This window comes from Cupriavidus sp. 05L411 (assembly GCF_056398045.1).
Genome location: NZ_JBFTOQ010000013.1, coordinates 115,343 through 172,804, shown reverse-complemented (window position 1 = coordinate 172,804; position 57,462 = coordinate 115,343). Strand labels below are relative to the sequence as shown.

Annotated in this window: 48 protein-coding genes and 1 pseudogene (2 of these 49 only partly in view); 35 read left to right on the top strand and 14 right to left on the bottom strand. The window is 65.0% G+C overall.

Annotation, left to right across the window (positions count from 1 at the left end; translation table 11 throughout):
• From dmpE to dmpG, 5 genes are all read left to right on the top strand, one after another.
• Positions 1-757, top strand: the 3' portion of a protein-coding gene (dmpE, locus tag AC1DQR_RS17840) for a 2-oxopent-4-enoate hydratase (protein ID WP_416053214.1). Its footprint begins 26 nt before the window's first position; 757 of the gene's 783 nt are visible here — the last part of the coding sequence; its start codon lies beyond the left edge, outside the window; the stop codon is at positions 755-757.
• 32 nt (positions 758-789) lie between these two features.
• Positions 790-1,578 (top strand): 2-oxo-3-hexenedioate decarboxylase, encoded by a 789-nt coding sequence (gene dmpH, locus AC1DQR_RS17835; protein WP_416053213.1) that lies wholly within the window; start codon positions 790-792, stop codon positions 1,576-1,578.
• Positions 1,523-1,840 (top strand): 2-hydroxymuconate tautomerase, encoded by a 318-nt coding sequence (locus AC1DQR_RS17830; RefSeq protein WP_416053291.1) that lies wholly within the window; start codon positions 1,523-1,525, stop codon positions 1,838-1,840. The genes dmpH and AC1DQR_RS17830 overlap by 56 nt, the downstream gene beginning before the upstream one ends.
• Positions 1,841-1,901: 61 nt before the next feature.
• A complete protein-coding gene (locus AC1DQR_RS17825; RefSeq protein WP_416053212.1) occupies positions 1,902-2,867 on the top strand; it encodes an acetaldehyde dehydrogenase (acetylating) in 966 nt (321 codons plus the stop codon).
• Between the two features lie 24 nt (positions 2,868-2,891).
• Positions 2,892-3,944 (top strand): 4-hydroxy-2-oxovalerate aldolase, encoded by a 1,053-nt coding sequence (gene dmpG, locus AC1DQR_RS17820; protein WP_477133457.1) that lies wholly within the window; start codon positions 2,892-2,894, stop codon positions 3,942-3,944.
• A 45-nt stretch (positions 3,945-3,989) separates the two neighbouring features.
• Here the strand turns inward: dmpG and AC1DQR_RS17815 are convergent, their stop codons facing one another.
• On the bottom strand, positions 3,990-4,943 hold the full coding sequence (locus AC1DQR_RS17815; protein WP_416053210.1) for a GlxA family transcriptional regulator: 954 nt from the start codon (positions 4,941-4,943) through the stop codon (positions 3,990-3,992).
• 124 nt (positions 4,944-5,067) lie between these two features.
• Between AC1DQR_RS17815 and AC1DQR_RS17810 the strand changes: the two genes are divergently transcribed.
• From AC1DQR_RS17810 to AC1DQR_RS17795, 4 genes and pseudogenes are all read left to right on the top strand, one after another.
• Positions 5,068-5,889, top strand: a complete 822-nt coding sequence (locus AC1DQR_RS17810) for an SDR family NAD(P)-dependent oxidoreductase (RefSeq protein WP_416053209.1) — start codon at positions 5,068-5,070, stop codon at positions 5,887-5,889.
• A 1,551-nt stretch (positions 5,890-7,440) separates the two neighbouring features.
• Positions 7,441-9,489, top strand: a complete 2,049-nt coding sequence (locus AC1DQR_RS17805; RefSeq protein WP_416053208.1) for an ATP-binding protein — start codon at positions 7,441-7,443, stop codon at positions 9,487-9,489.
• 65 nt (positions 9,490-9,554) lie between these two features.
• Positions 9,555-11,489, top strand: coding sequence for a diguanylate cyclase domain-containing protein (locus AC1DQR_RS17800; protein ID WP_477133456.1), 1,935 nt, complete (start codon positions 9,555-9,557; stop codon positions 11,487-11,489).
• 162 nt (positions 11,490-11,651) lie between these two features.
• Positions 11,652-14,017: pseudogene (locus tag AC1DQR_RS17795) on the top strand (excinuclease ABC subunit UvrA); the annotation flags it as partial.
• 58 nt (positions 14,018-14,075) lie between these two features.
• On the opposite strand, the gene AC1DQR_RS17790 reads toward AC1DQR_RS17795, so the two are convergent.
• Complete coding sequence (locus tag AC1DQR_RS17790) at positions 14,076-14,849, bottom strand: IclR family transcriptional regulator (protein WP_477133455.1); 774 nt, start codon at positions 14,847-14,849, stop codon at positions 14,076-14,078.
• Positions 14,850-14,946: 97 nt separating this feature from the next.
• Between AC1DQR_RS17790 and AC1DQR_RS17785 the strand changes: the two genes are divergently transcribed.
• From AC1DQR_RS17785 to AC1DQR_RS17745, 9 genes are all read left to right on the top strand, one after another.
• Positions 14,947-15,915 (top strand): Bug family tripartite tricarboxylate transporter substrate binding protein, encoded by a 969-nt coding sequence (locus AC1DQR_RS17785; RefSeq protein ID WP_416053203.1) that lies wholly within the window; start codon positions 14,947-14,949, stop codon positions 15,913-15,915.
• 79 nt (positions 15,916-15,994) lie between these two features.
• On the top strand, positions 15,995-16,678 hold the full coding sequence (locus AC1DQR_RS17780; protein ID WP_416053202.1) for an RraA family protein: 684 nt from the start codon (positions 15,995-15,997) through the stop codon (positions 16,676-16,678).
• Entirely contained in the window at positions 16,675-17,625 is a 951-nt protein-coding gene (locus AC1DQR_RS17775; RefSeq protein ID WP_416053201.1) for an NAD(P)-dependent oxidoreductase, read from the top strand. The genes AC1DQR_RS17780 and AC1DQR_RS17775 overlap by 4 nt, the downstream gene beginning before the upstream one ends.
• A gap of 187 nt (positions 17,626-17,812) precedes the next feature.
• A complete protein-coding gene (locus AC1DQR_RS17770; RefSeq protein ID WP_416053200.1) occupies positions 17,813-18,796 on the top strand; it encodes a Bug family tripartite tricarboxylate transporter substrate binding protein in 984 nt (327 codons plus the stop codon).
• Entirely contained in the window at positions 18,793-18,921 is a 129-nt protein-coding gene (locus AC1DQR_RS17765; protein ID WP_477133454.1) for a hypothetical protein, read from the top strand. The genes AC1DQR_RS17770 and AC1DQR_RS17765 overlap by 4 nt, the downstream gene beginning before the upstream one ends.
• A gap of 80 nt (positions 18,922-19,001) precedes the next feature.
• Positions 19,002-19,931 carry an SMP-30/gluconolactonase/LRE family protein gene (locus AC1DQR_RS17760; protein WP_477133453.1) on the top strand — a complete coding sequence of 310 codons (930 nt, stop codon included), beginning with the start codon at positions 19,002-19,004 and terminating at the stop codon, positions 19,929-19,931.
• 152 nt (positions 19,932-20,083) lie between these two features.
• Entirely contained in the window at positions 20,084-20,875 is a 792-nt protein-coding gene (locus tag AC1DQR_RS17755) for an amidohydrolase family protein (RefSeq protein ID WP_416053198.1), read from the top strand.
• Between the two features lie 40 nt (positions 20,876-20,915).
• Entirely contained in the window at positions 20,916-21,893 is a 978-nt protein-coding gene (locus tag AC1DQR_RS17750; RefSeq protein ID WP_416053197.1) for a Bug family tripartite tricarboxylate transporter substrate binding protein, read from the top strand.
• 89 nt (positions 21,894-21,982) lie between these two features.
• On the top strand, positions 21,983-22,870 hold the full coding sequence (locus AC1DQR_RS17745) for an amidohydrolase family protein (protein WP_416053196.1): 888 nt from the start codon (positions 21,983-21,985) through the stop codon (positions 22,868-22,870).
• Between the two features lie 128 nt (positions 22,871-22,998).
• On the opposite strand, the gene AC1DQR_RS17740 is transcribed toward AC1DQR_RS17745, so the two are convergent.
• Positions 22,999-23,904, bottom strand: coding sequence for a LysR family transcriptional regulator (locus AC1DQR_RS17740; RefSeq protein WP_416053195.1), 906 nt, complete (start codon positions 23,902-23,904; stop codon positions 22,999-23,001).
• Positions 23,905-24,355: 451 nt separating this feature from the next.
• Between AC1DQR_RS17740 and AC1DQR_RS17735 the strand changes: the two genes are divergently transcribed.
• The 7 genes from AC1DQR_RS17735 to AC1DQR_RS17705 all read left to right on the top strand — a co-directional run bounded on the left by AC1DQR_RS17735 (position 24,356) and on the right by AC1DQR_RS17705 (position 34,487).
• Positions 24,356-27,403 (top strand): xanthine dehydrogenase family protein molybdopterin-binding subunit, encoded by a 3,048-nt coding sequence (locus AC1DQR_RS17735; RefSeq protein WP_416053194.1) that lies wholly within the window; start codon positions 24,356-24,358, stop codon positions 27,401-27,403.
• Positions 27,400-28,215, top strand: a complete 816-nt coding sequence (locus AC1DQR_RS17730; RefSeq protein WP_416053193.1) for an FAD binding domain-containing protein — start codon at positions 27,400-27,402, stop codon at positions 28,213-28,215. The genes AC1DQR_RS17735 and AC1DQR_RS17730 overlap by 4 nt, the downstream gene beginning before the upstream one ends.
• On the top strand, positions 28,212-28,790 hold the full coding sequence (locus tag AC1DQR_RS17725; RefSeq protein WP_416053192.1) for a (2Fe-2S)-binding protein: 579 nt from the start codon (positions 28,212-28,214) through the stop codon (positions 28,788-28,790). Before AC1DQR_RS17730 ends, AC1DQR_RS17725 begins: the two co-directional genes overlap by 4 nt.
• The gene (locus tag AC1DQR_RS17720; RefSeq protein ID WP_416053191.1) at positions 28,783-30,387 is read left to right on the top strand and encodes an AMP-binding protein; all 1,605 of its coding nucleotides are present in this window, start codon (positions 28,783-28,785) and stop codon (positions 30,385-30,387) included. The genes AC1DQR_RS17725 and AC1DQR_RS17720 overlap by 8 nt, the downstream gene beginning before the upstream one ends.
• A gap of 3 nt (positions 30,388-30,390) precedes the next feature.
• Complete coding sequence (locus AC1DQR_RS17715) at positions 30,391-31,206, top strand: enoyl-CoA hydratase/isomerase family protein (protein WP_441635765.1); 816 nt, start codon at positions 30,391-30,393, stop codon at positions 31,204-31,206.
• Positions 31,207-31,296: 90 nt separating this feature from the next.
• Positions 31,297-32,646 (top strand): MFS transporter, encoded by a 1,350-nt coding sequence (locus AC1DQR_RS17710; RefSeq protein WP_477133452.1) that lies wholly within the window; start codon positions 31,297-31,299, stop codon positions 32,644-32,646.
• A gap of 218 nt (positions 32,647-32,864) precedes the next feature.
• Positions 32,865-34,487, top strand: coding sequence for a putative bifunctional diguanylate cyclase/phosphodiesterase (locus AC1DQR_RS17705; protein ID WP_477133451.1), 1,623 nt, complete (start codon positions 32,865-32,867; stop codon positions 34,485-34,487).
• A 64-nt stretch (positions 34,488-34,551) separates the two neighbouring features.
• On the opposite strand, the gene AC1DQR_RS17700 is transcribed toward AC1DQR_RS17705, so the two are convergent.
• Positions 34,552-36,360 carry a methyl-accepting chemotaxis protein gene (locus AC1DQR_RS17700; RefSeq protein WP_416053188.1) on the bottom strand — a complete coding sequence of 603 codons (1,809 nt, stop codon included), beginning with the start codon at positions 36,358-36,360 and terminating at the stop codon, positions 34,552-34,554.
• Between the two features lie 155 nt (positions 36,361-36,515).
• Between AC1DQR_RS17700 and AC1DQR_RS17695 the strand changes: the two genes are divergently transcribed.
• Entirely contained in the window at positions 36,516-36,683 is a 168-nt protein-coding gene (locus AC1DQR_RS17695; RefSeq protein WP_416053187.1) for a hypothetical protein, read from the top strand.
• Between the two features lie 77 nt (positions 36,684-36,760).
• Here AC1DQR_RS17695 and AC1DQR_RS17690 read toward each other — a convergent pair whose 3' ends face one another.
• The 4 genes from AC1DQR_RS17690 to AC1DQR_RS17675 form a co-directional block, all read right to left on the bottom strand.
• A complete protein-coding gene (locus tag AC1DQR_RS17690) occupies positions 36,761-37,744 on the bottom strand; it encodes an aliphatic sulfonate ABC transporter substrate-binding protein (RefSeq protein WP_416053186.1) in 984 nt (327 codons plus the stop codon).
• A gap of 210 nt (positions 37,745-37,954) precedes the next feature.
• Complete coding sequence (locus AC1DQR_RS17685; RefSeq protein ID WP_150987167.1) at positions 37,955-38,767, bottom strand: MetQ/NlpA family ABC transporter substrate-binding protein; 813 nt, start codon at positions 38,765-38,767, stop codon at positions 37,955-37,957.
• A 460-nt stretch (positions 38,768-39,227) separates the two neighbouring features.
• Positions 39,228-40,502, bottom strand: a complete 1,275-nt coding sequence (locus AC1DQR_RS17680; protein ID WP_043356075.1) for an O-acetylhomoserine aminocarboxypropyltransferase/cysteine synthase family protein — start codon at positions 40,500-40,502, stop codon at positions 39,228-39,230.
• Between the two features lie 122 nt (positions 40,503-40,624).
• Positions 40,625-41,593, bottom strand: a complete 969-nt coding sequence (locus AC1DQR_RS17675) for an aliphatic sulfonate ABC transporter substrate-binding protein (protein WP_174424004.1) — start codon at positions 41,591-41,593, stop codon at positions 40,625-40,627.
• A gap of 704 nt (positions 41,594-42,297) precedes the next feature.
• Between AC1DQR_RS17675 and cyoA the strand changes: the two genes are divergently transcribed.
• The 4 genes from cyoA to AC1DQR_RS17655 are packed head-to-tail and all read left to right on the top strand — an operon-like array spanning position 42,298 to position 46,279.
• Positions 42,298-43,266, top strand: coding sequence for a ubiquinol oxidase subunit II (gene cyoA / locus AC1DQR_RS17670; RefSeq protein ID WP_183031590.1), 969 nt, complete (start codon positions 42,298-42,300; stop codon positions 43,264-43,266).
• An 8-nt stretch (positions 43,267-43,274) separates the two neighbouring features.
• Positions 43,275-45,251: a cytochrome o ubiquinol oxidase subunit I gene (cyoB, locus tag AC1DQR_RS17665; protein WP_416053183.1), complete on the top strand. Its 1,977-nt coding sequence runs from the start codon at positions 43,275-43,277 to the stop codon at positions 45,249-45,251.
• A gap of 3 nt (positions 45,252-45,254) precedes the next feature.
• Positions 45,255-45,905, top strand: coding sequence for a cytochrome o ubiquinol oxidase subunit III (cyoC, locus tag AC1DQR_RS17660; protein WP_477133450.1), 651 nt, complete (start codon positions 45,255-45,257; stop codon positions 45,903-45,905).
• Entirely contained in the window at positions 45,905-46,279 is a 375-nt protein-coding gene (locus AC1DQR_RS17655; protein ID WP_477133449.1) for a cytochrome o ubiquinol oxidase subunit IV, read from the top strand. The genes cyoC and AC1DQR_RS17655 overlap by 1 nt, the downstream gene beginning before the upstream one ends.
• Positions 46,280-46,400: 121 nt before the next feature.
• Here AC1DQR_RS17655 and AC1DQR_RS17650 read toward each other — a convergent pair whose 3' ends face one another.
• Genes AC1DQR_RS17650 through AC1DQR_RS17625 form a run of 6 tightly spaced genes read right to left on the bottom strand, consistent with a single transcriptional unit; the run spans position 46,401 to position 52,449 of the window.
• Entirely contained in the window at positions 46,401-47,765 is a 1,365-nt protein-coding gene (locus AC1DQR_RS17650; protein WP_477133448.1) for an LLM class flavin-dependent oxidoreductase, read from the bottom strand.
• Between the two features lie 11 nt (positions 47,766-47,776).
• Positions 47,777-48,727: a TauD/TfdA dioxygenase family protein gene (locus AC1DQR_RS17645; protein ID WP_477133447.1), complete on the bottom strand. Its 951-nt coding sequence runs from the start codon at positions 48,725-48,727 to the stop codon at positions 47,777-47,779.
• Positions 48,728-48,758: 31 nt separating this feature from the next.
• Positions 48,759-49,601, bottom strand: a complete 843-nt coding sequence (locus AC1DQR_RS17640) for an ABC transporter ATP-binding protein (RefSeq protein WP_416053178.1) — start codon at positions 49,599-49,601, stop codon at positions 48,759-48,761.
• A gap of 41 nt (positions 49,602-49,642) precedes the next feature.
• Positions 49,643-50,464: an ABC transporter permease gene (locus tag AC1DQR_RS17635; protein ID WP_477133446.1), complete on the bottom strand. Its 822-nt coding sequence runs from the start codon at positions 50,462-50,464 to the stop codon at positions 49,643-49,645.
• Positions 50,465-50,498: 34 nt separating this feature from the next.
• Positions 50,499-51,347: an ABC transporter permease gene (locus AC1DQR_RS17630; protein ID WP_416053176.1), complete on the bottom strand. Its 849-nt coding sequence runs from the start codon at positions 51,345-51,347 to the stop codon at positions 50,499-50,501.
• 4 nt (positions 51,348-51,351) lie between these two features.
• Positions 51,352-52,449, bottom strand: coding sequence for an ABC transporter substrate-binding protein (locus tag AC1DQR_RS17625; protein WP_416053175.1), 1,098 nt, complete (start codon positions 52,447-52,449; stop codon positions 51,352-51,354).
• 241 nt (positions 52,450-52,690) lie between these two features.
• Here AC1DQR_RS17625 and soxC point away from each other — a divergent pair, with 241 nt between their 5' ends.
• The 5 genes from soxC to AC1DQR_RS17600 all read left to right on the top strand — a co-directional run.
• The gene (gene soxC / locus AC1DQR_RS17620) at positions 52,691-53,956 is read left to right on the top strand and encodes a sulfite dehydrogenase (protein WP_416053174.1); all 1,266 of its coding nucleotides are present in this window, start codon (positions 52,691-52,693) and stop codon (positions 53,954-53,956) included.
• Positions 53,943-54,542, top strand: coding sequence for a c-type cytochrome (locus tag AC1DQR_RS17615; RefSeq protein WP_416053173.1), 600 nt, complete (start codon positions 53,943-53,945; stop codon positions 54,540-54,542). The genes soxC and AC1DQR_RS17615 overlap by 14 nt, the downstream gene beginning before the upstream one ends.
• Positions 54,543-54,747: 205 nt before the next feature.
• Positions 54,748-55,665 carry a TauD/TfdA dioxygenase family protein gene (locus AC1DQR_RS17610; RefSeq protein ID WP_416053172.1) on the top strand — a complete coding sequence of 306 codons (918 nt, stop codon included), beginning with the start codon at positions 54,748-54,750 and terminating at the stop codon, positions 55,663-55,665.
• Between the two features lie 97 nt (positions 55,666-55,762).
• The gene (locus AC1DQR_RS17605) at positions 55,763-56,797 is read left to right on the top strand and encodes an ABC transporter substrate-binding protein (protein ID WP_416053171.1); all 1,035 of its coding nucleotides are present in this window, start codon (positions 55,763-55,765) and stop codon (positions 56,795-56,797) included.
• Position 56,798: 1 nt separating this feature from the next.
• Positions 56,799-57,462: the 5' portion of an ABC transporter ATP-binding protein gene (locus tag AC1DQR_RS17600; protein WP_416053170.1), read on the top strand. The gene runs 185 nt beyond the window's last position; only the first 664 of its 849 coding nucleotides appear in the window; its start codon is at positions 56,799-56,801; its stop codon lies off the right edge, out of view.

The window sequence follows — 57,462 nt, the reverse complement described above, 5'->3', positions numbered from 1 at the left end:
TGGCACGAGCCTGCATCAGGCGCTCGATCAACGCCAAGCCATAGTCCCGCTGACCGAGCGCTACCCCGAACTGTCCATTGATGACGCTTACCGCATCCAGCTGGCCATGGTGCAGCACCGCCTGGACGCCGGCGAGCGCGTGATCGGCAAGAAGATCGGCGTGACCAGCCGGGTGGTGATGGACATGCTCGACGTACGCCAGCCGGATTTTGGTCACCTGCTGTCCGGCATGGTCTACGGAGACGGCGCCGCCATTGCCGCTAACACGCTGATCGCACCCAAGGCCGAAGGAGAAATCGCTTTCGTGCTCAAGGAAGACCTGGAAGGTCCCGGTGTGACCAACGCCGATGTGCTGCGCGCTACCGCCTATGTGCTGCCGTGCTTCGAGATCGTCGACTCGCGCATCCGCGACTGGAAGATCCGGATTCAGGACACCGTGGCGGACAACGCATCGTCTGGTGTGTTCGTGCTGGGCGACGCCGCCGTGGACCCGCGCGGCCTTGACCTCGGCACTGTTGGCATGACGCTGGAGAAAAACGGCGAGATCGTCGCCACCGGCGCGGGCGCCGCCGCGCTCGGCCACCCGGCCAACGCCGTGGCCTGGCTGGCCAATACGCTGGGCCGTCTCGGCATCGGGCTGAAGAAGGGCGAGGTGATCCTGTCAGGCTCGCTGGCCGCGATGGTGCCTGTTCAGGCCGGCGACCAGCTTCGCATCAGCCTGGGCGGCATCGGCTCCGCCGGCGTGCGCTTCGTTTGATCGGATTTCATATAGCAGCCCAGGACAACGCCATGCACCTCACCCAAGACACCATCCAGCAGCTCGCCGAGCACCTGGAAAACGCCGAGCGCAACCGCGAGCCGGTGCGCAAGATTACCGACACCCATCCCGATATGGACTGGGATGATGCCTACGCCATCCAGGACGCGATCCGGGCGCGCAAGCAAGCGCGCGGCACCCGCATTGCGGGCCTGAAGATGGGGCTGACCTCGTTTGCCAAGATGCGCCAGATGGGCGTGACCGATCCGGTGTATGGCTTCCTGACCGACTACGGCGCCTGCATGGACGGTGGCGCCATCGATACCGCATCGCTGATCCATCCCAAGGTGGAGGCCGAGATCGCCTTCGTGCTAAAGCATCCGCTCAAGGGGCCGGGCTGCCATATCGGCGACGTGCTGGCCGCCACCGATTTCGTGCTGCCGGCGGTGGAGGTGATCGACTCGCGCTATGAGAACTTCCGCTTCGACCTCAAGAGCGTGATCGCGGACAACACGTCGTCGGCTCGTTTTGTCGTCGGCGGCACGCATCGCAGCGCCGAGGGGATCGACCTGAAGAACCTCGGCGTGGTGCTGGAGAAGAACGGCGAAGTGGTTGCCACCGCCGCCGGCGCCGCCGTGCTCGGCCACCCGGCCAGCAGCGTGGCCATGCTGGCGAACATGCTTGGCGCGCGTGGGCGCGAGCTGCCGGCGGGCACCTTCATCATGACCGGTGGCGTGACCGAGGCCATCGCGGTGGCGGCCGGCGATAACATCACGGTGCGCTACCAGCATCTCGGCACCGTATCGATGCGCTTCGTTTGATGCGCCCGGCGAGCGTGCTGGTGGCGCGGTACGATGCCACCCACTCAACCCACCCCGCAGGAGAAAAGCCATGCCCATCATGCAAGTGTTTCTGATCGAAGGCCGGACCGAAGAACAAAAGGCTCGCCTGATCAGCGCGCTGACGGACGCCGCCGTGGAATCGATCGGCGCGCCGATCGAGAGCGTGCGCGTGATGATTACCGAGGTGCCCAAGACGCAGTTTGGCATCGCGGGCAAGACAGCGAAGGAACTCGGCCGCTGAGGGAGCGGCATACGGAATGCCTGGCGGCACTCGACCTGGACCGCCCGGGCACGGAGACAACATGGACATGAAAGCAGGCGCCGGCGGCAGCCATCCGCCCGGCAAGCACAAGGTAGCCATCATCGGCTCGGGCAATATCGGCACCGATCTGATGATCAAGGTCATGCGCCACGGCCGGCATCTGGAGATGGGCGCGATGGTCGGCATCGACGCCGCTTCCGACGGTCTGGCCCGGGCCGCGCGGCTGGGCGTGCCCACCACGGCCGAGGGCATCGAAGGCCTGGTGAGGATGGCCGGCTTTGGCGATATCCGCATCGCCTTCGACGCCACCTCGGCCGGTGCCCACGCGCATCACAACCAGATCCTGCAGCAGCACGGCATCCAGGTGATCGACCTGACTCCGGCCGCGATCGGACCGTACGTGGTGCCGGTGGTCAACCTGGACCAGCAGCTCGGTGCCAGCAATATCAATATGGTCACTTGCGGCGGGCAGGCCACCATCCCGATGGTGGCCGCGGTATCTCGCGTGGCCAAGGTGCATTACGCGGAGATCGTGGCCTCGATCTCCAGCAAGTCCGCCGGGCCGGGCACGCGCGCCAATATCGACGAATTTACCGAGACCACCAGCCAGGCGATCTGCTCCGTGGGCGGCGCGGCGCGCGGCAAGGCCATCATCGTGCTGAATCCGGCCGAGCCGCCGCTGATGATGCGCGACACGGTGTTCACGCTGTCCGAGGACGCCGACGAAGCGGCGATAGAGGCCAGCGTGCAAGCCATGGCAAAGGCGGTGCAGGCCTATGTGCCCGGCTACCGGCTCAAGCAGAGGGTACAGTTCGAGCGCATCGATCCGGCTGCGCCGTTGAATATCCCGGGGCTGGGGCGGATGAGCGGGCTAAAGACATCGATCTTCCTCGAAGTGGAAGGCGCCGCCCATTACCTGCCGGCTTATGCCGGCAACCTCGACATCATGACCAGCGCCGCGCTCGCCTGCGCCGAGCGCCTGGCGCAAACCCGGCTGGCTGCGTAAGCGGCGCGCTCACGGAGACAAGACATGACCCAGCAAGCCACGCAGAAGAAAATCTATATCTCGGATGTCACGCTGCGCGACGGCAGCCACGCCATCCGCCACCAATACAGCCTGGGCGACGTGCGCCGCATCGCCGCGGCGCTGGACGGCGCCAAGGTGGACTCGATCGAAGTCGCGCATGGAGACGGGCTCGCCGGCTCCAGCTTCAATTACGGGTTCGGCGCGCATACGGACCTTGAGTGGATCGCGGCGGCAGCAGAGACCGTCCGCCATGCCAAGGTGGCCACCTTGCTGCTGCCCGGCGTGGGCACCGTGCACGACCTGCGCGCCGCGTACGATGCCGGCGCGCGCGTGGTGCGGGTTGCCACGCACTGTACCGAGGCGGATGTCTCGCGCCAGCATATCGAGTACGCGCGCAACCTGGGCATGGACACGGTGGGCTTCCTGATGATGAGCCACATGACCACGCCCGCCGCGCTGGCGCAGCAGGCCAGGCTGATGGAGAGCTATGGCGCCGAGACCGTCTACGTGGTGGATTCCGGCGGCGCGCTCAATATGAACGACGTGCGCGACCGCTTCCGTGCCTTCAAGGACGTGCTGAAGCCGCAGACCCAGACCGGCATGCACGCACACCACAACCTGAGCCTGGGCGTCGCCAACTCCATCGTTGCGGTGGAAGAAGGCTGCGACCGTGTGGACGCGAGCCTGGCCGGCATGGGCGCCGGCGCCGGCAATGCGCCGCTGGAGGTGTTCATCGCCGCCGCCAGCCGGCTCGGGTGGAACCACGGCTGCGATCTCTACACGCTGATGGACGCTGCCGACGAGATCGTGCGGCCGCTGCAGGACCGCCCGGTGCGCGTGGACCGCGAGACCCTCGCGCTGGGCTATGCGGGCGTCTATTCCAGCTTCCTGCGCCACGCGGAGGCAGCCGCCGGACGCTATGCGCTGAAGACCGTGGATATCCTGGTGGAACTAGGCCAGCGCCGCATGGTGGGCGGGCAGGAGGACATGATCGTCGACGTGGCGCTGGACCTGGTGGCGCGGCGCGAGGCGGGACAAGCGCGGATCACGGCGTAAGCTCCGCCCAGCCGAGGGGAGGCCGTCCGATCGGGGCACCAGCACTCAAGCTTCCATCGGCTCGTCTTCCCCGCGCGCCATGCGCCGGATCGCCTGCGGCGGTTGCCCGAACGCCCGCAGGAACGCGCGCCGCATGCGCTCGCGGTCGCCAAAGCCGGTCTCCTTGGCCACCACATCGATCGGATGCCGCCCGGACTCCATCATCAGCCGTGCGGCCTCGATGCGCAGGTGCTCCACGGCCTTGGCCGGGGTTTGTCCCGTTTCTTCGCGGAAGGAGCGGCTGAACTGGCGCGGGCTGAGGTGCGCCGCTTGCGCCAGTTGATCGACGGACAATTCGGCGTGCAGGTTCTGACGGGCAAAGGCGAGCGCGGACTGGATGCGATCGGACTTGGGCTCAAGCTCGAGCAGCGCCGAGAACTGCGATTGCCCGCCGGCACGGCGGTGATAGACAACGAGCTTGCGCGCGACAGTGCGCGCGGCTTCTGCGCCGGCGTCTTTCTCGACCAGCGCCAAGGCCAGGTCGATGCAGGCGGTCATGCCGGCGGAGGTCCAGACCGGCCCGTCGATGATGAAGATGCGGTCCTCCTCGACGTTGACCGCGGGATACGTGCGCCGGAACCGGGCGGCGTAAAACCAGTGGGTGGTGGCCCGGCGGCCGTCCAGCAGCCCAGCCTCGGCGAGGTTGAAGGCGCCCGTGCAGGTGGCGCCGATGCGTCGCGTGGAGGGCGCGGCCTTTTGCAGGAAGGCGACCAGGCCGGGCGACGCCGGCTGGATATCGTTGTCGCCCACCACCAGCAGCGTGTCGAACGCGCGGTCATCGAATGCCTCCGTGGTAACGCAAAAGCCTGCCGAGGTTGGCACCGGCCCGCCTTGCTCGGACAGCAGGTGGACCGCGTAGAGCGGTTTGGCCGCGTTGAGATTGGCGAACTCAAGGACAGTGCTGACGCCCAGGTTCATGACCTGGAAGCCGGGATAAAGGACGATTCCGACACGCAGCATGGCGAACTCCCACAGATGGCATGAAAGGTGGCATCTATGACATTGTTGCCATCGGATTATGCACCTAATCTTCGTTCCGTGATGACCGGCAACGGGCCGGCAGCAACGAAATCGGAGAACGAACATGACCGCATCGACAGCAACCTCGGGAATCCATGCGCATCAAGGCACCGCCGTGATTACCGGCGCGTCTTCAGGGATCGGCGCCGTCTACGCGGACCGGCTCGCCCGGCGCGGCTACGACCTGATCGTGGTCGCCCGCAACCGCGACAGGCTGGCCAGGCTGGCAGAACGCCTGAGCAGCGAGACGGGGCGCTCCGTGGAGATCGTGACCGCGGATCTTGGCGCCGATGCCGACGTCCGCCGCCTGGAGACACTGCTGCGCACCGACGCCAGCATCACCATGCTGGTCAACAATGCGGGCATCGGGGCGGCGGGGCCGCTGCTCCAGTCCGATGCTGACAAGATGGCTGCGATGATCGCGCTCAACGTCACCGCGCTGACCCGGCTGACCTACGCCGCCGCGCACGGCCTGGTGGCGCGCGGCAAGGGGACGATCATCAACATCGCCTCGATCGTGGCGGTCGCCCCGGAATTGCTCAACGGCGTCTACGGCGGGTCGAAGGCCTTCGTGCTGGCCTTTACGCAATCGCTGCAGCATGAACTGGCGGACAAGGGCGTGCGCGTACAGGCCGTGCTGCCTGGTGCGATCCGTACGGAGTTCTGGGATGTGGCCGGCCAGCCGGTGGAGAGCCTGCCGCAGGACTGGGTGATGAGCGCGGACGACCTGGTTGACGCGGCCCTGTCCGGGCTGGACCAGGGCGAGGTGGTGACGCTGCCGTCGCTGCCCGACGCGGCGGACTGGCACGCCTTCGAGGCCGCCCGCGCGGCGCTGGGGCCGAACCTGTCGCGCAGCGCGCCGGCGGCGCGCTTCAGGACCGCCTGAAAGGCGGTCGGTGAAATTTCTACCGCTCTTCGGCTCTGGCTGAGTTGGTCATATGGACTGGCTTGCGCACTGAGTTTGTCAAAACTAGTTCAGTGGACGCTGCTGGTTCATTGGCATTGTAGGCAAGCAGCCTCTTGTCTATTAGTCTGTTAATTTGCCACCAGTGAATTATGTCTTTTTCTATTGAATCTGCACTTAGAAGGAAGACCACGGACGTAATGGAACCCCAAGGGTTCCTGACGATCTGTAGACGGGCGCCACGCGCCATTTCTCGTAGGATTTCTCCGCTCCGCATTTTGAAATTATCAATCGAAATGTGCTTTGTTAGTCTCGGTGTTCATGCTGCCTGAAGCCGGGTTGTGCATCCGATGATGGACAGAGCCCGTGGGTAGCAACCGACGGCTAAGAGCAAGGTTGGGGACGGCGGCCCGCCGATCGGAACGCTCAGCGTAGGGGAAACCATGGCGCCAAAGCTGACAAAAGCTGACAAAAGCTGACAGTTGCACACAGCAGCGTGAATGCGGCGCCGGGGGCGACAAGGACGGCTAGCAGGCGTGAGTTATGCGGGATCTGCGCGGGATCTGCTTTGTGCCTTGAGGGAGTGCGCGGCACGCCACCAGAAGGGTTCGTGCGCGCCATTCCGTCGCTCGACGACTGCGGTGCGCCACTCAAGACCATTTCCGGCACGCCACCGCTCGCGAGCGACTGGCCGCATGGCTGCCGTTTCGCGCCACGCTGAGCCGAGGCCGGCGCGCGGTGCGGGAGCATCTACCCGAACTGGTTCGAGTGGGACGCTGGCCGTCGCAGAGTCGCATGCTGGCGCACCATTCAGCCGCTTGGCCGCGCGCGTGACGGAGCCATCTTCGAACAGCGCAATGAAGTACTGGATCTGTTTGATGTCCATGCCAAGTGATCGATTATGTATCAGAAAATCTGTGAGATTTTGGTGATTGCATCAGGTTTTTTGTCGAAAAATTCCCCGGAAGACCCGGCTAATATCGGGGGGAAATCCCTTTCTTTTGCCTGCTGTGAGTCCGCATGTGCCCACTAAGGACCGGCCTGCCTGTCATCATTGGAAGTGATGAATGTAATCAAAAAACTATATTAGAACTAATACCATAATCTCACTAAGATCCTGTTCGACGTTGTATGTCCCCGGCGGATTCGCCTGTCGGGGCCGACGCGCAGAACGGAGTCAGGAATGAGACAGAACAATGCTGGCGGCATGACCGGCGCGACATTGGAGACAGCGGTAGCGGGCGTTCGCCGCGTGCCGCATGGCATCTCCCCGTGCCGGCCCGCAGCGGCGGCCATGCACCTTGAATTCGCAGCCGCCGGCGCGGCCTCGCGCCAGCGTCACGTCGGCCGCTCGATGGAGCAATGGGCGCGGGCCATGGACCGCGTGCGCCATGTGGGCGAGCCAATCCCGATGTGCAAACAACTGACTCGAGAGCCCGTCGCGGGAAAACCGCACACCGGGTTCGGAGGCAGGGGACGGCGCTCGCCGCTTCCTAGCGCGTTCATTTCCTCTTTTTGGGGTGGCTAGGATTCATGGGTCTGGAGATATATAGGCCGGTAGCGGCCGAAGGCACGGCGCGCACCATCACCCCGGGCATTTCGGCATTCATGCTCGTATTGTCGGTCTGGCTGGGGTTCGCGCTCTGGGCCGGATGGGACAGAGGCAGCGAACTACGCAGGATCCAGGCTGATGCCGACCGGCTTGCCTATACCCTCGGCCAGCACGTCGAGCGCACATTGATGGAGGCGGACCAACTGACCTCCCTGCTAGGCGGCGCCGTCATCGAACGGGGGCTGGACTTGCCGCTTGCCGAATGGACCCGCAACGGTCATCTCGGTGCCGAACCCTTCCTTCAAACCGCGATTCTGGACGAAAGTGGCGTTCTCAGGGCATCGACCAATCCGACATTCGAAGCGCTTGACCTAGGCGATAGCGAGCATTCGCGCATGCACGCCGACAATCCCAGGCCAACATTGTTGGTCAGCAAGCCGCTGCGGGGGCGCAGTTCAGGTCGCTGGGTAGTTCTGCTTTCCAAGGGAATCGTGGGGCCGACCGGCCGTTTCATGGGGGTCGTAGTGGTGTCGCTTGACCCACTCTCCCTGACGAGCATCTACAAGAGCATCTATTTGGGCAGCCGGGGTGCAATCGGTCTGCTGGGTACCAGTGATTTCATCTACCGGGTGCGTTGGAGCGGGGCGGCTTCCGACCCTGGGCAACCGCTGCCGGCGAGCTCTGCGGCCCGGCGAGCCGTAGCTGCCGCGGCCCACGCTGAAGTGGTGGAGAAGAGCCCACTGGACGATGTCGAGCGCATTTATGGCGTACATCGGCTGTCGAGAGGAAACCTGGCGGTCGTGATCGGCTACGACCTCCATGAAGCACTATCAATGTATCGCGCCAGGCTGCTCCTCGTCGCTTGCATCGCAAGCTTCCTATCCGCGCTGATCATCTTCGTCCAGATGCGCCAGGCCAAGTCAATCGAGAGGATGGCGAAGCTGGCGGATCGCGCGGCGGTGGTCAGTCGCCGGCTACGAGAAAGGAACCAGCACCTGCATGCGCTGTTCTTTGCCTTGCCGGACGGCGTTGCCATTTTCGATAAGGATCGCCACGTGGAAGACGCCAACGGCGGGCTGTGCGACGCCCTGGGCGTTTCGCCCGGAGACTTGCGCGGCGCCACGCCACAACGGTTCGTTGACCTTCTGTATCGAGGTCGACGTCCCACGCGGGACTCAGTCACCCCGTCCGAACTACTTGCGAAGATCGACTGCGCCGCAGTCTCGCACGAATTTAGCGGCGTTATCGAGTTCGATATAGCGGATTCATCCAGCTACGCCACTCGTATTGTGCATACCAGCGACGGCGCTGGCTGTGTGGTGGCTGTCTGGGACGTAAGCGAAATGCGGCGCGAGGAACGGGCCCAATCGCATTTCATTGCTACCGCAGAAGCTGAAATCAAGATACCCATCGCAAACGTCGTCGGATATGCCGACCTCCTCGCCGCCGATCTGATCCCCCCGGAAAAACGCCTTGGCATCTATCGCACGATTCGTTCGCAAGCCCAGCGCGTCAGCCAGTTCGTTTCGAATCATCTTCAACTGATGCGCCTGGAAACACTAGGCGCATCCGAGATGACGTTTCATCGGGTGGATCTCGCAAGGCTCGTGCGAGACGTGGTTGAGGCAGGGTTCGCGGACGATAGCCGGGTGACGCTGGAGTCAGAGAGAGAGCCTGTCTGTGTGATGGGTGACGCCGCCTCCCTCGCCAGCGTGATACGCCATTTGCTGGAGAATGCCGTGAAGTACGGGCTTGGGAGAGAGGTCAACATCTCGGTCGCTAGCGCGTCGGTCGAACGCCGCAACGCCATGCTGAAAGTGACCGATCGAGGCATGGGGATCAAAGTTGACGAACTCAGGCTGGTGTTCGACAAATTTTTCCGAGGCAAGCTGCAGCATGGGTCGGCCGGCGATGGTCTGGGCCTTGCCCTCGTGCGTGAAATTGTGCTGCTACATCGCGGCCATATTTCTCTTGAGAGCGAAGTAGGCAAGGGCACGACCGTTACGCTGCACCTTCCGGCGGTGGAATAGCTTTAGTGTGACGTGATCGGCGAGGACGTCGATAAGTGCGCCACACAATCTGACCGGAACGGAGCATGGAGCGTGAAAGACGAAAGCATCATGGATGCGCAGCAGCAGCAACAACGATAACCAGCCAGCGCCACCATGCCACCATGCCACCAGAAAGCGACTACGATCAGTACTTTGAGCGCGTGACCCGGGTCGCCGCGCGCGCGCTGAATTCACCAATATCCGTCGTATGTCTCGACAGACTGGGCCAGCCAGAAGTCATAGGCACAAGCGGGAGCGAACGGGGCGTCGTATTCCATGTGCAGACGTACTATAGCCGGACGCTCCAATGCGAGGAACCGTTCGTCGTCAGGGATGCGTTGTCCGATGCGGAGCTTGCGCAAGGACCACTGGCAACCAGCGAATTGCGGTTCCGCTTTTTCGCAGGCATTGCGCTGCGTCTACCGTGCGGCAGACCCATCGGTATGCTATGTGTGATGCACGCGTTGCCGCGGCGCTTCAGGCGCCAACAACGTCAGATGCTAGTAGACCTTGGACAAATGATCGAGCACGAAGTTGGCCTGCGCAAGCTGGACAGCTCTGATCGTTTGGAGGTGCTTCACGCGATCGACCGACTTCAAGCCCAGCATGCGCTTTACGTCGAGACGTTCCATCGAACGCCGGTCGCTATCGCGCATATCGGAAGGGACTGGGAGTGGCGGCACATGAATGATGCCTGCGTGAAATTCTTCGCGCACTCGCGCGCTCCGCTGACGAAAACGAATATCCTCGATCTGCTGGATGCGAGCGACCGGACCAGCCTTGAACAGGCCGTGCAGGCACTTGATCGTGGCCGCGGGGTCGAGGTCCGGACGCTCGACGTAACGTTCCGGTTGCGCAACAAGCAACGTAAGCCAGCGCGAGTGCAGGTGGCACCGAAGCAGACGACGTCGACCCGCGACGGGGGCTGGCTGTTTGTCATTCACGATACCCAGGCGGAGCAACGGGAAAAAGCCGTGCGCGATGCGCGGGAGGCTGCGTTGCATCGGGGAGCGCATGAGGCCTCGGAGGTTCTGCGCAGGGCGCGCGAGCAACTGACGACCGCCGAGCGGCAATTGGGAGACACGCGGGTAGATTTGCGCGCCATTGCTGACAATTTGCCGGTGCTGGTCGCTTACGTCGACAGTGAGCGACGTTTTCGGTTCGCCAACTCAACCTATCGCGAGTGGCTGGGGTTGGACCCGGAGGAGATCGTGGGACGGCTCACCCATGAAGTTCTCGACGCTGACTATGCTGCTGCCATCGAGCCGTACGTCCAACGCGTGCTCAACGGCGAAAGGGTCGAGTACGAGGTTGGAGCGACGCTTAACGGGAGTCGGCGTGTCCTGCGCGGTGTGCTGGTGCCGCGTCGGGTCCACGATCAGGCGGCTGATGGGTACTACCTGCTGGTGCAGGATGTGACTGAGCGAACGGCATTGCTCGATCGCCTGCGGCATCAGGCGTTCCACGACGCGCTGACCGGCCTGCCTAACAGACGCTCGTTCCTCGAGAGGCTGGATGAGGCATGCGCAGCAAGCGGCGACGGTGTGGCTGCCATCATGTTTATCGACCTGGATGGCTTCAAGGCTGTCAACGATACATACGGGCATCAGTGCGGCGACGAAGTACTTGTTGAAGCCGCGCGCCGGATCTGCCGCTGCGTACGTGGCGGGGATCTGGTTGCGCGGCATGCAGGGGATGAGTTCACGTTGCTGCTGACCGGCCCTGCGATCGATCGTGCTGCGCTGGAGAAAATTGCACGCGCAATCCTGCGGACACTGAGCCAGCCCATCAGGTTCGGGGCGAACGTCGTCCAACTATCGGCGAGTATCGGCGTGTTACCGCACGACCAGGCAGCGTCATTGAGTGGCGAAGCTCTGTTACGCGCCGCGGATGCCGCAATGTATCGTGCGAAAGTCGCAGGCAAGGCGCGTATTGTCGTGCACGAGCTTAACGATTCACCGGCCGGGATGCACGCTTGAGAACGAGGAACGTCGCTGATTCCGGAACATGATGCTCGCCCGCGTAGGCGATGCAGGATTAAGTAGCTTCACGGTGGCGCGGTCGAAATAACCAGCGAGCCATTTCGCTGAACCAAGCGCCTACGCATGAAAATCCAGTAGAGTAAGGAATCTGATCGCAAGCTCGCCTCGGCGCGTTCGTCACTGGGCAGCGTGACGACGCTGTCGAGCCTCGTGCGGATGATGTACTCGCGAACCGGCAGCTACCCGCCGAAGCAGCCAATGCTGTATGCGGAGGACTTCTCGCCGAATACGGTACAGGGCGCCTGCCCGACCTGCCACGGGCTCGGCCGCGTATATAGCGTGACGGAACGCTCGCTGGTGCCCGACGACTCGCTCACGATTCGCGAGCGCGCGATCGCGGCATGGCCGCCCGCTTGGCACGGCCAGAATCTGCGCGACATACTCGTCACGCTCGGTTACGACGTCGACACGCCGTGGCGCGATTTGCCGAAGAAAGACCGCGACTGGATTCTGTTCACCGACGAACAGCCAACGGTGCCGGTCTATGCCGGCTTGACGCCGAAGGAGACGCGCGCCGCGCTCAGGCGCAAGGTGGAGCCCAGCTACCAGGGCACGTTCACCGGCGCGCGCCGGTACGTGTTACATACCTTCGCAAATACGCAGAGCGCGTTGATGAAGAAACGCGTGTCGCAGTTCATGATCGGCGGCGAATGTCCGTCGTGTCACGGTAAGCGTCTGAAGGCGGAAGCACTCTCGGTGACGTTCGCCGGTATGGATATCGGCGAGCTGTCACAACTCCCCATCGCTCGGCTCGCCGCGTTGCTCGAACCCGTCTCGCGCGGCCAGTGGCCGTCTTCCAGCACATCTCCCGACGGCGCGATTCTCGACAGGAACAGTCGGCGCAAGGCGACCGCCAGACGTGTCGCGGCTGGCGGACAGGCTCACCAGGCGGCGCCTGACGTGCGCCGTACGCCTAACCTGTCCGACGAGAAGCGTGTGGCAGCGCAGCGGCTCGCGATCGAACTGCTCGAACGTCTGAACACCTTGATCGACCTCGGTCTCGGCTATCTTGCGCTGGACCGTGCGACACCAACGCTGTCCTCCGGAGAACTGCAACGGCTGCGGCTCGCGACGCAGTTGTCGTCACAACTATTCGGCGTTATTTACGTGCTCGACGAGCCGTCTGCCGGACTGCATCCCGCGGACGGCGATGCGTTGCTCGAAGCGTTGCAGCGCCTGAAGGCCGCGGGCAATTCGCTGTTCGTGGTCGAGCACGACATTAGCGTGATGCGGCGCGCCGACTGGCTCGTCGACGTGGGCCCGGATGCCGGCGAGGCGGGCGGACGTGTGATCTACAGCGGACCACCGGCTGGCCTTGCAGATGTCGAAAGCTCGCGCACACGCCGCTACCTGTTTGCGCAAGGCGAGCTAGAGACGCAGGCGGCGCAGGCGAGCGAGGCTGCGCCGCCTGCGCGCCGCGAGCCCCGCGGCTGGCTGCGGCTCGAAGACGTGACGCGCAACAATCTGCACAATCTTGCTGCGGATTTTCCACTGGGTTGCCTGACCACGGTAACGGGCATCTCGGGATCGGGCAAGTCCAGCCTCGTGAGCCAGGCGCTGACGGAGCTTGTGGCGGAACATCTCGGGCGCGCAGCCGATCTTGCCGAAGACGACGAAGTCGACCCGCTCTTTGCCGCCCCGCCCGTCGCGACCGACGGGCGGATCACAGCCGGCATGGACAAGATCAAACGTCTCGTGCGCGTCGACCAGAAGCCGATTGGCCGTACGCCGCGCTCGAATCTCGCGACCTATTGCGGTTTGTTCGACGCCGTGCGCAAGCTGTTCGCCGCGACTCCCGCTGCACGCAGGCATCGCTACAGTGCTGGCCGGTTCTCGTTCAACGTCGCGCAGGGGCGATGTCCGACGTGCGAGGGCGAAGGCTTCGTGATGGTCGAGCTGCTTTGCCTAGCGTCTACGCGCCCTGCTCGACCTGTCAGGGCAGCCGCTACAACCCGCAGACGCTCGAGATTCGCTGGCGCGAGCGCAATATTGCCGAGGTGCTGGCGATGACCGTGGACACCGCATGCGACTTCTTCGTCGACGAGGCGCAGGTGATGCGCTCACTGACTGTGCTCCGTGATATCGGTCTCGGCTATTTACGGCTTGGTCAGCCGGCCACCGAGCTCTCCGGAGGCGAAGCGCAACGCATCAAACTTGCGACCGAGCTGCAGCGTGCGCAACGCGGCGATACGCTCTACATCCTCGACGAGCCGACGACCGGTCTGCATCCAGCCGACACCGATCGCCTGATGGTGCATCTGCATGGGCTCGTCGATGCCGGCAATACCGTGGTGCTGGTCGAGCACGACATGCGTGTCGCGGCGCAAAGCGACTGGATCCTCGACATCGGCCCGGGTGCGGGAGAAAGCGGCGGAAGGATCGTTGTGAGTGGCGTTCCGCAGACGGTGGCACTCGCCGTGGACAGTCGTACCGCGAGCTATCTGCAGGCCGTGATATTTCGTTGATCTGGCGGGTCGGCGGGGCACGCCGAGAACGCTTTGCGTTTGCTCGATGGCGTGCCTGTCAAGGATGCCAGGTCGAAGGACTGACCGGCAAAGCAGTCGCAGGTCGGCGGCTCCCCGCCATCTCGTAGGAAAGCTGGTTGGCCGCGTCCATGACGGTCTGTGCCAGCGCGAGTAGTTTTTCCTCGGTCAGGCGCGAGGTAGGTCCGGAGATGCAGGCAGACCCAAGCAACTTCCAATGTAACCCGAATACCGGGGCCGCCACGCTGGAGACTTCCGGTTCGCGCTCGCCCATGGAGAGGTGGTAACCGCGCCGCCGGATCGATTCGTAAGGCTCCCCGGGCTCCCCGGAGAACGCCACGATGACCCGCCCCGGTGCGCCACTGTCCAGCGGTAGCGCGGCTCCGATGCGCACGTGGTGCCGGATGGCTTGCGGGCCTTCCACGCGCACCAGGCACGTGCGCTGTTCGCCTTCGCGCACATAGAAAGAGGCGCTTTCGCCCGTCCTGATCGTCAGCTCCCGCAGCACCGGCTCCACCACCTCATACACGTTGAAGGTGGCCTGGTAGCACGCGCCCAGCCAGCCGGCGGCGCGTCCCAGGCGCCAACTGCCATCTTCCTTTTGCACAAGGTAGTTGTCCGTCGCAAGCGTACGCGCTAGGCGCAGTACCGTCGTCTTGTGAAAACCCGTGCGGCGGCTGAGTTCGGCCAGAGTGAGTTGTGCGTCACTTACGCCAAAGGCTTCCAGGACGCGCAGCGCCCGGCGTACCGCGATCACGCCGCCGCCAGCATCTTCAGCCACGTCGCCGGCGGCCAGGGGAGTCGATGAGTCCATGGTATGGAATGGGTTGCATTAGACGAAACGATATTGTACCTGTCGCAACAAGCGACCAGAATCCATTCCAACAAATAACGAGATTCGGAGACATGCAATGAAACCGCCGTACCGGGGTCTGATGACCGCCATCCTTTGCGCCCTCGCTTTCCCGGCCCTGGCCGATACCTATCCCACCAAGCCCATTCGCGTGATCGTGCCGTTCCCGGCCGGTGGCGGCACGGACATCATTGCCCGCGAGGTGACCAACAAGGTGGCGATGGCCATGGGCTGGCGCTTCGTGGTGGACAACAAGCCGGGCTCGGGCGGTAACCTCGGCGTGGACGCCGCTGCCAAGGCCAGCGGCGATGGCTACACCATCGTGTTGGGCCAGACCAGCAACTTGGCGATCAACCCCACGCTCTACCGCAAGCTGCCCTACGACGTGGCGAAGGACCTGACTCCCGTGAGCCTGGTGGCCAGCGCACCGCTGGTGCTGGTGACCACGATGGAGTCGCCCTACAAGACGCTGGCGGATGTGGTGGCGGCCAGCAAGGCCAAGCCCGGCAGCATCAATGTGGCTTCCCCCGGCAACGGCACGGTGGCGCACCTGACCAGCGAGTTGTTCCAGAAAACGGCGGGGATCAAGCTCACCCATGTGCCATACAAGGGTGCGGCCCAGGCCGTCAACGACCTGATCGGCGGCCAGGTTCAGCTCTACCTGTCGTCGGTGCCCACGCTGATCGGCCACATCCGCAACGGCAAGATGCGCCCCCTGGCCGTGACGTCGGCCAAACGCATGCCCGACTTGCCCAATGTGCCCACCATTGCCGAGTCCGGCTACAGCGGCTTCGAGGCCGTGACCTGGTTTGGATTTGTGGCGCCCGCTGCTACGCCCAAGGACATCGTGGTGCGCCTGAATACCGAGTTCAACAAGGCATTGCAGGTGCCTGACCTGAAGAAGAAGCTGAACGACCAGGGGGCCGATGTATTGGGCGGTACGCCCGAGCAGTTCGGCGCGCTGATGAAGAAAGACACGATCCGCTGGTCGACCGCCGTCAAGGCATCTGGCGCGCAGGTGGATTGATCCTCGCTGTCCCACGCATCGCCGCCATCGCTCGCCGCCCCAACGAATCTCTCGTCCCCAACGTCCCAGGAGTCATGCCATGAGCTTGCCCAACATTATCAAATCATTCGACCGCGTGCCCGCCGACATCGTCGCCCAGGCCGCTAAATTCCAACCGGCCATCCTGGCCGACGTAGCTGGCCGCCGTGGCGCGCTGCATGGCCGCATCCGCGCCCTGCGGCCGCACATGAAGCTGGCGGGCACCGCTTTTACTGTGGAAGTGCGCCCCGGCGACAACCTGATGATCCATGCCGCGATGGCGCTGGCCCAGCCCGGCGACGTGCTGGTGATCGACGGCAAGGGTGACCAGAGCAGCGCGCTGATGGGCACCATCATGATGAATGCATGCCGCCAGCGCGGCATCGCCGGCGTGGTGATCGACGGCGCGGTGCGCGATAGCCTGGAAATTGACGAGATGGATTACCCGGTGTTCTCGGTGGGCACCAACCCCAACGGCCCGACCAAGGAAGTGGGCGGGCGCATTGGCCACCCGGTCTCGGTCGGTGGCGTCACGGTCAACCCTGGCGACTTCATCTGCGGCGACGCCGACGGCCTGGTGGTGGTCGAGCGTGAAAAGATCGCGTCGCTGCTGCCGCTCGCCGAGCACAAGGAAGCCGCGGAAGCCCGGCGCATCGCGCAGATCAAGGAAGGCAAGACCAACGCACCGTGGCTGGTTGCCTCGCTCATCACCGCAGGCGTGTTGAAAGAAGGGGAGACGCTGTGAGCAACAAGCCAGCCATCCTCGTCACCGCGGCCGACCTGGCACCACAAGCCGAGGCGTTGCTCGGCGATTTTGAGATCGTCTACGCCGGCAAGACGCCCCAGGCCGCCGACCTTGTGGCGTTGGCTCAGCGCCACAACCCGGTCGGCATCATCGTGCGCTACGGCGCAGTGACGCCGGAAATCATGGACGCGGCGCCTGCGCTGAAGGTCATCTCCAAGCACGGGAGCGGCACCGACACCATCGACAAGGCCGCCGCGGCACAACGCGGCATCGAGGTGACAGCCGCCGTCGGTGCGAATGCCGCCGCGGTGGCCGAGCAGGCCCTAGCACTGCTGCTGGGCTGCGCCAAATCTGTGGTGCTGCTCAATGCGCGCATGCATGCCGGGCACTGGGACAAGGCCACGCACAAGAGCGTTGAGCTGGCAGGTGCCACTATCGGCCTGATTGGCCTGGGCGCCATCGGCCAGCGCTTTGCCAGGATGTGCGATGCCATGGGCATGCGCGTGATCGGCTTCGATCCGTTTGCCAAGGAACTGCCGGACTATATCGAGCCCGTGAACCTGGAAACGATCTGGAAAGAGTCGGACGTGATTTCACTGCACTGCCCGCTGAGCGCCGAGAACCGGCAACTGATCAACGCGCAAACGCTGGCGCGCTGCAGGAAGGGCGTGATCCTCGTCAACACGGCGCGGGGCGGCTTGGTCGATGAACCAGCATTGCTGGCAGCCGTGCGGTCGGGCCAGGTTGCCATGGCGGGGCTGGACAGCTTCGCGGTCGAACCGATGACGGTGCCGCATATCTTTCACGGCCAGCCTGGCTTTCTTCTCAGTCCGCACATAGGCGGCGTGACCAGCACCGCGTACGTGAACATGGGCGTGGCGGCGGCGCGGAACACGCTGGGTGTGCTGGCGCGTGCTGAGGCCCCGGCGCCGGCCAAAGCCGGCTAAGGCTCAACGAAGCTGCCCGCAGCGCAGCCCGAATCTGACCGGATGCGCCCAAATCGTTTGAAGTGCCTGAGGTCTTTTGCTCCCTCTCCCCACCGGGGAGAAGGGTGCTAGCCATCGTAGGGCGGCGCGTGGCGTGCAGACGCACACGAACGCGCGATTACCCCAAGAAAATAGTTGGAGACAAACAATGACAACCAGATCACCCTTAGCCTTGGCCCTTTGCCGCGGCGTACTGGGCGCGCTTGCGTGGATCGCCATGTCCGTGCACGCACAGACATGGCCCGCCAAGCCAGTGAGGATCATCGTGCCCTATCCGCCGGGCGGCGCCGTGGATGCTGTCACCCGCAAGATGGCGCAGCGGCTTACGGAGCAGACAGGCCGGAGTTTCTTCGTCGAGAACAAGGCGGGCGCCACCGGTACCATCGGTATCTCGCAAGTGGTGCACGCCCCGGCCGATGGTTATACGCTGCTTGCCAACGACACCACGTTCTCGCTGCTGCCGCATATCTTCAAGAAGCTGCCGTTCGACTATGCGACGGACCTGCAACCGGTGGCGGCCTTCGTGTTTGCTCCAATGGCTGTTGCGGTCAAAGCGGACAGCAAGTTCAAGACCATGGGCGATCTGGTGGCGGCCGCTCGCGCGGGCGACGGCAAGGTTAGCTATGGTTCCGGCGGCGCTGGCACCACGCCGCACTTCGCCAGCGAGGCACTGGGCATGGCGACGGGCGCTCACTTCATGCACGTGCCATTCAAGGGCGCGGGAGAGGCCACGCTGGCGCTGCTCGGCGGCACCATTGACTACCAGATCGCTTCTACGCCCGGGGTCATCGGGCAGGTCAAGGGCGGCAGCCTGCGGCTGCTGGCAGTAAGCGGCGACAAGCGTCTGCCCGCGTTGCCCAACGTGCCTACATTTGCTGAGGCGGGCGTGAAGGGCTATGGCGTGGTCAACTTCACCGGCCTCTGGGCGCCCCACGGCACGCCGGCGGCGGTGACGGATCGCCTGCAAAAGGAAGTGGCTACTGCCATGGCGTCGCAGGACATGAAGACCTTTGCCGAAGGCATTGGCGCGGACCCGGGCTATTGGGATGCCGCGGCATTCGCCCGGCAGCTTTCAGAACGCACGGCGTTCTGGGGCAAGATCGCTGCCAATACGGCGTTTGAAAAGCAATGAGCACCGGCAAGTACCGGCAACACAAGTCCGACATGCAAGTCGTGTCAGCGCATGTGCGCCTGGTCCAGCGCGAGGTGGCAGGTTATAGCCAGATCGCCCAGGCGTTGGGTTTAACGGCTGATTGACGCAGTGCGGGCTGCCGCGCCGCTAGCCAGCGGCAAATACTGACAATCCTTATCCATTCACTGCGCACAGCCAAATTGCCATGTTCCTGCTGAATACCCCGGAAGTCCGAGAGTTCGACGTGTTTACCAGCATGCCGGCGTGCTATCGCCAACGCAGGCGAACGGCCTGGGCGGATGCCAACCAGGGCGGACGCGAAATCGACTGCTTTCTGGAGGGGCCTGTATTCGACCGGGAGGGCAACCTCTATGTCGGCGATATACCCAATGGGCGCGTCTTGCGCATCGACCCGGCCGGCGAGTGGAACGTGGTGGCGCAGTGGGACGGCGAGCCCAACGGCATGAAGTTCCTCAACGCGAACGAACTGCTGGTAACGGACTACCGCCGTGGCCTGATGCTTGTCGATGTACGCGTCGGCAGTGCAAAGCCATACCTGGACCGCCGCAACACGGAGAGCTTCAAGGGAGTCAACGACCTTACGCTGGATTCGCAGGGCAACATCTATTTCACCGACCAGGGGCAGACCGGACTGCATGACCCGACCGGACGCGTCTACCGACTGAGCGTGGCCGGGCGGCTGGAACTGCTGCTCTCCAATGTGCCCAGCCCGAACGGTATCGTGCTGTCACCCGATGAGAAATTCCTGTTCGTCGCGGTGACGCGGGCAAATTGCGTCTGGCGCATGCCCATCCTCGCCGATGGCGGCGTGTCCAAGACCGGGCAGTTTTTCACCTCCTATGGACCGAGTGGCCCTGACGGGTTGGCCATGGATGTATCGGGCCGGCTGCTGGTGGCGAACCCCGGACTGGCCTACGTGTGGGTGCTGAGCCATCGCGCTGAGCCGGTGCAGGTGCTGCGCGGCCCCGCCGGGCATTCGCTGACCAATCTCGCCTTTGGCGGCCCCGCCGGCAAGACGTTATTTGCGACAGACTCCACGGCGGGAGACATCCTGCGCATAGAGATGGATGTGGCGGGCATGCCGCTGTGGCGGCGAGACGGAGAGCCGACGTGACACAACGCTGGATGAGCCGTGCAGGCAAGAGGCAGGGCATCCCAATTGGAAAAATCGTCCAGGCACCGTGGTGTTTCACGCGAGCTTGGTTCGGAGAACATTAGATGAGAGCCCTTGGCCAACCCTCTATTGCGAACGCTTGCGATTGCCATATGCACGTCTACGATAGCCGCTATCCGGCTGCAGGGACTGCAACGCTGCGACCACCAGATGCGCTCGTCCCGGACTACCGGGCGGTGCAGGGGGAGATGGGAACCACCCGAGCCGTAGTGGTCACGCCGTCCACCTATGGCACGGACAACAGGCCCACATTGGCTGCCCTCCGAGAGTTGGGCGTGGAGGCCCGTGGCGTCGCGGTGGTGGACACCTCCATTACCGAGAGTGAGCTCGAAAGCCTGCATGCATCCGGCATTCGAGGCATCAGGTTCAACCTCACGATGCCCGGCCCAGTAGACATGGAGATGCTTGCGCCGCTTGCTGCGCGTGTCGCGCCTCTGGGCTGGCATATTCAACTCAATGCGCCCGCCGCGTGGTTGCCGCACATGCAACCGCTGTTGAAGACCTTGCCCGCTCGCATCGTATTTGACCACTACGGGCACTTGCCATTCGGCGGGGCTGAGTTCGAGCCTGCGTTCGAGGTCATTGCAAGCCTGTTGGGTGACGGCAGGGCTTGGGTGAAGCTGTCTGGTCCTTACATTGAGTCCAGGGAAGGACCACCACTATACGGCGACGTCGCTTCGCTTGCGCGTCGCTATCTCGAATGCGCACCTGGCCAGATGGTCTGGGGATCGGACTGGCCACACCCAACAATCATTGCCAGGGGCCGCTCGTCGCCAGATGACGGCGACCTGATGTCGCTCTTCCGGCAATGGTGTGGCGACGATGCACTGGCCAGGCAAGTTCTTGCCGATAACCCCCGAAGACTCTATGGCTTTGGCCCCTGATGCCGATGTCGGATAACAGCAATCCGAGGAGACCGTTCCCATGAAACTCAGGCAATTGTTTATCACGCTCTGCATTCCCCTGCTGGCGTGCGTCACAGCGAGTGTCTCGGCGCAGTCTGACTGGCCCAATCGGGTGATCACTTATGTCGTGCCGTATCCGGCCGGCGGCACCACCGACATCCTGGCGCGCCTGATCGCGCAGAAGCTTGGCCAGGCGCTGCACACCACCGTGGTGGTGGAGAACCGACCCGGCGCCACTGGCGCCATCGGCTCAGCCTTCGTGGCACGCGCGCCGGCCGACGGTTACACGTTGCTGGGCGCGTCCACCGCGTCGCACGCGATCAACCCGGCGCTCAATCCGAAGTTGCCCTATGACGCCATCAAGTCCTTCGAGCCCGTGGTGATGATCGGCACGATCCCCAGCGTGCTGATCGTCGGCCCCAACAGCCCGTACCGCAACGTGCAGGCGCTGCTGGCTGCCGCCAAAGCAAAGCCCGGCGCCGTCACCTTTGCCTCGGGCGGCAGCGGCACCATCCTGCAGATGTCCGGCGAACTGCTCAAAGAAGAGCGCAAGGCTGACATGACCCACGTGCCCTACAAGGGAGACGTCCCCGCCATCCAGGATGTGATGGCCGGCCACGTGGACTTTATGTTTGCGCCCACCGCGCCCATCTTGCCGCATGTGCAGGGTGGCAAGCTGCGCGCGCTCGGCGTGGCTACCAAGGCGCGCGTGGCCAGCTTGCCGGCGGTGCCGACTATGGCCGAGGCGGGCGTGCCCGATTTCGAGGCCGAGCAGTGGCAGGCAGTGTTTGCTCCGGCCGGCACGCCGGCGGCCATCGTGCAACGCCTGAACACCGAGATCAACCGTATCCTGAAGGATACGGAAGTGGTGGCTCACCTGGACAAGCTGGGCGTCAAGGTGGTCGGTGGCACCCCGCAGCAGTTGTCGGCCTTTCAGAAGGCCGACATCGCCAAGTGGGCGCGCGTGGGCAAGGCCGCGGGGGTGACGCTGGAGTAGGCAGGGTGCCCGCAATGCCATCCCATGTCCCTGCCGTCTGGAAGCGTCTCCGATCCTGGGCGGCACCGGCGGCAGGCGCCAACGGCGCTATGCAGTGGTCCGTGTCAGCAGGCAGCAGCCAAGCCGTGCCGCATTCCGAAGGCGACCAGCCACCGGTGCTGGCAGCGCCTGCTAACGCCTGCGATAGCCACATGCACGTGTACGATCCGCGCTTTCCCGCATCGCCACACTGGAAGAAGTCACCGCCGGTGGCGACGGTCGACGCCTATCGCCTGTTCCAGCGGCGCATCGGCACGTCGCGCACGGTGGTGGTTACGCCGTCGACCTACGGTATCGACAATTGCTGCACGCTCGACGCGCTGGCCACGCTCGGCCACCAATCGCGTGGCGTGGCTGTGGTCGGTGCGCAGGTCGAGGACGCTGAACTGGAACGTCTGCGCGATGGCGGCATCGTGGGGCTGCGAGTGAATTTTGTGTCGCCGCAGTCCTGGGGCAATTCGACGCCCGAAATGCTGCTAACACTAGCAGAGCGCGTGGCACCGCTCGGGTGGCATGTCCAGGTGCTGATGCAAGCGGAGCAGATCGTGCAGCATCGCCGACTGCTGGCGCGGTTGCCGGTACCCGTGGTGTTCGACCACCTAGGCCGCTTGCCGCAGCCGCTGGGCACCATGCACGAGGCCTTTGCGGTGGTCGCTGACTTAATGCGCGAGAGCCGGGCCTATGTGAAGCTGTCCGGTGCCTATATGGATACCGTCACGGGCGCTCCGGCTTATGCCGATGTGTCGGCGGTCGCCCGCGCCTTTGTGGATGTGGCGCCTGCGCAGGTGATTTGGGGTAGCGACTGGCCACACCCCACAGAATGCCGCAAGCCCAACGATGCCGTGCTGTTTGACCTGCTGCGCGACTGGGCTCCTGACCCGGCGACCATCCACCGGATCCTGGTCGCTAACCCGGAAAAACTGTATCGATTTGCCTGACCCATGGAGACTTATCTTACTTATTTTGCGTGTTGCTGTTAACGCCTTCCCGGCGCATGACCTCGAAGCCGGCACGATCCGGAAAGTAGCCTACCGTATCGTGCCCTTCCTGATGCTGTGCACCCGGATCAGCCGGGGGCGCCCGACACCCTGCGGATCTCCTCGGCCACGATCGCGATCAGCGCATCGGCTGCCGTGCTGAGCGGGCGCTGCGGATGGCTTACGCACACCAGGTGGCGCACGATGCGCGGCGCCAGGATGGGGTACACGCGCAGCCGGCCCTCGTCCACCGCGCGTTGCACCACGATGCGCGGCAGCACCGTGCCAAAGCGGGTGGCCTCGACGAACTGCACGATGGTGCCGAGGATGTCGATCTCGAACTTCGGCTGCAGGGTCACGTCTTCCAGTTGCGTGGCCGCATCCAGCACGCCGCGCAAGCCGTGGCGCTTGGTGGGCAGCACCAGCTCCAGCCCCGGCAGCTTGGTGAGTTCCACCGCTGCCGGCAGTTCCGGGCCATGCTCGGCGCTGGTGACCAGCACCATTTCCTCGTCATGAAGGGATTGCACGTGGAGTGATAGCTTGCCACGGGGCTTGTGCACCACGGCCGCGTCGAGCTGGCCGGCGGAGACCAGGTCGATCAGCGTGGCGCTGAATCCGTCCGCCACCGATACCTCCACATTCGGGTAGCGCTCGTTGAAGCGCACCAGCGACCCCACCAGCACGCTTTCCGTTTCCGACGCCACCATGCCGATGGAGATGTTGCCGGCCACCTGCTCCTCGCGTTGCATCAGTTGCTGCCGGGCGTTGGCGAGGTCCCGCGTGATCGGCAGGCACAGCCGGTACATCATGCGGCCGGCCGCTGTCGGCACCATCCCGTGCGGGATGCGATCGAACAGCTTCTGTCCGAACTCTTCTTCCAGCTTGGCGATCTGCATGCTGAGCGCCGGTTGCACGATATTCAGCCGCTTGGCCGCGCGCGTGACGGAGCCATCTTCGAACAGCGCAATGAAGTACTGGATCTGTTTGATGTCCATGCCAAGTGATCGATTATGTATCAAAAAATCTGTTAGCGTGGAGTGATCGTATCAGATTTATTGTTGTCACGTTGCCGGAACGCCCGGCCACTATCGGGGGAAAACCCTCATGCGCGGTGCGTCAACAGCCCAGATGTGCCCACTAAAGTCCACCTGGAATAACATCATCGGAACTGATAAGCATAATCAAAAAACAATATTAGAACTAATACCATAATCTCACTAAGCTCCTGTTCAACGTTGCATGTCCCCGGCGGATTCGCCTGTCGGGGCCGACGCGCAGAACGGAGTCAGGAATGAGACAGAACGATGCTGGCGGCATGACCGGCACGACACTGGAGACAGCGGTAGCGGGCGTTCGCCCCGTGCCGCGTTGCATCTCCCCGTGCCGGCCCGCAATCCCCGCTAACCAGATGGACCGTGCCAGTCCCGCCACGCGGGAGGGCCGGCCATGAGCGACAAGCGCAGCCTGCCCGCCGCAGCGGCGGCCATCCACCTTGAATCCGCAGCGGCCGGCGCAGCCGCGCGCCAGCGTCACGTCGGCCGCTCGATGGAGCGGCTCGAGGACGCCGCGATCCTCACCGGCCGTGGCCGCTATGGCGACGACCTGGGCGTGAAGCCGGGCACCCTGCACGCCGCGATCGTGCGGTCCCCGCATGCGCATGCCGAACTCGGCACCATCGATGCCAGCGCGGCGCTTGCCGCGCCGGGTGTGCATGGGGTGCTGACCGGCGCCGACCTGGTGGCCTGGTCGCGTCCCTTCGTGGTCGCCGTGAAGTCGCCAATGGAGCAATGGGCGCTGGCCATGGACCGCGTGCGCTATGTGGGCGAGCCGGTGGCCGTGGTAATGGCCGAGAGCCGTGCCCTGGCCGAAGACGCGCTCGACCTGGTGCGGGTGAATTACCGCGTGTTGCCGCCGGTGGTATCGATCGAGGCCGCGCTGGCCGACGATGCGCCCATCCTGCATCCCGGCGTAGGTGCCAATGTGGTGAGCGACCGCCACTTCCGCTACGGCGAGCCTGAAGCCGCCTTCGCCGCGGCGCCGCACCGGGTCACGCTGACCGCGCACTATCCGCGCAACACCTGCACGCCGATCGAATGCGGCGTGGTGATTGCCGAGTTCCTGCCCGGTGACGAAGGCTACGACGTCACCTCCAATTTCATGGGGCCGTTCTCGCTGCATGCGGTGATGGCGATGGCGCTCAAGGTGCCGGCCAACCGGCTGCGCCACAAGGCCCCGCGCGATTCCGGCGGCAGCTTTGGCGTGAAGCAGGCGGTGTTTCCTTACGCGGTGCTGATGTGCCTGGCGTCCCGCAAGGCCGGCGCGCCGGTAAAGTGGGTGGAGGACCGCCTCGAACATCTCAGCGCGGCCACCTCCGCCACCGCGCGGCTGTCCACGCTGGAAGCCGCGGTGGAGTCAGACGGCCGCATCAAAGCGCTGGCCTATGACCAGATCGAAGACTGCGGCGGCTATCTGCGCGCGCCGGAGCCCGCTACCTTCTACCGCATGCACGGCTGCCTGACTGGCGCCTACGACATCCCCAACCTGCTGGTGCGCAACCGCGTGGTGATGACCAACAAGACGCCCACCGGCCTGGTGCGGGGCTTTGGCGGCCCGCAGGTGTATTTTGCGCTGGAGCGGCTGGTGCATCGCATCGCGACACAACTCGGGCTCGATCCACTCGACGTGTATCGCCGCAACTTTGTCGACGCCGATGCCTTTCCCTATCGCGCAGCGGCGGGCGCGTTGCTGGACTCCGGCAACTACCAGCTGGCGCTGGCGCGCGCGCTGGAAGAAGGCGGCTACTACGAGCTGACGTGCCGCCGCGATGTCGCACGCGCCGAGGGCCGGCTCTATGGCATCGGCTTTGCTGCCATCGTCGAGCCGTCGGTGTCGAACATGGGCTATATCACCACCGCCATGCCCGCCGAGGCGCGCAAGAATGCGGGGCCGAAGAACGGTGCCATCGCCAGCGCCACGGTCAGCGTCGACCTGCTCGGCGGCGTGGTGGTCACCATTGCCTCGACGCCGGCCGGGCAGGGCCATATGACAGTGTGCGCGCAGGTGGTGGCCGATGTGCTCGGCGTGAATCCGGCCGACGTGGTCGTGAACGTCGAGTTCGATACGCACAAGGATGCATGGTCGGTCGCCGCGGGCAACTACTCCAGCCGTTTCGCCGGCGCCGTGGCCGGCACCGTGCACCTGGCGGCCGAGCGGGTGCGCGACAAGTTGGCGCGCATCGCGGCGCCGCAGTTCGGCTGCACGCCCGCCGAGGTGGTGTTCGAAGATGGCCGCATTGCCCGCAAAGGCGCGCCCGAATCCGGCTTGCCCTTCACGCGCGTGGCCAGCAATGCGCCGCACTGGTCACCGCAGCAGTTGCCGGCCGCAGAGGAGCCGGGCCTGCGCGAGACGGTGTTCTGGTCGCCGCCCAACCTGGAAGCGCCGGATGAGAACGACCGCATCAACACCTCGGCCGCCTACGGCTTTGCCTTCGATATGTGCGGCGTGGAGATCGACCGCGCCACGGGGCGCGTGCGCATCGACCGCTACGTAACCGCGCACGACGCCGGCACGCTGCTCAACCCGGCGCTGGCCGATGGCCAGATCCGTGGCGCCTTCGCCCAAGGGCTGGGCGCGGCGCTGATGGAGGAGTTCCGCTACGGCGCCGACGGCAGCTTCCAGTCCGGCACGCTGGCGGACTACCTGATGCCGACCACCTGCGAGGTGCCGGACCCGGTGATCGTGCACCTGGAGACGCCCAGCCCCTTCACGCCGCTCGGCGCCAAGGGCCTGGGCGAGGGCAACAACATGAGCACGCCGCCCTGCATCGCCAACGCGGTGGCCGACGCGCTCGGCGAGCAGGACATCCGCCTGCCGCTGACCCCGGCCAAGGTGATGGCCATGGTGGGCTTCGACGATCCGCCGCCGTCGCGCCCCGAGCTGCTCGAAGCGATGCGCGAGGCCGCCGTGCCCGCGGCCCGCAAGGGCAGCGGCAAGGCGCTCACCGCGCGCGGCTCGGTGGATCTGGATGCCACGCCCGAAGCCATCTTCGCCGTGCTGGTGGACCCGCAGGCGCTGGCCAAGGTGGTGCCCGGCTGCCACGCGCTGGAGCGCACCGCCGAGAACCACTACCGCGCCGACGTGACGGTGGGGGTTGGCATGATCAAGGCCCGCTTCGAGGCGGAGATCGCACTGTCGGACCTCGATCCCCCGCGCCGGCTGCGGCTGGCAGGCGCAGGCATGTCCTCGCTGGGCAGTGCGCGCGGCGCCGGCCTGGTGGAGCTGGTCCCGCATGGCAGCGGCACGCGCCTGAGTTACGACTACGAGGCCGAGGTATCCGGCAAGGTCGCCGCCGTGGGCGGACGCATGCTGGAAGGTGCCGCCAAGGTGGTGCTGCGCCAGTTGTTTGAATCGCTCGGCCGCCAGGCCGCCGGCAAGCCGGTACGGCCGCAAGGCTGGCTTGCCCGGCTGCTGGCCCGTTTGGGAGTCCGTCGATGAAACCATCCGCTTTCGATTACCTGCGCGCCGAAACCACGCAGCACGCGCTCGATGCGCTGGCCCGTGGCGGCGAGGGCGCGCGCGTGCTGGCCGGTGGCCAGTCGCTGATGGCGGTGCTCAATATGCGCTTGGCGCAGCCGCAACTGCTGATCGATATCTCGCGCACCGCCGAGCTGAACACGGTGCGGGTGGACGACGCTGCCCTGGTGGTCGGCGCCGCGGCCACTCAGGGCAGCGTCGAATGGCGCCGCTCGCTGGCCGACGAGGTGCCGCTGCTGGCCATGGCCTTTCCGCATATCTCGCATTTCCAGATCCGGAATCGCGGCACCGTGTGCGGCTCGGTGGCTCATGCCGACCCGAGCGCGGAATTGCCCCTGGTGCTGACCGCGCTGGGCGGCGAGGTGGTGCTGCGTTCAGCCCGCCGCCGCCGCGTGCTGCCTGCGGCCAGCTTCTTCCAGGGCATGTTGATGACGGCGCGCGAGCCCGACGAGCTGGTGGAGGCGGTGCGCTTTCCGCTGCGGCGCCCCGGGGCGCGCTACGGCTTTGCCGAATTCTCCGCGCGCCACGGCGATTTTGCGCTGGTGGCCTGCGCGGCCACCGTGACCGATGACGCCATCGCGCTGGCGGTTGGCGGCGTGGCGGACCGGCCGGTGCTGGAAATCTGGCCGCACCTGCAGGGCAAGGACCTGGAGGAGGCCGTCAACGATTTCAGTTGGAAACTGGGCGCGCAGGACGACGCCCATATCAGCGCGCAGTACCGCCGGCACCTGGTGCGGCAACTGGGCATGCGTGTGATCGAGGAGGCAGAATGAGCAAGACCACCAAGGGCGCCGTTTCCGGCAAGCCCGCCGAGGTAATGCAGCGTCAGGAGCAACGCCGCATCACCTTGACCCTGAACGGCCGCGAACGCAGCGGCTATTGCGAGCCGCGCGAGCTGTTGTCGGACTTCCTGCGCCACGCGCTCGGTGCCACCGGCACCCATGTGGGTTGCGAGCATGGCGTCTGCGGCGCATGCACGGTGCGGGTCGACGGCGTAGCCGCGCGCTCGTGCCTGATGCTGGCCGTGCAGGCCGAGGACCGCGCCATCGATACCGTCGAAGGCCTGGCGCCGGCCGAGGGACTGGGCGACCTGCAAGAAGCCTTCCGCCGCCACCACGCGCTGCAGTGCGGATTCTGCACGGCAGGCATTCTGATGTCGTGCGCGGACTACCTGGAGCGCGTGCCGGAACCCAGCGAAGCGCAGGTGCGCGACATGCTGTCCGGCCACCTGTGCCGCTGTACGGGCTACACCCCCATCGTGGCCGCCGTGCTCGACGTAGCCGCGATCCGTGCACGGGCTCGTCAGGCTGCTACCGGCGTAGATACCCAGGAGGCCTGCGATGCTTGATCTCGGCCGCACCTTCCTGCAGAGCGTGGAGCGCAGCCCGCATGCGCCCGCCATTGTCGACGGCGACCTGATGCTTACCTATGCGCAATGGTACGAGCGCATCCGGTGCGTGGCGTGCGGCCTGCGCGAGATCGGCCTGGCGCCGGGCGATCGCCTGCTGGCCGTGCTGCAAAACCGCTGGGAAATGGCCACGCTGCACTGGGCCTGCCAGTTCGCCGGCATCGTGATGGTGCCGCTGAACTGGCGCGCCAAGCCGGAGGAGCTCGATTACTGCGTGCAGGATGCCGGCGTCAAGGCGCTGGTGTTCGAGCCGGTCAGCGCCGATGCGGTGCTGGGCAGCCTCGCGGCGCAGGCCGTGCCCTGCATTGCGCTGGACTGCGCGGCTGGCGGCTCGATGTCCTTCGCTTCGCTGCTGGATAGCATTGCGCTGCATGGCGGCCCGGTGGCAGAAGCGGGCGATGTCTCGCTGATGCTCTACACCTCGGGCACCACCGGCAAGCCCAAGGGCGTGCCGCGCCGCCACCAGCAGGAGCGCGCCGCGGCGCTGGCGCACGTGGCGCAGAACCTGTATCGCCATGGTGAGCGCACCCTTGGCGTGATGCCGCTCTACCACACCATGGGCGTGCGCTCGCTGCTGGCAATGGCGCTGGTGGACGGCCTGTTCGTCTGCGTGCGGCGCTGGAACGCCGGGCAGGCGCTCAAGGAGATCGCCACTCACCGGATCACCTGCCTGTACCTGGTGCCGACGCTGTACCACGACCTGCTGGCCGATACGGGATTCGATCCCCCGGCGATCCGCACCGTGACCAAGCTCGGCTTTGCCGGTGCCTCGATGAGCGACGGCCTGCTGCGCCGCCTCGCGCAGGCCTTCGAGCCGGAGCTGTTCGTGAACCACTACGGCTCGTCGGAGGTGTACACCTTCAGCGTGGACCAGCGCGCCACCCGCAAGCCCGGCAGCGCCGGGCGCGCCGGCATCAACACGCGCCTGCGCGTGGTGCGCCTGGATGCCCGCTCACCCGACGATCTGGCGGCTACCGGCGAGGAAGGCCAGATCATCGCCGACCTGCGCGGCGACGAGGCCTTCGAGGGCTACTGGAACCGCGCCGACGCCAATGCCAAATCGCTGCGCGATGGCTGGTACTTCACCGGCGACACCGGCTACTTCGATGCCGAGGGCGACCTCTTCGTCAGCGGCCGGGTGGACGACATGATCATCAGCGGCGGCGAGAACATCTCCCCGGTCGATATCGAATCGGTGCTGTCGCTGCATCCGGCGGTAGATGAGGTGGCGGTGGCCGGCGTGCCGGATCCGCGCTGGGGCCAGAAGGTGGTGGCTTTCGTCAAGCCGCGCGGCAACATCGACGCGCAAGCCCTGGATACCTACTGCCGCGGCTCTGACCTGGTCAATTTCAAGCGCCCGCGCGACTACGTCTTCGTGGAGGAGATTCCCAAGTCGCCGGTTGGCAAGATCCTGCGCCGCAAGCTGTCCGCCGGCGACTACGCACTGGCCCAGCATTCCATGAGCCCCGACCCTAATCCCAACCCCAACCCCAACCAGGCAGCGGACGCCGCGCCTGTCGATACCATCAAGGAGTAAGACATGACCCAGGCAACCGAGATGATCCATCCCGACCAGCAGCGGCTCCAGCAACTCGACGGCTTCTCCGTGGAGATCGATGCCGGGCGCGAGCGTGCGGACATCATCTTGCACCGTCCACCCTACAACGTGATCGCCATGGCAGCGCGCGACCAGTTGCGCGCCGTCATTGAAGCGCTGGATGCCGACCATCGCGTGCGCGTGATCGTGCTGCGTTCGCAAGGCGAGCATTTTTCCAGCGGCGGCGATATCAAGGGCTTCCTGGAGGCATCGCCCGAGCATGTCTCGCAACTGGCCTGGAACGTGGCGGCACCGGCGCGCTGCAGCAAGCCGGTGATTGCCGCCAACCGCGGCTACTGCTTTGGCGTGGGCTTCGAGCTGTCGCTGGCGTGCGACTTCCGCATCGCCACGGAGACCACGCAGTACGCGCTGCCGGAACAGAAGCTCGGCCAGATCCCCGGCTCGGGCGGCTCGGCGCGCCTGCAGAAGATGGTGGGCATCGGCCGCACCAAGGACATCGTGATGCGCTCGCGCCGCATCTCGGGCAAGCAGGCCTATGAGTGGGGCATCGCCGTGGAATGCGTGGCAGACGCCGAGCTGGAAGCCGCCACCGATGCGCTGGTCGACGAACTGCGGGGCTTCTCGCCGCTGGCGCAGCGCACCGCCAAGAAGCTGCTCAACGACACCGAGGACGCGCCGCTGTCGATCGCCATCGAGCTGGAAGGGCATTGCTATAGCCGCCTGCGCAGCTCGGACGATTTCCGAGAAGGCGTGGAAGCCTTCCACGGCAAGCGCAAGCCGGCGTTCCGCGGCAGCTGATGGAAATCGCGGGCGCGCCGGCAAGGCACCGCCCGCGCGTCATCGCTGCCGTAATGATCCAAGCAGAGATCCAAATCAAAGGAGACAACAATGGAAGCCGTAGCAAAGAAGAGTGCAGCGACGATCAGCGAGGCGCTGCCAGCGGCGAGCAATCGCCAGGTGTTTGGTGCCGTGGCGGCGTCGTGCATGGGATGGGCGCTGGACCTGTTCGACCTGTTCATCCTGCTGTTCGTGGCGCCCGTGATCGGCAGGCTGTTTTTCCCGTCGGAGCACGCGATGCTGTCGCTGGCCGCGGTGTATGCATCGTTTGCCGTGACGCTGCTGATGCGGCCACTCGGCTCGGCGATCTTCGGCTCTTATGCCGACCGCCACGGCCGCAAGGGGGCGATGGTCGTTGCCGTCACTGGCGTTGGCTTGTCCACGGCGGCGTTCGGCCTGCTGCCCACGGTGGGTCAGGTGGGGCTGCTTGCGCCAGCCTTGTTTATCCTGCTCCGGCTGGTGCAGGGTATCTTCGTTGGTGGCGTGGTGGCATCCACCCACACCATCGGTACCGAATCGGTGCCCCCATCCTGGCGCGGCGCCGTCTCCGGGCTGGTCGGTGGCGGTGGCGCGGGCATCGGGGCACTGCTGGCTTCCATTACTTACATGGCGATGACCGCGCTGTTTCCCGGCGATGCGTTCGACACCTGGGGTTGGCGCTGCATGTTCTTCTCCGGCATCATCAGCTCGTTGCTCGGCCTGTTCATCTTCAACTCGCTGGAGGAGTCTCCGCTGTGGAAGCAGTTGCAGGCGGCCAAGGGGCATGCCGCGCCGGTTGAGAACCCGCTGCGCGTGATCTTCTCCCGCCAGTACCGTGGCGTCCTCTTCGTCAACATCCTGCTCACCGTGGGCGGTGGCAGCGCCTACTACCTGACCTCCGGCTACCTGCCGACCTTCCTCAAGGTGGTGGTGAAGGCATCGGCTGGCGAGGCTGCCGCCATCCTCATGGCCAGCAGTTTGGGTGTGATCGTGGCATCGATTCTTGCCGGCCACCTCAGTACGATGATCGGCCGCAAGCGAGCCTTCCTGTTGATCGGCGCGCTGAACGTGGTGGTGCTGCCGCTGCTCTACCAGTGGATGCCGGCGGCGCCGGACACCACCACGCTCGGCCTGTATGCCATGGTGCTGGCCATGCTGGGCTGCAGCGGCTTCTCCCCGATCCTCATTTTCCTGAACGAACGGTTCCCCACCAGCATCCGTGCCACGGGGACCGGCCTGTCATGGAATATCGGATTTGCCGTCGGTGGCATGATGCCGACGTTTGCTTCGCTGTGCGCCAGCACCCCGGCCGAACTGCCCATGGTGCTGGGCATCTTCCTGGCGGTTGTCACCATCATCTACCTGGTGGGTGCGTTCATCGTTCCGGAGACGGCAGGGCGCCTTGGCGACAATGGAGCGTAGAGATACAGCCGAGCAGGGGGGCGCGAGCGCATCCCAATGTTCGTAGCGGTGGCAAACGCGGCTAGAATGCAATGAGCCCACGGTTTGCGCACGTGCGATGCCTTTGGGTCCGAAGCGAACAGATGGCCCCAAATAAAATGGAACGACAGACTGACTCTTGTCCTCCCCGCCCGAAAGATGCCGGCGCCCGACAGCCCGCACCGCCTCACCTTGGTGACATGCTTGATAGCCTGAGCGACGGATTCATGTCGATAGACAGATCGTGGCGCTTCACCTATCTCAACCATACAGCCGAACGATACTTGCAGCAGGAGCGGCAAAACCTGCTGGGACGCGGCATCTGGCAGTGTTACCCGGACTTGGTAGGCTCCGGCTACTACCGCGTCTATCAGCAGACGGCGGCAACTGGACTCCCCGGTCGGCATACTGACTATTACGCACCGCTCGGCACCTGGTTTGAGGCTCGCTCATTTGCCCACGACGATGGCATTACGGTACTCTTCCGCGACGTCACGCGCGAACACAAGCACGCGGCGCTGTTGGAGTTTGAAGCTAGTCACGACTATCTGACTGGTTTGCCCAACCGGCGCAAGTGCATGGAAGCGCTATCAGGCGCGGTTGCCAAGGCTGCTTCATCAGGATTTACGCAGGGTGCTTCCCTGGCGGTGCTGTTTATTGATCTGGACCATTTCAAGGAAGTCAACGATGCGTTCGGTCATGCTGTCGGCGATGATCTGCTGCGCGGCCTCGCGAAAAGGCTAGTCGCAATTCTCGCACCTGAATGTTTCGCCGCGCGCGTAGGGGGCGACGAGTTTGTTCTGCTATTGCGCAATACGACCGAAAGCATGGCAGAAGCGTTCGCGCATGCGGTGCTCAGTGAGCTCGCAATGCCATTCGAAGCATGCGGAAGATCCGTCTCCCTGTCGGCTAGCATTGGCATCGCGCTACTGAGAGAAGCACCGGAATCGGCCGAGGCATTGCTGAGTCGTGCCGACACGGCCATGTACGCAGCGAAGTCATCTGGCCGATTTCAGGTGCGCGCGTACGATGGCGCACTCGACCGGGGCATGCGTGACCGTCTTGCCTTGCGCATGGATCTTCGTGAGGCGTTTGCCGCGAACCAGTTCGAGCTTCATTTCCAGCCTCAGATAGCACTCGCGGATGCTTCCCCAATCGGTGCTGAGGCGCTTCTTCGCTGGCGTCATCCTGAACGAGGATTGCTGATGCCGCACGCATTCCTGGATGTGTTACTTGAGTCCCCATATGAAGGCGCCCTCGTCGAATGGCTGCTCAATGCAGTTTGCCGGCATATCGGTGCATGGCGGCAGCTGGGTGTATCCATACCGCGGATCAGCCTCAATCTGTCGGCTCGGCAACTTCTCTGTGTGGAACTTACAGATAGGATTCTCCGTATCGCGAGGGCATACGACGTGTCCCCCGCAATGCTCGACATTGAAGTCACGGAGGACAGTCTGGTGAGCGATATCGAAAGGGCAACGTCCGTTCTTGCCGCGCTGAAGCTAGCCGGCATATCCACATCGCTGGACGACTTCGGCTCTGGATACTCCAGTCTCGGCTATCTGGTTCGACTGCCCATCGACACGCTGAAGATCGACAGGTCGTTTGTTCGAGCGCTGGCCGATTCGGAGAAGGCGTCTGCGATCATCCGCAGCATTGTCGGTCTCGCTCGTTCGCTGGGAATGAAAACAATCGCGGAAGGCGTCGAGTGCCAACGCCAGGCGGCGGAGTTGAAGGATGCCGGATGCGATGCCATTCAGGGCTATCTAGTCAGCCGCCCGCTTGACTCGGAGGCCTTTGCGGAATTCATGCTGCGTGTGTGATAGCGCCATTCAGGCAGAAGGGAGAACACCGGGATGCGGGAGCCCGCCATGGGCTCCCAGTACCTCACCCCAGCCTGAATTGCCCCACGACCCCCGCCAACGCGCCCGCCTGCCCCTGCAACGCCTCGGCCGCCGCGGTGGATTCCTCAACCAAAGCCGCATTCTGCTGCACCATCTGATCCAGCTGGCTGACCGCCCGGTTCACCTCCTGGATGCCCCGGGTCTGCTCCTGCGCGGCATTCGTGATCTCGGAAATGATGCTGGTCACCTTGTCCACGTTCCCGACGATCGCATTCATCGTGTCTCCGGCGCGGCGAACCTGCCCGGACCCGGACACCACGCTGTCGACGGTGGTCTCGATCAGCGTCTTGATCTCCTTCGCAGCCTGCGAACTGCGCTGCGCCAGCCCGCGCACCTCACCGGCAACCACGGCAAATCCACGGCCCTGCTCGCCGGCGCGCGCCGCTTCCACCGCGGCATTCAGCGCCAGGATGTTGGTCTGGAATGCAATGCCTTCGATCACGCCGATGATGTCGGACACCTTGACCGAAGCCCGCTCGATTTCGCTCATGGTTTGAATGGCCTCGCCAATGGCGGCGCCGCCATTGCCAGCGACCTGGGAGGCCGCGATCGCAGACGCATCGGCCTGCTTGGCCGACATGGCGGACTGGCTCACGGTCGCGGTGATCTGCTCCATCGACGCCGCCGTCTCTTCCAGGCTCGCCGCAGCCGATTCAGTCCGCCGCGAAAGGTCGATGTTTCCGGCCGCGATCTCGTCAGCGGCCACATGGACAGATGCACTGGCATCCCGAATCTGGCGCATCACGCTGACCAGCTTCTCGGCGAAGGCGTTGAACGCCTGCGCAATCTGCGCCACCTCATCGGAGCCATTGGCTGGCAGGCGGCGCGTCAGGTCGCCATCGCCGCTACCGATATCCCGCATGGCGTCGCGAATCACCGACAGCCTTCGGAACGAAACCGCTGTCACCCCGGCGACGATGGCGGCCGCCACGCAAGCGATCACGATCAGCACGAACACCGATGCCATCAGCATGGAGCGCATGCCTGCGGTCGCCTCGCCCTTGTCCAGCGCGATCACGGCAATCCAGTCCGTGCCGGGCACGCCGCGCGCCCGCAGCAGCTTGGGCGCATTGTCCACGTCGACCTGCAATGGCGCCTTGGCGCCTTCGAGCGCTGCGAGCTTGTCGATGGCAAGCGCGGGCATCAGACCCGTCAGGGGCTTGAGCGTGAGCTTATCGTCCTGGTGGGCCACGATCTTGCCGTCCTTTGTTACCAGCACGCCGAAGCTGGCAGGCGTGGGGTGGATGGCCTTGATGGTGGCGATGACGCTGTCCATGGACACGTCGCCGGCCACCACGCCCTTGAGCGCGCCGTCGCGCAGCACGGGCACGGCGAAGGTCACGACCAGCTTGCCGCTGCTGGCGGCCACGTAGGGCGGCGTGACCACCGGCTTGCCCGCGGCCACGGCCTGCTTGTACCAGGGGCGGGACGTGGGATCGTAATTGGGCCGCAGGCCTTCGGTATCAGAAAACCGGTGGGTCTTGTCGGGAAAACCGATGTAGGTCATGACGAAGCCGCCGGCGCTGCCTACCTGCTTGAGCGCGGCGATGGCGGCGTTGGTGTCGGGCTGCGTTGCCGCGTCCTGCAGCGAGTCGATCATCTGCATGTGGCTCGCCACCCAGTCGGCGATGGCGCCGACGTGGCCGTTCTGCACGGCGGCCAGGTTGCTGTCGATGGCGTCGTCGTTGTACGAACTGGCCACCACGTGATTGATAACGGCATTGGCGATGAGCGCCACCACGACGATGGCCACGGATAGGGCCACGATGCGCGCGCGGAGGGAGGACAGCATAGTTGGATCTTTTATGTTTGGCTCATCGGGCGGATAGCCCTTGGAGCGGTGGGGGCGAAGGGTCCTGGCTCGCTCTTACGGCATTGTTGCCGGCGAATTTAGGACCGTCGGGCAGCCTATTTTCAAAGTGCGAAGAGCGCCATTCGGATATCCGGATGAAGCGCGATCTGGATGTTCGGATATCCGGATGCTCTGGTTTTTTTCGGGTGTTTGGCACCGAAGTGGTGCGTCTGTTGGCATGGACGGAGCCCGCCTCGCGCAAAAAAAGAGAGGCCTCCGAAGTGGAGGCCTCTCGTCTTTGTGAGGTCGTGTTCTGCGCGTGAGAGCGCTGTGTCTTTTGCGCTGCCAGTGCGCGCGGACCTTCAACTGCTAACGTGGCGGCAAGCGAAGGTCCCGAGGGTCAAGCGCGCCGCCATACTGGCGACTCCGCCACCACCACCTTGCGCGGCAGGATCTTCTGGCTGGTGAACGCATCGGCGATGCGCTGCTGCTCATCGAGCGAGGCCGCATCCACCGTCTGCACCTGGTAGGTCCGGCGGCGGTTGGCGGCTTCCACCGTGGGCGCGTCCAGGCCGATCAGCGGCGCATGCCACTGCGCGGCGGCCGCGGGGTTTTGCTTGATCCATTCGCCGGCGCGGCGCAGTTCTTCGTAGACCACGGCCAGCACGTCCGCATGCTTTCGCGCGTACGGCGTGGCGGCGAGGTAGAAGCGCCGGTAGCTCGAGAGCCCCTTGCCATCGCGCAGGATGCGCGCGTTGGCCTGGCGTTGCACTGCCGCCAGGAACGGGTCCCAGATCACCCAGGCGGCCACGCTGCCGCGCTCGAAGGCGGCGCGCGCGTCGGCCGGGCTCAGGTAGGCGGGCTCGATGTCGCGGATCGACAGCCCGGCGCTGGCCAGCGCTTCGAGCAGCAGGTAGTGCGCGCCCGCGCCCTTGGCAAAGGCAATGCGCTGGCCTTTGAGCTGGGCGATTTCCTTGATCGGCGAATCCTGCCGCACCACGATGGCCTGCGCTTCGGGCGAGGGCGTCTCGATGGCGTAGTAGGTCAGGTTGGCGCCGGCCGCGAGCGCGAACGGCGGCACCGCGTCGGCCACGTCCGCGCTCAGGTCGAGGTTGCCGATATTGAGGGATTCCAGTAGCGGCAGGCCCGAGGTGAATTCATACCATTGCACCGACGCGCCCAGCGGCGCGAGCGCCTTCTCCAGCGTCTCGCGCGATTTCAGCAGGATCATCAGCGTGGACGATTTCTGAAAGCCGATGCGCAGTGTGTGCTTTGGCGCCTGCGCGCGTGCTGGCAACGCCGTGCCAAGCACGCCGGCCGTGCCGGCGGCCAACATGCCGCTGACAACGATTCTCCGCCGCCGCTGGTTGAGTTCGTTTGTCATTGCCGCTCCCTGCGTGTCGTTCCAGTTGTAAGGGGGAGAGGGTAGGCGAAAGCCATGCCGCAAGGAACGAAGAATGCCGCAGTTGCTTATGCGGGGAGGTGTGGAGAAGCCGGCGCCGGTGCGTGCCAATGTGCATGATGGCGCGTCAAGGAAAAAGAGCCCTGCATGGGGGCTCCCTGACAGCGCCGCGCCATCGGTGCGCGCCCTGGCTTAGCGCTGGTAGGCCGGCGGCAGGAAGCCGGCAAAGCGTTGCTGCGTGGTCGCCTTGAATTCCGGCGACTGGTAAGCCTCGCGGATGTCCTTGACGAACGGCTTGCCGGTGTCGGCGGTGCGCACGGCAACCAGGTTCATGTAGTAGTCGGGAATCTTCTCCAGGCTGAGCGCTTCGGTTAGCTTCAGGCCGGAGGACAGCGCGAAGTTGCCGTTGACGAAGGCGAAGTCCACGTCGTCGAGCGAGCGCGGCAGCTGCGCGGCTTCGAGCTGGATCAGCTTGAGCTTGTTCGGGTTGCCTTCGATGTCGCGCTCGCTGGCGCGGATCGGGTCGGTGCCGGCCTTGAGCGTGATCCAGCCGATCTGCTGGAGCATGGCGATGGCGCGTGCCAGGTTGGACGGATCGTTAGGCAGCGACACCGACGCGCCCGGCTTCACTTCCGTCAGCGACTTGTGCTTGCGGCTGTAGATGCCGATCGGGGCGGTGGGGACCTGGATGACTTCGGACAATTGCAGCTTGCGGTCGCCGGAGAACTTCTTCAGGTAGGCCACGTGCTGGAAGGCATTGGCGTCGATGGCGCCATCGGCCAGCGCCAGGTTGGGCTGCACGTAGTCGCTGAACTCAACGATAGTGACCTTGTAGCCTTTTTTTTCCAGCAGGGGCTTGATGCCGTAGCGGATCTGGTCGGAGTAGGGGCCAGCGGTGGCGCCAAAGCGGATTTCCTTCTTGTCCGGATCAGCCGCGCCGGCCGTCTGGATCACGCCGAGTGCGAGCACGGCGGCAATCAGTCGAATTCCGAAACCCAGTTTCATCTAAAGCTCCCCGTATTGTTTGTGTGCATCGTGGCTTACCGGGATGTCGGCAAGCAAGGATGCCCATTGTAGGGAAGTGCATACGTTCAAGGAACGAGTAAAAACGCATGGTCTTATAACGCACTTGCATATACCTGCGAGCGGGTTTGCAGGCGCTTGTGTGACGCTGACGGCTGTTACGTCGCGGCATATGCCTACGCAATCGGGTAGTAGTTGCGGGATAACCCGTATTGCGGTTATGATTGAACTGTCTCCTCCAATCCCACCAAGGAATTGGATTCGCGCCCGCCTCATTGGTGGGCGTTTTTGTTTGTGCTTCCCAATCGGGATTGAGCGGCGGGCTTAAGCGGGCGCCAGCGCGGTGTAAAACAAGAAGGGCCGGTGGCATCCATGTGCCACCGGCCCTTTTTGTTGCGAGCGCCGCGTTGCGACGCCAGCTACTGCGCTACCCCGCCACCCCTCAGGCCGCGGCCAGCGCGCGCTCCAGGTCTTCCAGCAGGTCGTCGATGTGCTCGATGCCGATCGACAGGCGCACCATGTCTTCGCTGACACCGGCGGCCTTCAGCTCGGCGGCGTCGAGCTGGCGGTGCGTGGTGGAGGCCGGATGGGTCGCCAGCGACTTGGCGTCTCCGATGTTGACCAGGCGGGTGAACAGTTGCAGAGCGTCCAGGAAGCGCGCGCCGGCTTCGCGGCCGCCGCTCTTCAGGCCGAACGACAGGATGCCGGGGCCGCGCCCGCCCAGGTAGCGCTGCACCAGCGCGTGGTCCGGGTGCTCCGGCAGGCCGGCAAAGTTGACCCACTCCACCTTGGGGCTGGCCTTCAGGTGGCGTGCGACAGCCAGCGCGTTCTCGGTGATGCGGTCCAGCCGCAGCGCCAGGGTCTCGATGCCTTGCAGGATCAGGAAGGCATTGAACGGCGACAGCGCCGCGCCGGTATTGCGCAGCGGCACCACGCGGGCGCGGCCGATATAGGCGGCGGCGCCGAGCGCTTCGGTGTAGACCACACCGTGGTACGACACATCCGGCTCGTTCAGGCGCTTGAAGCGCGCCTTGTGCTCAGCCCACGGGAACTTGCCGCTATCGACGATGGCGCCGCCCACGCTGTTGCCGTGGCCGCCCAGGTATTTGGTGAGCGAGTGCACGACGATGTCCGCGCCATGCTCGAACGGACGGCACAGGTAGGGCGAGGGCACGGTGTTGTCCACGATCAGCGGGATACCGTGGCTATGCGCCACCTTGGCGATGGCTTCGATATCGACGATGTTGCCCAGCGGGTTGCCCACCGACTCCACGAAGATCGCCTTGGTGCGCGCATCCACCAGGTCGCCGAAGGCGGCCGGGTTGCGGCCATCGGCAAAGCGGGTCTCTATGCCGGACAGGGGCAGCGTGTGCGCGAACAGGTTGTAGGTGCCGCCGTAGAGCTGGCTGGCCGAGATGATGTTGTCGCCGGCCTCGGCGATGGTCTGGATGGCATAGGTGATGGCCGCCATGCCGGACGCCAGCGCCAGCGCGCCCACGCCGCCCTCGAGCGCGGCCAGCCGCTGCTCCAGCACGTCGTTGGTGGGGTTCATGATGCGGCTGTAGATATTGCCGGGCACCTTGAGGTCGAACAGGTCGGCGCCGTGCTGCGCGTTGTCGAACGCATACGCAACGGTCTGGTAGATCGGCACGGCCACGGCACGCGTGGTGGGGTCCGGGGAGTAGCCGCCGTGAACGGCAATTGTCTCGATTTTCATGATGTCGTTGTCTTCTTGTTGGAATGAATACGCTCAGGAACGGGCATGGTAGCAGTGGTGGTTCGCGTGTGTCATCCGGGGCGGACCGCGCGGGCCCGCCCCGGATTCGGGCATAGGCCCCCTTACTGGCTGGCCAGGGGGAAGCTCGCCTGCCAGACGTTGTCCTTGACCTTGACGGCGGTGGGGATCAGTTTTTGCTCGTGGAACAGGTCGGCCACCCGCTGCTGGGCGGCGATCACTTCCGGCGTCACCGGGGTGGCGCCATACGGCACGCGCTTGAGCCAGGTCTCCACGACCTGCGCGTCCAGGCCCACGGCAGGCGCGAGCAGGGCGGCAGTCTCGCCGGGGTTCTTCACCACCCACAGGCCGGTCGTGCGCAGTTGCTCCAGGATGGCATTGACCACTTGCGGCTGCGCCTTGACGAAGCCGTTGGCGGCTTCATAGAAGTTGAAGGGGGAGGGCACGCCTTCATAGTCGGCGATGGTGCGCACCTTCAGCGCCTTCTGCGCCAGCGCGTAGTACGGGTCCCAGACCACCCAGGCGTCCACGTTGCCGCTCTCGAAGGCGGCGCGCGCATCGGCGGGCGGGAGGTAGATCGGCTGGATATCCTGCAGGGCCAGCCCATGCTTGTTCAGCAGCTGCACCAGCAGGTAGTTGGAGCTGGAGCCTTTTTGCAAGGCGATGCGCTTGCCGCGCAGGTCGGCCACCGAGCGGATCGGCGACTTCTCCAGCACGAACAGCGCCTCGTTGGTCTTGCCGCCGGGCTCTGCGCCCACGTAGACAAAGTTGGCGCGCGCCGCCTGGGCGAACACTGCCGGCGGCGCGCCCGTGTAGCCAAAGTCGATGCCGCCGGCATTGAGCGCCTCCAGCAACTGCGGGCCGGCGGGGAATTCCTTCCACTCCACTTTGAAGCCGAGCGGGGCGAGTTTTTTCTCCAGCGAGCCCTGCGCTTTGAGCACGGCCAGCAGGCCGGCCTTCTGGTAGCCCACGCGGACCGACGCGTCGGCGGCATGGCCGGCGGCGGACCAGGACAGCGCGGCGATGGCCAGGGCGCGGCCGACAACGGGTAGCCATTGGCGGAAAGGATGCATTGCGATGTTCTCCGAAGTCGACGATGCGGTAGCAAGGGTCTGAGGTTGGGATGCGGCCCTATGGTTGCGAAATCGCGCGAGGAGGGGAACGAAGGTTATTGCATTTGCATAGAACCGCGGCGGGCGCAACGGGGTGGCAAGCACGTTCCTGTGGTCCGTGGCATCCTGCTTTCCCACCCCATTGCCCGCCGCATTATTTACCGCATCGCTCACCGCACGCGCGTTGCGGTTTGTGCAGCTGCTTTCAAGGGTGCGCACCCCTGCGACACCTTGCCGCAGTCAAAAATGTCTCGGCTTAGTTGGGTGTTGCCAGTGAGATGGCAGAAGAAGCCGCATTGTCCGATTTTCCGAACAGTGTGTTCCGGATCACGGGTTTACCCTCAATGCTGCGATGCGGTAGATTCGCGGCCACGATGTCTGACGTACCGCGAACCTCACCCGAACACCCTGCTTGCCCACCAGGCAAGCTCGCCGGGCCGCGCCACGCCGACGTCCTCCTGTGTGGACCGCCGCAGTCCCACTTTGATCCGTCCCACAAGGACCAAGCCTGGCTGCCGCTGATCGGCGCGTCCCCCGGCACACCGGTCGCTTGACCCGGATCTGACCCAGTTTCCCCCAAGCCTTAAGCCTGCCTCTTGCTCCCGCATCTGGCAGCAAAATCACGCCGCGCCGTCGCTGCCGTGGCCAACTCAACCAGTCGTGACATGAAGATACCCAAACTTCCGCGTTGGACGCGGCTAATGCCTTGCGCCGCCCTGCTCTTGCTGGCCGGATGCAACATGGCCGTGCTAGATCCGAAGGGCCAGATTGGCGCTGACGTCAAAAACATCATCCTGATCGCGACCTGGCTGATGTTGCTCGTGGTGGTGCCGGTGATCGTGCTGGTCTTCACCTTCGCCTGGAAGTACCGCGCCAGCAACAAGTCGGCCCGCTACGAGCCGGACTGGTCCCACTCGACCGGGATCGAGGTTGTGGTCTGGCTGATTCCCTGCCTGATCATCCTGGTGCTGGGCATCATCACGTGGAAGTCCTCGCACGACCTGGACCCCTACAAGCCCATCGAATCCAACGTCAAGCCGATCACCATCGAGGCGGTTGCGCTGAACTGGAAATGGCTGTTCATCTATCCGGACCTGGGCATCGCCACGGTCAACGAGATCGCGTTCCCGGTGAACACCCCCGTGAACTTCAAGATCACGTCGGATTCGATCATGAATTCCTTCTTCATTCCGCAACTGGGCAGCCAGGTGTACGCCATGGCGGGCATGGAGACCAAGCTGCACCTGATCGCCAGCGAGACCGGCGCGTTCGACGGCATGTCGGCCAACTACAGCGGCGGCGGCTTCTCGGGCATGAAGTTCAAGGCCAAGTCGGTGTCGAACTTCGACTTCGAGGCGTGGGTCAAGCAGGTCCGCGCCTCGTCCAACCAGCTGACCCTGGCTGACTACAGCGCGCTGGCCAAGCCCAGCGAGGCGAATCCCGTGGCGCTGTACGCCAAGGTCGATCCGCAGCTGTACCACGGCATCCTGCACAAGTACATGGACGGCGCCGGTGGCGCTATCGCCGGCAACGGCACCTCGTTTGGTCCCGTCTGCACCTCGCGCAACACCCTCGGCGTGAGCCAGGTGTCCATGGCCGCGCCCGCTACGCCGGCGCCGGGCTCGAATTCCTAGGAGTAGAGATGTTTGGCAAATTGAGTTTGGATGCCATCCCGTTCCACGAACCCATCATCATGGGCACGTTGACGATGGTAGCGCTGGGTGGCGTGGCGCTATGCGCGCTGATCACCTATTTCGGCAAGTGGAAATGGCTGTGGAACGACTGGTTCACCTCGGTCGACCACAAGAAGATCGGCATCATGTATTCCGTGGTTGCGCTGATCATGCTGCTGCGCGGCTTTGCCGACGCCGTCATGATGCGTACCCAGCTGGCGTTGTCCACCAACGGCTCGCCGGGCATCCTGCCGCCTGAGCACTACGACCAGATCTTCACCGCCCACGGCGTGATCATGATCTTCTTCGTGGCGATGCCGCTGATGACGGGCCTGATGAACCTGGTCGTGCCGCTGCAGATCGGCGCGCGCGACGTGGCCTTCCCGTTCCTCAACACGCTGAGCTTCTGGCTGTTCGTTGCCGGCGCGATGCTGGTCAACGTCTCGCTGGGCGTCGGCGAGTTCGCGCGCACCGGCTGGCTGGCCTATCCGCCGTTGTCCGGCATTGCGTACAGCCCTGGCGTAGGGGTGGACTACTACCTCTGGAGCTTGCAGATCTCGGGCCTGGGCACCTTGCTGACCGGCGTCAACTTCCTGGTGACCATCCTCAAGATGCGCGCCCCGGGCATGACCCTGATGCGCATGCCGGTGTTCACCTGGACCGCGCTGTGCACCAACGTGCTGATCATCGCCGCTTTCCCGGTGCTGACCGTCACGCTGGGCCTGCTGGGCCTTGACCGCTACCTGGGCATGCACTTCTTCACGAACGAAATGGGCGGCAACGCCATGATGTACGTGAACCTGATCTGGATCTGGGGCCACCCCGAGGTGTACATCCTGATCCTGCCGGCATTCGGCATCTTCTCGGAAATCATCTCGACGTTCTCCGGCAAGAAGCTGTTCGGCTACAAGGGCATGGTCTATGCGACCTGCGCCATCATGGTGCTGTCGTTCCTGGTCTGGCTGCACCACTTCTTCACGATGGGCTCCGGCGCCAACGTGAATGCGTTCTTCGGCATCACCACGATGATCATCTCCATCCCGACCGGGGTGAAGATCTTCAACTGGCTGTTCACCATGTACCGCGGCCGTGTGCAGATGACCACGCCCGTGCTGTGGACGCTGGGCTTCATGGTCACCTTCGTGATCGGCGGCATGACGGGCGTGCTGATGGCCGTGCCGGCGGCTGACTTCGTGCTGCACAACAGCCTGTTCCTGATCGCCCACTTTCACAACGTGATCATCGGTGGCGTGCTGTTCGGCTACATCGCCGGCATTACCTACTGGTTCCCGAAGGCCTTCGGCTTCAAGCTCGACGAGCGCCTGGGCAAGTACGCGTTCTGGTGCTGGATCATCGGTTTCTACCTGGCCTTCATGCCGCTGTACGCGCTGGGCTTCATGGGCATGACCCGTCGCCTGAACCACACCGACAATCCGGCGTGGAACCCGTACCTGTACGTGGCCGTGCTCGGCGCCGCGTTTGTCGGCCTGGGCATCCTGTTCCAGATCCTGCAGATCGTGGTCAGCGTGCGCCGCCGCAAGGAACTCCTCGACGTGACGGGCGACCCCTGGGGTGGCCGTACGCTGGAGTGGGCAACTTCGTCGCCGCCGCCGTTCTACAACTTCGCGCACACCCCGGTGGTGCGTGACCTGGACGCGTTCGCCGACATGAAGGCGCGTGGTGAAGTGCCGCAGCAACAAGCGCACTACGAGCAGATCCACATGCCGAAGAACACCGGCGCCGGCTTCTACATCGGTGCCTTCAGCCTGGCGCTGGGCTTTGCCCTGACCTGGCATATCTGGTGGCTGGCGGCGGTAGGCCTGGTTGGCATGATCGTCAGCTTTATCTTCCGCAGCAACGACGACCACATCGACTACTACGTGCCCGCGCACGAAGTCCAGGCGGTCGAAACGAGCCATTTCCAGCGCATTGCGTCACAGGCCTGAACCATGACGACTGAAGTCCTACAGCGTTATCCCGCGCATGGCGCCGCCCAGGCGCATGCCCACTCGCACGATCATTCGCACGATCACGCCCATCACGACACCAGCGCCAACACGGTGTTTGGTTTCTGGGTGTACCTGATGAGCGACTGCATCATCTTCGCCGGGTTGTTCGCCGCGTTCGCGGTGCTGCGCGGCGAAGTGGCAGGCGGCCCGTCAGGCAAGGAGTTGTTCGAGCTGAACTACGTCCTGGTCGAGACCTTCCTGCTGTTGTTCAGCAGCTTGACCTCGGGCATGGCAATGATCTCCCTGCATAACGGCCAGCGTGCCCGCCTGCAGTTCTGGCTTGGCATCACGTTCTTGCTGGGCGTGGCGTTCATCGGCATGGAAATCAACGAGTTCCATCACATGATCGCCGAGGGCGCCGGCCCCGAGCGCAGCGCCTTCCTGTCGTCGTTCTTCACGCTGGTCGGCACACACGGCCTGCACGTGGCGAGCGGCCTGCTTTGGATGGCCGTGCTGATGTGGCAGATCTCCCGCAAGGGCCTGACCCCGACCATGACCAAGCGCCTGGCCTGCTTCGCCTTGTTCTGGCACTTTCTGGACATCGTCTGGATTGGCGTGTTCACCGTGGTCTACCTGATGGGAGCGATGTAATGGAACATAGCAACGTCTCTGCCGCCGGCGCTCACCGCGCCCACGACGCGCACGGCACCACGTCCGCAGGCGCCAGCCATGGCAGCGTCAAGTCGTATGTGATCGGCTTCGTGCTGGCGGTGATCCTGACCGTCATCCCGTTCAAGCTGGTGATGGGCGGCACGCTGGAAGCCTCGACCACGCTGGCCGTGATCCTGGGTCTGGCGGTCGTGCAGATCGTCGTGCACCTGATCTACTTCCTGCACCTGGACAGCTCGTCGGAGCAGCGCTGGAACGTGATGGCCCTGGCCTTCACCGCGCTGATCCTGCTGATCGTGGTAGCGGGCTCGCTGTGGATCATGCACAACATGAACGCCAATATGATGGTGCATTGAGCGTTACGCTTCAATGCTGACGACAAAGGCGGCCTTCGGGCCGCCTTTGTCGTTGGTGCTAGCCACCTGCGCAGATCTACCTTTGTCGTTTCTGGCTTCGTTGTCTGGCCAGCCTGGCCCATCAGGCCACCTGCCGCGCGTCGCCGAACGCGCGCGGATGCGCCGGCCGCGCCAGGCCCAGGTGCTCGCGCAAGGTGCTGCCCTCGTAGCGTTCGCGAAACAGCCCGCGCCGGCGCAGCGCCGGCAGCACCAGTTCGATGAAGTCGTCGAGGCCGCCCGGCAGCCATGGCGGCATGATGTTGAAGCCGTCGGCGGCGCCGCCTTCGAACCACGCCTGCAGCTGATCAGCGATGCTCTCGGCGGTGCCATGAATGGACCAGTGACCGCGCGCGGTAGCCACGCGCAGGTAGAGCTGGCGAATGGTCAGTCCCTCGCGCCGGGCTAGCCCGGTCACCAGCTGGAAACGGCTCTTGGCGCCGTTGGGTTCGGGCAGGTCGTCGGGCAGCGGCCCGTCGAGCGGGTAGCCGGAGAGATCCACGCCGCCGAGGTTCTGCGACAGCAGGGCCAGCCCCACGGCCGGATGGATCAGGCTTTGCAGTGCCTCGAATTTCTCCTTCGCTTCGGCTTCGCTGCGCCCGATCACGGGGAACACGCCCGGCATGATCTTGAGCTGGTCGGGCGTGCGGCCATAGCGCGCCAGCCGGCCTTTCAGGCCCTGGTAAAAGGCCTGGGCATCCTCCAGCGACTGCTGCGCGGTAAAGATGACCTCCGCCGTGCGCGCCGCCAGTTCCTGTCCGGCCTCGGACGAGCCCGCCTGCACGATGACCGGATGGCCCTGCGGCGGGCGTGACACGTTGAGCGGTCCGCGCACCTGGAAATGCTTGCCGTGGTGATCCAGTGCGTGCAGCTTGTCGGCCGCGAAATGCAGGCCGCTTTCCTTGTCGTAGAGGAGGGCGTCGTCTTCCCAGGTGTCCCAAAGTCCTGTCACCACATCCACGAATTCCTCGGCGCGCGCGTAGCGGTCGGCGTGCTCGGGGTGCTTGTCCAGGTTGAAGTTGCGCGCCTCGGCGTCGGACCACGACGTCACCACATTCCAGCCGGCGCGGCCGCCGCTCAGGTGATCGAGCGAGGCGAACTTGCGCGCGACGTGAAAGGGCTCGTTATAGGTGGTGGAGACGGTGGCCACCAGGCCGATGCGCTCGGTCACCGCGGCCAGGGCCGAGAGCAGTGTCAGCGGCTCGAAGCTGGCGGCGCGCGCCGTGCGGGGCAGGGTGGCGTCGTCAAGCGCGCGGATTGCGACGCCGTCGGCGAGAAAGATCGTATCGAACTGCGCGGCCTCGGCGCTTTGCGCCAGCCGCACATAGTGCGCAAGATTCTGCCCGGCGTCGGCCTGCGCGCCGGGGTGGCGCCAGCCGGCCACATGGTGGCCGGTGGCCTGCAGGAAGGCGCCGAGCTTGAGCTGGCGCTTCTGTGCGGGTTGGCTCATCTGCGGCTCCCTTATGCGGCGGCGCGCGCCGGCGCCGCGTGGTTGGCCGGCTCGGCTTGCTTGGGCGCGGCGGACTTCACCGATACGCTGCGGCGTCCGTCCACGCTGACCGGCACATCGCCCGCGATGGTCACGCGGCGTACCACGCGTTTCGCATCGCCGTAGTCGTTGATGGCGTAGTGCTGGGTGGCGCGGTTGTCCCAGATCGCCACGTCGTTGGCGCGCCAGCGCCAGCGCACCGTGTTCTCAAGGCGATGGACGTGGTCTTGGAGTACGGAGACCAGATGCTGCGAGTCGGAGGACGAGTAGCCAAGCAGCTTCTTCACGAAATGCCCCAGCACCAGCGTGCGCTCGCCGGTTTCCGGGTGCACGCGCACCACCGGATGCTCTGTCTCGTAAATGGCGGCGGTGAAGACCTCCCGGTAGCGCTTGATGGCTTCGGTGCTGACCGTGTTGCGGGTGGCGGCGTAATCGTAGTCGTTGGTGTGCAGCGCCCACAGGCGGTTGGCCAGTTCGCGCAGCGCTTCGGGCAGATCCTGGTAGGCCGCCGCCGTATTGGCCCATACGGTGTCGCCGCCGGCGGCGGGAATGACCACGCCGCGCAGCACGGACACCTGCGGGTAGGCCAGGTCGAAGGTCACATCGGTATGCCAGGAGTTGGCACGGCCGCCGTGCTCGGAATCGAGTTCGAGCAGGAACCGCGTGCCGTCGCGCGAGGGCACGGTGGGGTGGGGCACGGGCGTGCCGAACAGGCTGGCAAAGCCTTCCTGGGCTTTGTCGTCCAGGTGGTCCTGGTCGCGGAAGAACAACACCTTGTGGCGCAGCAGCGCGGCGCGCACGGCGCCGAACGTGGTGGCGTCGAGGTCCGGCGCCAGCTTGATGCCGCGGATCTCGGCGCCGATGCGCCCGGCTACCGGGTGGATGTCTAGCGTGACTTGTGCTGCGGCTTGCTGCTGGGTCATCTGGGATTCTCCTGTGGGCGAGGGGCGCGATTCAGATCGCGAACTGGATATGGGGTGGCAGCCGGTCGGTGGTTTCCGGATCGGGTTCGCGCTTGATGGGCGCCTCCGCGAGATCGGCCAGGCGCCCGGTGAATTCCTGCAGCACGTCGTCCTTGACGCGCGCGAAGCCCAGCGCGGCGCGGTCGCGCGGATGGGCCAGCGGCACCGGCAGGATGCGCCGGATGCGGCCGGGGCGCGGCTCCATCACCACCACGCGATCGCCCAGGTAGATGGCTTCTTCGACATCGTGCGTGACCAGGATCATGGTGATGCCCTCGGCCTGCCAGATGCGGTGCAGCTCCTGCTGCAGGTAAGCGCGGGTCAGGGCGTCGAGCGCGCCGAAGGGCTCGTCGAGCAGCAGGATCTCCGGGCGCGTGACGAGCGCGCGGGCAATGGCCACGCGCTGGGACATGCCGCCCGATAGCTGGTGGGGGAACGCGGTCTCGAAGCCGGCCAGCCCCACCAGCGCGATATGCTCGCGCACCGTGCGGCGCTTCTCGGTCTCGGTCAGGTTGGCGTTGAGCAGCGCCGTGCGGATGTTCTGCTCCACTGTCAGCCACGGAAACAACCGGTGCTCCTGGAACACGATGCCGCGGTCCAGGCTGGTGCCCACCACGCGCTTGCCGTCGAGCAGGATCTCGCCCTTGTAGTCTTCCTCCAGCCCCACCACCAGCCGCAGCAGGGTCGATTTGCCGCAGCCGCTGGCGCCGACGATGCTGACGAACTCGCCGGGCGCGATGGACAGCGTGATGTCTTCGAGGACGGGCAGGGGCTCGCCCTTGACTTCATATTGCTTGCGCAGGTGCGCGATATCGAGCGTGCCGGCTCGGGCCATGACAGGTCTCCGGGATGGGTTCAGAAGCGATGGGTTCAGGATCAGAAGGCGGCGACCGAGCGCCCGCGCCACGCCAGCAGGCGGCTCTCGATGCGGCTGGCGATCCAGTTCAGCGTAAAGCCGACCAGCCCGACCACGATCACGCCGAAGATCACCAGGTCCATCCAGAAATTCTCGCGGCCATCGGTCAGGGTGTTGCCGATGCCCTTGCCGGACACCAGCATGTACTCGGCGCCGAGCGTGGCCAGCCAGGCGTAGATCAGTGCCAGGTGGATGCCGGCGAAGATCGACGGCGAGGCCGATGGCAGCACCACGCGCAGCAGCACCTGCCGGCGCGAATACTTCAGTACGTTGGCCACTTCCAGCAGATCGGCAGGCACGGCGCGGATCCCCTCGAAGGTGTTGAGCACCACGGGGAAGAAAGCCGCGAGCGACAGGAACACCACCTTGGCGGTGTCGCCCAGCCCGAACCAGACCGAGATCAGCGGGATCCAGGCGAACAGCGAGATCTGCTTGATGGTGTGGAACGTCGGTCCCACCAGTTGCTCGAACAGCCGTGACAGCCCCAGCGCGGTGCCAAACAACAGGCCCACGCTGGCACCCAGCGCGAAGCCGGCAACGTCACGCCACAGGCTGGCCGACAGCGCGACAAACAGCGCGCCGCTGCGCACCTGCTCCACCGCCGTGGCCCAGACCTTGGACACCGGCACCAGCAGCGGCGACGTGCTCCAGCCAAAACGTACCGCGGCCCACCACAGGATGATCAGGCCAATAGGAAGTACCCAGCCGCGCAATGCGCGCGGGACGCGCAGGGAGCGCGGGTTGCCGGATTTCGTTACCAGCGTCGCGGAGGCATCGGCCATGTTGTTTTCCTTTGCTGTTGGTTTGTGCCGCAACTCAGAGCCCCGGCTTGCGCCAGCGCAATACCGCGCGCTCGGCCAGCGCCAGCACCTTGTCCAGCGCGAAGCCCACCGCGCCCACCACGATCACCGCGGCAATCACCATGTCGAGCTGGAACAGCTGCCGGCCGTACACGATCATGTAGCCCAGCCCTTCGGAGGAGGCCAGCAGCTCCACCACCACCAGCGCCAGCCACGCGTGCGTCAGGCCGTAGCGGATGCCGCTCCAGATCGGCGCGGCGGCGGCGGGAAACACCACCCGCGACAGCAGTTGCCAACGGGTGAAGCGCAGCACCCGCGCCACCTCGATATAGCGCGTGGGCACGTTCTGGATGCCCTTGTAGGTATTGAGCGCGATCGGTACCAGCGAGGCCTTGGCAATCAGGATGATCTTGAGCGCTTCGTCAATGCCGACCAGCAGCATCAGCAACGGCAGCCAGCCCAGCACGGGCACCTGGCTGAAGGCCTTGAAGGTGGGATACACGTAATCGCGGAAGCTGGGCGACAGGCCCATCGCCACGCCCAGCGCCAGCCCGCCGGCCAGGCCCAGCGCAAAGCCGCCCGCCACGCGCAATGCGCTGACGGCCAGGTTGGCCTGCAGCTCGCCGCTTTGGTACAGCTCGGTGAGCGTGTGCCAGACGGTGTCGGGGGCGGGCAGCACCTGCGGCGGAATCCACGCGAAACGCGCCGCCACGTACCAGACCAGCAGCAGCGTCAGCGGCACCGGCCAGGCCAGCAGCCACGCGGCATGCTGCCGGGTGGGCCACCAGCCGTGCAACCGCTTGCCGCGTTGCGCGGGGGCGGTGCCCGCCGCGGCCGGCAGCGCCAGGGTATCGTTGGCTGCCATCGCGTCAGGCTCCGAGGATCTTGCCGTTGGGCTGGTAGACCGGCCAGTAGCTTTGCAGGCTCAGGTCGTTCAGCGCGGCCTTCAGGAAGCTCGGGTCGATCCACTGGTCCACGTCGAACTTCGCGCGGGAGAGCCGCAGGCGGTACGCCTGCTCGGTGGCGTCCTTGTAGCGGCTCACCAGGAAGGGGTCGAAGTTCGGGTTCAGCCGCACGCGCAGCGGTTCGCCTTCGTAGTCTTCTTTCCAGTGCTCGTAGGGCGTGCCGGCGCGCGCCCAGGTACGCAGCACGTCTTCGCGGTTCTTTTCGTCGGAGGCCCAGCGCGCGGCCTGCACCGCGGTCTTGACCAGTTGCTGGGTGGCTTCGGGGTACTTGCTGGCGAACGCGTCGGTCACCAGCACATGGCTCTGGCGCGTGTAGATCGGCGACTGGTTCTTGCTGGAGTACAGGATGCGCACCGCGCCCTTGTCGCGCAGGCGCAGGATATCCATGGCGCCGATGGCGCCGTCGATATCCCGTGTGGTGAGCGCGGCCAGGTAGCCGGCAGTGTCCAGGTTCAGCAAGCGCAGGTCCTTCTCGGCCAGGCCGTTGGCCTCAAGCAGGCGCAAGGCCGGCAGATGCATATTGGTGCCCTTGAACAGCGACACGCGCTTGCCGCGCAGGTCCGCCACCGTCTTGAGCGGGGAGTCGGGCGGCACGCCGATATAGATGTTGGTGCGCACGCCCGTGGCCAGCACCAGCCGCGTCTTGAGACCGGCGGCGCGCGCCACGATGGCGGGCAGGTCGCCCTGCATCGCAAAATCGAGCTGGTTGGTGCTGATGGCTTCGTTCACGGCCGGCCCCGCGCCCTTGAAGAACAGCCATTCGATGCGCGTGCCTGACGGCTTGAACGCGTCTTCCAGCCAGCCGCGCGCATGCGCGATGGCCATGGAGCTGCCCGCGAAGGTGGGTGGCGTGCCAGTGGCCGGCTGCGCCACGCCAATGCGGATCACGTCGGGCCTGGCGCTGCCGCTGGCGCTGAATGCGCTCAGCGGGCTGGCGGATGCGGCGGCACCCAGGCCGGACACGGCAAGGCGTTTGAGGAGGGTTCGTCGCGTGATTGCCATCTTGGCTGGTTTCCTATCGGAGCAGTGAAAGTCATCAACGGCTCTCAAGATACGCGGTGCCATCGGCACAGCAGAACGAATGTTTCTGCTTTTGGATATGGCCTGCGCGCATATGCACCACAGATGGCGATGGTGACGCGGCAACGCATATGGGCATGCGCTTTCCTTCGTTCCGTGAGGCGGCGCGGTGGCATAGAGTGCGCCATTTTCGCTATGTGCCGAACGCACAAGGGCTGAGCCAATGACCAGCAACAACGAAAGGAACGGGCAGCCGCAGCCCGGCCGGCGCCGCTTCCTGCGCCAGGGCGCGGGCCTGGGTGGCGTGGCGCTCGCCGCCGGTGCGCCCGCTCCCGCGCGGGCCGAAGTACTGACGGTGCCGCCCTGGACCCGCACGCCCGGCGAGCCGGTGCTGTGGCACGCCTACGGCCAGCCCTCCGCGTTCGAGAAGAACGTGATCCGGCGCAACCGCGGCCCCGCGCCGATGCCCGGCGCGAACTCCTCCATGACGCCGCTGCAGGACCTGCGCGGCATCATCACGCCCACGGGCCTGGTGTTCGAGCGCCACCACGCCGGCATCCCGCAGATCGATCCGGCGCAGCACCGCCTCGCTGTGCATGGCCTGGTGGAGCGCCCGCGCATCTTCACCATGGACGACCTGGTGCGCCTGCCATCGGTCTCGCGCATCCACTTCCTGGAGTGCTCCGGCAATACCGGGCGCGAATGGCGCGCGCCCAGCGCCACTTCCGTGCAGATCAGCCACGGCTTGCTGTCGTGCTGCGAATGGACGGGCGTGCCGCTTTCCGTCGTGCTGGAGGAGGTGGGCGTGCGCCCCGAAGCCGCCTGGCTGCTGGCCGAGGGCGCTGACTCCGCCACCATGACGCGCAGCGTGCCGATGGCCAAGGCGATGGAAGACGCGCTGCTGGTCTACGCGCAGAACGGCGAGATGCTGCGGCCTGAGCACGGCTACCCGCTGCGGCTGTTCCTGCCGGGCTTCGAGGGCAATATGAGCATCAAATGGCTGCGCCGGCTCAAGCTCGGCCGCGCGCCCTTCATGACGCGTGAAGAGACATCCAAGTACACGGACTCATTGCCGGACGGCAGCGCGCGCCAGTTCACCTTCATGATGGACGTGAAGTCCGTGATCACCTTTCCCGCGCCGGACCACCGGCTGCGCGACAAAGGCTTTTACGAAATCTCCGGCCTTGCCTGGTCCGGCTACGGCCGCATCCGGCGCGTGGAAGTGTCGGTGGACGGCGGGCGCAACTGGCGCGAGGCGCAGTTGCAGGATCCCGTGCTGGACCGCGCGCTCACGCGCTTTCGCCTGCCATGGCGCTGGGAGGGCGGCCCGGCCGTGCTGCAAAGCCGCGCCATCGACGAGGCGGGCAATGTGCAGCCCTTGCCGGACCAGCTGGTGGCCGCGCGCGGCTATGAGTCCACCTATCACTACAACGCCATACAAGCCTGGCGCGTCAGCGCCGACGGGAGCATTGCCAATGCGCGCGCTTGAATCCCACCGTCCCCACATTGCCGCCGCCGTGCTGGCGATGACCGCGGTCTGCGCGCAGGCACAGGCGCAAACCTACGGCGTTGGCTTGCTGGCCAGCGAGCGCGATCTCGCCGCCTGGAACATCGATGTCACGCCAGATGGCGCCGGGCTGCCGCCAGGCAGCGGCAGCGTGACGCTTGGCAAGCAGGTCTACGAGAACCAGTGCGCCGCGTGCCATGGCTTGAAAGGAGAAGGCAAGCCGGCCGATGCGCTGGTCGGCGGGCACGGCAGCATGAAAAGCGCTGGCGTGAATGGCAAGCCGCCGTTGAAAACCATCGGCAGCTTCTGGCCGTATGCGACGACAGTGTTCGACTTCATCAACCGGGCCATGCCATACAACGCGCCGCAGAGCCTCAAGGCAGATGAGGTCTATGCCGTCACCGCGTATCTGCTGCACCTGAACGGCATCGTGCCGGCGGATGCCGTGCTGGATGCACGCACGTTGCCGCAGGTGCGCATGCCGAATCGCGATGGCTTCGTCGCGGACGCGCGGCCCGATACGGCGAACGTGCCTTGCCGCCGCAGCTGCGGCGCACCGGCACGTTGAGACTACGCTGAAATCACGCGAGAGGCCCATATGCGATAAGCGAATAAGCGGCAGCGATTACATTCGTTGACCGCTCCAGTCGGGGATCACTACAGTGCAAAGCTTAAGAACAAGCGGTGCTGGCCTGCCTATTGCCTTGAGCAGCCAGGTGCGGTGCCGCGCGCGTTCCGCTACGCACTTTCGGTCCCCCGCTTAAGAGCTTGTCATGACGATTGGAACCCACCCGGCCTCAATTTCCCGTGCCACCGCGCCCGCTGCTTTCGCCGCCAGCGCCCGGTTCGAGATCCGCCCCTTCGATGCGCCGCTGGGCGCCGAGATCGTTGGCCTGGACCTCGCCGAGCCGCTGTCCGCGGAAGACTTCGCCCGCATCCACCGCGCGCATCTCGACTACCACGTGGTGGTCTTCCGTGATCAGCGCATTACGCCCGCGCAGCAGATCGCGTTCAGCCGCCGCTTTGGCCCGCTGCAGATCCATGTGCTGCATCAGTTCCAGCTTGCCAACCACCCCGAGATCCTGATCGTCTCCAACGTGCTCAAGGACGGCAAGCCGATCGGGCTGGGCGATGCCGGGCATTTCTGGCATTCCGATCTCTCATACAAGGAAAGGCCCAGCCTGGGCTCGCTGCTGCATGCCCAGGAATTGCCGGCCGAGGGCGGCGACACCTTGTTCGCCAACATGCACCTGGCCTGGGAAACGCTGCCCGCGCATCTCAAGGCGAAGGTCGATGGGCTCAACGCCGAGCACACCTACCTGGCCAAATACGCCGAGCTGCAACAGCGCAGCCCATGGCGTCCCAACCTGACGCCCGAGCAGATCGCGCAGGTGGCCCCCGTGCTGCAGCCGGTGGTGCGCACGCACCCGGAGACCGGACGGCGCGCGCTGTTCGTCAGCGAGCATTTCACCACGCGCATCAAGGGGCTGCCCGAAGACGAAAGCCGCGACCTGCTGGCGCAGCTGTTTGCCCATAGCGTCAAGCCCGAGCATATCTACCGCCACGCCTGGCAGGAGCATGACTTGGTGTTCTGGGACAACCGCTCGCTGCTGCATCTGGCAGCAGGCTGCCCGCAGGCCATGCGCCGCGTGATGTACCGCACGACCATCGAAGGCGATCTGCCCGTCTGAGCGGCATGCATCGCGCGCGGCAGGGTGGCTTGGCCCGCCCTGCGCGCTACCGAATTCACCGTATCCACAGTATCCGCAATATCCACCGGAGTCCCGCATGTCCCTGCTACGTTCCCGTCTTTTCTCCGCCCGCTGGCCGCGTGGCGTCGTCGCGCTGACGCTCGCCGCCGGCATGGCGGCCACGGGCGCGGCCCACGCGGAAGGGAAGATCCGCATCGCCGAGCAGTTCGGCGTGGTCTACCTGCTGCTCAACGTGGCGCGCGACCAGCAACTGATCGAGAAGCAAGGCAAGCAGCAGGGCGTGGACGTCAAGGTGGAATGGACCCAGCTCTCCGGCGGCGCCGCCGTCAACGATGCGCTGCTGTCCGGTGCCATCGATATCGCCGGCGCGGGCGTGGGCCCCTTGCTGACGGTATGGGACCGTACGCACGGCAAGCAGAACGTGAAGGGCGTGGCATCGCTGGGCAACTTCCCTTATTACCTGGTCAGCAACAATCCCAAGGTCAAGACCATCGCCGACTTCACCGACAAGGACCGCATCGCGCTGCCCGCGGTATCGGTATCGGTGCAGTCGCGGGTGCTGCAACTGGCTGCGGCCAAGCAATGGGGCGACAAGGAGTTCAACCGGCTGGACAAGTGGACGGTGGCGGTGCCGCATCCCGATGCGGCGGCGGCCATCATCGCCGGTGGCACCGAGATCAGCGGCCATTTCGGCAACCCGCCGTTCCAGGAGCAGGAGCTGGCCGGCAATCCCAATGCACGCATCGTGCTGAACTCGTATGACGTGCTGGGCGGCCCCAGCTCGGCCACGGTGCTCTATGCCACCGAGAAATTCCGCAACGACAACCCCAAGACCTACCGCGCCTTTGTCGATGCGCTGGCCGAGGCGGCCAGGTTCGCTACCGCCAATCCGGAAGCCGCCGCCGATCTGTACATCCGCGTCAACAAGGCCAAGATCGATCGCGCGCTGCTGGTCAAGATCCTGAAGAACCCGCAGGTGCAGTTCAAGGTCGCGCCGCAGAACACTTTTGCGCTGGCCGCGTTCATGCACCGGGTGGGCGCCATCCGCAACCAGCCGAAATCCTGGCAGGATTATTTCTTCCAGGATCCGGTCACCGCGCAGGGCAGCTGACATGACCGCGCAACCTTCCCCGCTACGCGTGGTCTCCGCGCGCGCTGCTCCCGCGCCGCTGTTGCAGGTCGACGGCGTCTCGCTGGAATACCGCACCCCCGAGCGCGTGGTGCGGGCCACCCATCAGGTCAGCTTCGATGTCCATGCGGCCGATCGCTTTGTGCTGCTCGGCCCGTCGGGCTGCGGCAAGTCGACCTTGCTCAAGGCCGTGGCGGGCTTCGTTGCGCCGTGCGAGGGCGAGATCCGGATCGAGGGTGCGCCCGTCAGCGCGCCCGGCCCCGACCGCATCGTGGTGTTCCAGGAGTTCGACCAGTTGCCGCCCTGGAAGACGGTGCGGCAGAACGTGATGTTCCCGCTCATGCAATCGCGCGGCATGTCGCGCCGCGAGGCGTCCGAATGCGCGCTGCATTTCCTCGACAAGGTGGGGCTGGCCAACTTTGCCGATGCCTATCCGCATACCCTGTCGGGCGGCATGAAGCAGCGCGTGGCGATTGCCCGCGCGCTGGCGATGCGCCCCAAGGTGCTGCTGATGGACGAGCCCTTTGCCGCGCTGGATGCGCTCACGCGCCGGCGCATGCAGGAGGAGTTGCTGGCGCTGTGGCACGACGCCGCCTTCACGCTGCTGTTTGTCACGCACTCGATCGAAGAGGCGCTAGTGGTGGGCA

Excerpts from the sequence above, each read along its gene's own strand:
- AC1DQR_RS17615 (WP_416053173.1), top strand. The coding sequence starts at position 53,943 with ATGCGCGCGCTTGAATCCCACCGTCCCCACATTGCCGCCGCCGTGCTG.
- AC1DQR_RS17780 (WP_416053202.1), top strand. The coding sequence starts at position 15,995 with ATGAGCTTGCCCAACATTATCAAATCATTCGACCGCGTGCCCGCCGAC.
- AC1DQR_RS17805 (WP_416053208.1), top strand. The coding sequence starts at position 7,441 with ATGGGTCTGGAGATATATAGGCCGGTAGCGGCCGAAGGCACGGCGCGC.
- cyoA (WP_183031590.1), top strand. The coding sequence starts at position 42,298 with ATGAAGATACCCAAACTTCCGCGTTGGACGCGGCTAATGCCTTGCGCC.
- AC1DQR_RS17705 (WP_477133451.1), top strand. The coding sequence starts at position 32,865 with ATGCTTGATAGCCTGAGCGACGGATTCATGTCGATAGACAGATCGTGG.
- AC1DQR_RS17765 (WP_477133454.1), top strand. The coding sequence starts at position 18,793 with ATGAGCACCGGCAAGTACCGGCAACACAAGTCCGACATGCAAGTCGTG.
- AC1DQR_RS17625 (WP_416053175.1), bottom strand. The coding sequence starts at position 52,449 with ATGGCAATCACGCGACGAACCCTCCTCAAACGCCTTGCCGTGTCCGGC.
- AC1DQR_RS17815 (WP_416053210.1), bottom strand. The coding sequence starts at position 4,943 with ATGCTGCGTGTCGGAATCGTCCTTTATCCCGGCTTCCAGGTCATGAAC.
- AC1DQR_RS17790 (WP_477133455.1), bottom strand. The coding sequence starts at position 14,849 with ATGGACTCATCGACTCCCCTGGCCGCCGGCGACGTGGCTGAAGATGCT.
- AC1DQR_RS17710 (WP_477133452.1), top strand. The coding sequence starts at position 31,297 with ATGGAAGCCGTAGCAAAGAAGAGTGCAGCGACGATCAGCGAGGCGCTG.
- AC1DQR_RS17680 (WP_043356075.1), bottom strand. The coding sequence starts at position 40,502 with ATGAAAATCGAGACAATTGCCGTTCACGGCGGCTACTCCCCGGACCCC.
- AC1DQR_RS17810 (WP_416053209.1), top strand. The coding sequence starts at position 5,068 with ATGACCGCATCGACAGCAACCTCGGGAATCCATGCGCATCAAGGCACC.
- AC1DQR_RS17770 (WP_416053200.1), top strand. The coding sequence starts at position 17,813 with ATGACAACCAGATCACCCTTAGCCTTGGCCCTTTGCCGCGGCGTACTG.
- AC1DQR_RS17740 (WP_416053195.1), bottom strand. The coding sequence starts at position 23,904 with ATGGACATCAAACAGATCCAGTACTTCATTGCGCTGTTCGAAGATGGC.
- AC1DQR_RS17650 (WP_477133448.1), bottom strand. The coding sequence starts at position 47,765 with ATGAGCCAACCCGCACAGAAGCGCCAGCTCAAGCTCGGCGCCTTCCTG.
- cyoB (WP_416053183.1), top strand. The coding sequence starts at position 43,275 with ATGTTTGGCAAATTGAGTTTGGATGCCATCCCGTTCCACGAACCCATC.
- AC1DQR_RS17640 (WP_416053178.1), bottom strand. The coding sequence starts at position 49,601 with ATGGCCCGAGCCGGCACGCTCGATATCGCGCACCTGCGCAAGCAATAT.
- AC1DQR_RS17645 (WP_477133447.1), bottom strand. The coding sequence starts at position 48,727 with ATGACCCAGCAGCAAGCCGCAGCACAAGTCACGCTAGACATCCACCCG.
- AC1DQR_RS17725 (WP_416053192.1), top strand. The coding sequence starts at position 28,212 with ATGAGCAAGACCACCAAGGGCGCCGTTTCCGGCAAGCCCGCCGAGGTA.
- cyoC (WP_477133450.1), top strand. The coding sequence starts at position 45,255 with ATGACGACTGAAGTCCTACAGCGTTATCCCGCGCATGGCGCCGCCCAG.
- AC1DQR_RS17685 (WP_150987167.1), bottom strand. The coding sequence starts at position 38,767 with ATGAAACTGGGTTTCGGAATTCGACTGATTGCCGCCGTGCTCGCACTC.
- AC1DQR_RS17720 (WP_416053191.1), top strand. The coding sequence starts at position 28,783 with ATGCTTGATCTCGGCCGCACCTTCCTGCAGAGCGTGGAGCGCAGCCCG.
- AC1DQR_RS17825 (WP_416053212.1), top strand. The coding sequence starts at position 1,902 with ATGGACATGAAAGCAGGCGCCGGCGGCAGCCATCCGCCCGGCAAGCAC.
- AC1DQR_RS17755 (WP_416053198.1), top strand. The coding sequence starts at position 20,084 with ATGCACGTCTACGATAGCCGCTATCCGGCTGCAGGGACTGCAACGCTG.
- AC1DQR_RS17635 (WP_477133446.1), bottom strand. The coding sequence starts at position 50,464 with ATGGCCGATGCCTCCGCGACGCTGGTAACGAAATCCGGCAACCCGCGC.
- AC1DQR_RS17700 (WP_416053188.1), bottom strand. The coding sequence starts at position 36,360 with ATGCTGTCCTCCCTCCGCGCGCGCATCGTGGCCCTATCCGTGGCCATC.
- AC1DQR_RS17735 (WP_416053194.1), top strand. The coding sequence starts at position 24,356 with ATGAGCGACAAGCGCAGCCTGCCCGCCGCAGCGGCGGCCATCCACCTT.
- AC1DQR_RS17655 (WP_477133449.1), top strand. The coding sequence starts at position 45,905 with ATGGAACATAGCAACGTCTCTGCCGCCGGCGCTCACCGCGCCCACGAC.
- soxC (WP_416053174.1), top strand. The coding sequence starts at position 52,691 with ATGACCAGCAACAACGAAAGGAACGGGCAGCCGCAGCCCGGCCGGCGC.
- AC1DQR_RS17690 (WP_416053186.1), bottom strand. The coding sequence starts at position 37,744 with ATGACAAACGAACTCAACCAGCGGCGGCGGAGAATCGTTGTCAGCGGC.
- AC1DQR_RS17745 (WP_416053196.1), top strand. The coding sequence starts at position 21,983 with ATGCAGTGGTCCGTGTCAGCAGGCAGCAGCCAAGCCGTGCCGCATTCC.
- AC1DQR_RS17610 (WP_416053172.1), top strand. The coding sequence starts at position 54,748 with ATGACGATTGGAACCCACCCGGCCTCAATTTCCCGTGCCACCGCGCCC.
- dmpG (WP_477133457.1), top strand. The coding sequence starts at position 2,892 with ATGACCCAGCAAGCCACGCAGAAGAAAATCTATATCTCGGATGTCACG.
- AC1DQR_RS17785 (WP_416053203.1), top strand. The coding sequence starts at position 14,947 with ATGAAACCGCCGTACCGGGGTCTGATGACCGCCATCCTTTGCGCCCTC.
- AC1DQR_RS17760 (WP_477133453.1), top strand. The coding sequence starts at position 19,002 with ATGTTCCTGCTGAATACCCCGGAAGTCCGAGAGTTCGACGTGTTTACC.
- AC1DQR_RS17800 (WP_477133456.1), top strand. The coding sequence starts at position 9,555 with ATGGAGCGTGAAAGACGAAAGCATCATGGATGCGCAGCAGCAGCAACA.
- AC1DQR_RS17750 (WP_416053197.1), top strand. The coding sequence starts at position 20,916 with ATGAAACTCAGGCAATTGTTTATCACGCTCTGCATTCCCCTGCTGGCG.
- dmpH (WP_416053213.1), top strand. The coding sequence starts at position 790 with ATGCACCTCACCCAAGACACCATCCAGCAGCTCGCCGAGCACCTGGAA.
- AC1DQR_RS17675 (WP_174424004.1), bottom strand. The coding sequence starts at position 41,593 with ATGCATCCTTTCCGCCAATGGCTACCCGTTGTCGGCCGCGCCCTGGCC.
- AC1DQR_RS17715 (WP_441635765.1), top strand. The coding sequence starts at position 30,391 with ATGACCCAGGCAACCGAGATGATCCATCCCGACCAGCAGCGGCTCCAG.
- AC1DQR_RS17630 (WP_416053176.1), bottom strand. The coding sequence starts at position 51,347 with ATGGCAGCCAACGATACCCTGGCGCTGCCGGCCGCGGCGGGCACCGCC.
- AC1DQR_RS17605 (WP_416053171.1), top strand. The coding sequence starts at position 55,763 with ATGTCCCTGCTACGTTCCCGTCTTTTCTCCGCCCGCTGGCCGCGTGGC.
- AC1DQR_RS17730 (WP_416053193.1), top strand. The coding sequence starts at position 27,400 with ATGAAACCATCCGCTTTCGATTACCTGCGCGCCGAAACCACGCAGCAC.
- AC1DQR_RS17695 (WP_416053187.1), top strand. The coding sequence starts at position 36,516 with ATGAAGCGCGATCTGGATGTTCGGATATCCGGATGCTCTGGTTTTTTT.